General features: G+C 64.3%; 48 protein-coding genes (1 of these 48 cut by a window edge). 14 read left to right on the top strand and 34 right to left on the bottom strand.

Features of this window, described 5'->3' with window-relative positions:
* Window positions 1-161: 161 nt before the first annotated feature.
* The 3 genes from gdhA to ACW4TB_RS23235 all read right to left on the bottom strand — a co-directional run bounded on the left by gdhA (window position 162) and on the right by ACW4TB_RS23235 (window position 4,014).
* Window positions 162-1,502: an NADP-specific glutamate dehydrogenase gene (gene gdhA / locus ACW4TB_RS23245; protein WP_012316310.1), complete on the bottom strand. Its 1,341-nt coding sequence runs from the start codon at window positions 1,500-1,502 to the stop codon at window positions 162-164.
* Between the two features lie 244 nt (window positions 1,503-1,746).
* Window positions 1,747-3,414 (bottom strand): energy-dependent translational throttle protein EttA, encoded by a 1,668-nt coding sequence (gene ettA, locus ACW4TB_RS23240; protein WP_012316311.1) that lies wholly within the window; start codon window positions 3,412-3,414, stop codon window positions 1,747-1,749.
* A gap of 207 nt (window positions 3,415-3,621) precedes the next feature.
* Window positions 3,622-4,014 carry a hypothetical protein gene (locus ACW4TB_RS23235; RefSeq protein WP_254466556.1) on the bottom strand — a complete coding sequence of 131 codons (393 nt, stop codon included), beginning with the start codon at window positions 4,012-4,014 and terminating at the stop codon, window positions 3,622-3,624.
* 257 nt (window positions 4,015-4,271) lie between these two features.
* Here ACW4TB_RS23235 and ACW4TB_RS23230 point away from each other — a divergent pair, with 257 nt between their 5' ends.
* The 3 genes from ACW4TB_RS23230 (at window position 4,272) to ACW4TB_RS23220 (ending at window position 10,668) form a co-directional block, all read left to right on the top strand.
* The gene (locus ACW4TB_RS23230) at window positions 4,272-8,102 is read left to right on the top strand and encodes a sensor domain-containing protein (RefSeq protein ID WP_012316313.1); all 3,831 of its coding nucleotides are present in this window, start codon (window positions 4,272-4,274) and stop codon (window positions 8,100-8,102) included.
* Window positions 8,103-8,297: 195 nt separating this feature from the next.
* Window positions 8,298-9,551, top strand: coding sequence for a serine hydroxymethyltransferase (gene glyA / locus ACW4TB_RS23225; protein WP_012316314.1), 1,254 nt, complete (start codon window positions 8,298-8,300; stop codon window positions 9,549-9,551).
* A gap of 163 nt (window positions 9,552-9,714) precedes the next feature.
* Window positions 9,715-10,668, top strand: a complete 954-nt coding sequence (locus ACW4TB_RS23220; protein ID WP_279933666.1) for an arsenic resistance protein — start codon at window positions 9,715-9,717, stop codon at window positions 10,666-10,668.
* Between the two features lie 59 nt (window positions 10,669-10,727).
* On the opposite strand, the gene ACW4TB_RS23215 is transcribed toward ACW4TB_RS23220, so the two are convergent.
* The 6 genes from ACW4TB_RS23215 to ACW4TB_RS23190 all read right to left on the bottom strand — a co-directional run bounded on the left by ACW4TB_RS23215 (window position 10,728) and on the right by ACW4TB_RS23190 (window position 16,593).
* Window positions 10,728-11,918, bottom strand: coding sequence for a multidrug effflux MFS transporter (locus tag ACW4TB_RS23215; protein ID WP_012316316.1), 1,191 nt, complete (start codon window positions 11,916-11,918; stop codon window positions 10,728-10,730).
* A 49-nt stretch (window positions 11,919-11,967) separates the two neighbouring features.
* Window positions 11,968-12,567, bottom strand: coding sequence for a thermostable hemolysin (locus ACW4TB_RS23210; protein ID WP_279933665.1), 600 nt, complete (start codon window positions 12,565-12,567; stop codon window positions 11,968-11,970).
* Window positions 12,568-12,583: 16 nt separating this feature from the next.
* Window positions 12,584-14,065, bottom strand: a complete 1,482-nt coding sequence (locus tag ACW4TB_RS23205) for an AMP-binding protein (RefSeq protein WP_012316318.1) — start codon at window positions 14,063-14,065, stop codon at window positions 12,584-12,586.
* Entirely contained in the window at window positions 14,062-14,994 is a 933-nt protein-coding gene (locus tag ACW4TB_RS23200) for a TauD/TfdA family dioxygenase (protein ID WP_012316319.1), read from the bottom strand. Before ACW4TB_RS23200 ends, ACW4TB_RS23205 begins: the two co-directional genes overlap by 4 nt.
* Window positions 14,995-15,122: 128 nt before the next feature.
* Window positions 15,123-16,061, bottom strand: coding sequence for a LysR family transcriptional regulator (locus tag ACW4TB_RS23195; protein ID WP_012316320.1), 939 nt, complete (start codon window positions 16,059-16,061; stop codon window positions 15,123-15,125).
* A gap of 25 nt (window positions 16,062-16,086) precedes the next feature.
* The gene (locus tag ACW4TB_RS23190) at window positions 16,087-16,593 is read right to left on the bottom strand and encodes a MarR family winged helix-turn-helix transcriptional regulator (RefSeq protein ID WP_012316321.1); all 507 of its coding nucleotides are present in this window, start codon (window positions 16,591-16,593) and stop codon (window positions 16,087-16,089) included.
* Between the two features lie 125 nt (window positions 16,594-16,718).
* On the opposite strand from ACW4TB_RS23190, the gene ACW4TB_RS23185 reads away from it, so the two are divergent.
* The gene (locus ACW4TB_RS23185; RefSeq protein ID WP_279933664.1) at window positions 16,719-17,531 is read left to right on the top strand and encodes an alpha/beta fold hydrolase; all 813 of its coding nucleotides are present in this window, start codon (window positions 16,719-16,721) and stop codon (window positions 17,529-17,531) included.
* Window positions 17,524-18,696 (top strand): MFS transporter, encoded by a 1,173-nt coding sequence (locus ACW4TB_RS23180; protein ID WP_279933663.1) that lies wholly within the window; start codon window positions 17,524-17,526, stop codon window positions 18,694-18,696. Before ACW4TB_RS23185 ends, ACW4TB_RS23180 begins: the two co-directional genes overlap by 8 nt.
* A gap of 154 nt (window positions 18,697-18,850) precedes the next feature.
* Here ACW4TB_RS23180 and ACW4TB_RS23175 read toward each other — a convergent pair whose 3' ends face one another.
* From ACW4TB_RS23175 to ACW4TB_RS23100, 16 genes are all read right to left on the bottom strand, one after another.
* Window positions 18,851-19,072: a hypothetical protein gene (locus tag ACW4TB_RS23175; protein ID WP_012316324.1), complete on the bottom strand. Its 222-nt coding sequence runs from the start codon at window positions 19,070-19,072 to the stop codon at window positions 18,851-18,853.
* A 1,168-nt stretch (window positions 19,073-20,240) separates the two neighbouring features.
* Window positions 20,241-20,819 carry a plasmid pRiA4b ORF-3 family protein gene (locus tag ACW4TB_RS23170; protein WP_279933662.1) on the bottom strand — a complete coding sequence of 193 codons (579 nt, stop codon included), beginning with the start codon at window positions 20,817-20,819 and terminating at the stop codon, window positions 20,241-20,243.
* 263 nt (window positions 20,820-21,082) lie between these two features.
* Window positions 21,083-22,237, bottom strand: coding sequence for a Fic family protein (locus tag ACW4TB_RS23165; RefSeq protein ID WP_125923372.1), 1,155 nt, complete (start codon window positions 22,235-22,237; stop codon window positions 21,083-21,085).
* A 478-nt stretch (window positions 22,238-22,715) separates the two neighbouring features.
* On the bottom strand, window positions 22,716-22,958 hold the full coding sequence (locus ACW4TB_RS23160) for a DUF2274 domain-containing protein (RefSeq protein WP_008786880.1): 243 nt from the start codon (window positions 22,956-22,958) through the stop codon (window positions 22,716-22,718).
* On the bottom strand, window positions 22,955-24,229 hold the full coding sequence (locus ACW4TB_RS23155; protein WP_008786881.1) for a TrbI/VirB10 family protein: 1,275 nt from the start codon (window positions 24,227-24,229) through the stop codon (window positions 22,955-22,957). The genes ACW4TB_RS23160 and ACW4TB_RS23155 overlap by 4 nt, the downstream gene beginning before the upstream one ends.
* Before the next feature lie 2 nt (window positions 24,230-24,231).
* Window positions 24,232-25,230 carry a P-type conjugative transfer protein TrbG gene (gene trbG / locus ACW4TB_RS23150; RefSeq protein WP_008786882.1) on the bottom strand — a complete coding sequence of 333 codons (999 nt, stop codon included), beginning with the start codon at window positions 25,228-25,230 and terminating at the stop codon, window positions 24,232-24,234.
* Window positions 25,227-25,931, bottom strand: coding sequence for a conjugal transfer protein TrbF (gene trbF, locus ACW4TB_RS23145; RefSeq protein WP_008786883.1), 705 nt, complete (start codon window positions 25,929-25,931; stop codon window positions 25,227-25,229). The genes trbG and trbF overlap by 4 nt, the downstream gene beginning before the upstream one ends.
* 24 nt (window positions 25,932-25,955) lie before the next feature.
* The gene (gene trbL / locus ACW4TB_RS23140) at window positions 25,956-27,326 is read right to left on the bottom strand and encodes a P-type conjugative transfer protein TrbL (protein WP_021221531.1); all 1,371 of its coding nucleotides are present in this window, start codon (window positions 27,324-27,326) and stop codon (window positions 25,956-25,958) included.
* The gene (locus ACW4TB_RS23135; protein ID WP_008786757.1) at window positions 27,323-27,607 is read right to left on the bottom strand and encodes a hypothetical protein; all 285 of its coding nucleotides are present in this window, start codon (window positions 27,605-27,607) and stop codon (window positions 27,323-27,325) included. Before ACW4TB_RS23135 ends, trbL begins: the two co-directional genes overlap by 4 nt.
* Window positions 27,608-27,619: 12 nt before the next feature.
* The gene (trbJ, locus tag ACW4TB_RS23130) at window positions 27,620-28,345 is read right to left on the bottom strand and encodes a P-type conjugative transfer protein TrbJ (protein WP_008786756.1); all 726 of its coding nucleotides are present in this window, start codon (window positions 28,343-28,345) and stop codon (window positions 27,620-27,622) included.
* Window positions 28,342-30,795 carry a conjugal transfer protein TrbE gene (gene trbE / locus ACW4TB_RS23125; RefSeq protein WP_008786755.1) on the bottom strand — a complete coding sequence of 818 codons (2,454 nt, stop codon included), beginning with the start codon at window positions 30,793-30,795 and terminating at the stop codon, window positions 28,342-28,344. Before trbE ends, trbJ begins: the two co-directional genes overlap by 4 nt.
* Before the next feature lie 12 nt (window positions 30,796-30,807).
* Window positions 30,808-31,080 (bottom strand): VirB3 family type IV secretion system protein, encoded by a 273-nt coding sequence (locus ACW4TB_RS23120; protein WP_008786754.1) that lies wholly within the window; start codon window positions 31,078-31,080, stop codon window positions 30,808-30,810.
* Window positions 31,077-31,451: a TrbC/VirB2 family protein gene (locus ACW4TB_RS23115; protein ID WP_430726851.1), complete on the bottom strand. Its 375-nt coding sequence runs from the start codon at window positions 31,449-31,451 to the stop codon at window positions 31,077-31,079. The genes ACW4TB_RS23120 and ACW4TB_RS23115 overlap by 4 nt, the downstream gene beginning before the upstream one ends.
* Window positions 31,452-31,456: 5 nt before the next feature.
* Window positions 31,457-32,509, bottom strand: coding sequence for a P-type conjugative transfer ATPase TrbB (gene trbB / locus ACW4TB_RS23110; protein ID WP_019396556.1), 1,053 nt, complete (start codon window positions 32,507-32,509; stop codon window positions 31,457-31,459).
* Entirely contained in the window at window positions 32,506-32,970 is a 465-nt protein-coding gene (locus ACW4TB_RS23105; protein ID WP_008786751.1) for a CopG family transcriptional regulator, read from the bottom strand. Before ACW4TB_RS23105 ends, trbB begins: the two co-directional genes overlap by 4 nt.
* The gene (locus ACW4TB_RS23100; protein ID WP_019396555.1) at window positions 32,967-34,970 is read right to left on the bottom strand and encodes a conjugal transfer protein TraG; all 2,004 of its coding nucleotides are present in this window, start codon (window positions 34,968-34,970) and stop codon (window positions 32,967-32,969) included. Before ACW4TB_RS23100 ends, ACW4TB_RS23105 begins: the two co-directional genes overlap by 4 nt.
* Here ACW4TB_RS23100 and ACW4TB_RS23095 point away from each other — a divergent pair.
* Complete coding sequence (locus tag ACW4TB_RS23095; RefSeq protein ID WP_124014400.1) at window positions 34,965-35,216, top strand: hypothetical protein; 252 nt, start codon at window positions 34,965-34,967, stop codon at window positions 35,214-35,216. The genes ACW4TB_RS23100 and ACW4TB_RS23095 overlap by 6 nt on opposite strands.
* On the opposite strand, the gene ACW4TB_RS23090 is transcribed toward ACW4TB_RS23095, so the two are convergent.
* The 3 genes from ACW4TB_RS23090 to ACW4TB_RS23080 form a co-directional block, all read right to left on the bottom strand.
* Window positions 35,206-35,484: an EexN family lipoprotein gene (locus ACW4TB_RS23090; protein WP_008786748.1), complete on the bottom strand. Its 279-nt coding sequence runs from the start codon at window positions 35,482-35,484 to the stop codon at window positions 35,206-35,208. The genes ACW4TB_RS23095 and ACW4TB_RS23090 overlap by 11 nt on opposite strands.
* A complete protein-coding gene (locus tag ACW4TB_RS23085; protein WP_008786747.1) occupies window positions 35,481-36,425 on the bottom strand; it encodes a LysR family transcriptional regulator in 945 nt (314 codons plus the stop codon). The genes ACW4TB_RS23090 and ACW4TB_RS23085 overlap by 4 nt, the downstream gene beginning before the upstream one ends.
* Before the next feature lie 286 nt (window positions 36,426-36,711).
* Window positions 36,712-36,885 carry a hypothetical protein gene (locus ACW4TB_RS23080; RefSeq protein WP_019396554.1) on the bottom strand — a complete coding sequence of 58 codons (174 nt, stop codon included), beginning with the start codon at window positions 36,883-36,885 and terminating at the stop codon, window positions 36,712-36,714.
* Here ACW4TB_RS23080 and ACW4TB_RS23075 point away from each other — a divergent pair.
* On the top strand, window positions 36,827-37,201 hold the full coding sequence (locus ACW4TB_RS23075) for an Lrp/AsnC family transcriptional regulator (protein WP_008786746.1): 375 nt from the start codon (window positions 36,827-36,829) through the stop codon (window positions 37,199-37,201). The two genes, ACW4TB_RS23080 and ACW4TB_RS23075, sit on opposite strands and share 59 nt — an antisense overlap.
* A 57-nt stretch (window positions 37,202-37,258) precedes the next feature.
* The gene (locus ACW4TB_RS23070) at window positions 37,259-37,453 is read left to right on the top strand and encodes a heavy-metal-associated domain-containing protein (protein ID WP_003821167.1); all 195 of its coding nucleotides are present in this window, start codon (window positions 37,259-37,261) and stop codon (window positions 37,451-37,453) included.
* Between the two features lie 74 nt (window positions 37,454-37,527).
* Here the strand turns inward: ACW4TB_RS23070 and ACW4TB_RS23065 are convergent, their stop codons facing one another.
* The 4 genes from ACW4TB_RS23065 to ACW4TB_RS23050 all read right to left on the bottom strand — a co-directional run bounded on the left by ACW4TB_RS23065 (window position 37,528) and on the right by ACW4TB_RS23050 (window position 41,849).
* Window positions 37,528-38,286, bottom strand: a complete 759-nt coding sequence (locus tag ACW4TB_RS23065) for a MauE/DoxX family redox-associated membrane protein (RefSeq protein WP_008786745.1) — start codon at window positions 38,284-38,286, stop codon at window positions 37,528-37,530.
* Between the two features lie 217 nt (window positions 38,287-38,503).
* Complete coding sequence (fdx, locus tag ACW4TB_RS23060; protein ID WP_008786744.1) at window positions 38,504-38,842, bottom strand: ISC system 2Fe-2S type ferredoxin; 339 nt, start codon at window positions 38,840-38,842, stop codon at window positions 38,504-38,506.
* 16 nt (window positions 38,843-38,858) lie between these two features.
* Window positions 38,859-39,338, bottom strand: a complete 480-nt coding sequence (gene cueR / locus ACW4TB_RS23055) for a Cu(I)-responsive transcriptional regulator (protein WP_008786743.1) — start codon at window positions 39,336-39,338, stop codon at window positions 38,859-38,861.
* A 15-nt stretch (window positions 39,339-39,353) separates the two neighbouring features.
* On the bottom strand, window positions 39,354-41,849 hold the full coding sequence (locus ACW4TB_RS23050; RefSeq protein WP_008786742.1) for a heavy metal translocating P-type ATPase: 2,496 nt from the start codon (window positions 41,847-41,849) through the stop codon (window positions 39,354-39,356).
* 238 nt (window positions 41,850-42,087) lie between these two features.
* Here ACW4TB_RS23050 and ACW4TB_RS23045 point away from each other — a divergent pair, with 238 nt between their 5' ends.
* Window positions 42,088-42,444: an ArsR/SmtB family transcription factor gene (locus ACW4TB_RS23045; RefSeq protein WP_008786741.1), complete on the top strand. Its 357-nt coding sequence runs from the start codon at window positions 42,088-42,090 to the stop codon at window positions 42,442-42,444.
* A gap of 38 nt (window positions 42,445-42,482) precedes the next feature.
* Here the strand turns inward: ACW4TB_RS23045 and ACW4TB_RS23040 are convergent, their stop codons facing one another.
* The gene (locus tag ACW4TB_RS23040; RefSeq protein WP_008786740.1) at window positions 42,483-43,793 is read right to left on the bottom strand and encodes an MFS transporter; all 1,311 of its coding nucleotides are present in this window, start codon (window positions 43,791-43,793) and stop codon (window positions 42,483-42,485) included.
* Between the two features lie 9 nt (window positions 43,794-43,802).
* A complete protein-coding gene (locus ACW4TB_RS23035; RefSeq protein ID WP_169708473.1) occupies window positions 43,803-44,051 on the bottom strand; it encodes a metal-sensing transcriptional repressor in 249 nt (82 codons plus the stop codon).
* Window positions 44,052-44,284: 233 nt separating this feature from the next.
* On the opposite strand from ACW4TB_RS23035, the gene ACW4TB_RS23030 reads away from it, so the two are divergent.
* The 5 genes from ACW4TB_RS23030 to ACW4TB_RS23010 form a co-directional block, all read left to right on the top strand.
* Window positions 44,285-45,382, top strand: coding sequence for a cation diffusion facilitator family transporter (locus ACW4TB_RS23030; RefSeq protein WP_008786738.1), 1,098 nt, complete (start codon window positions 44,285-44,287; stop codon window positions 45,380-45,382).
* Between the two features lie 43 nt (window positions 45,383-45,425).
* Window positions 45,426-45,803, top strand: coding sequence for an ArsR/SmtB family transcription factor (locus ACW4TB_RS23025; RefSeq protein ID WP_008786737.1), 378 nt, complete (start codon window positions 45,426-45,428; stop codon window positions 45,801-45,803).
* Window positions 45,804-46,227: 424 nt separating this feature from the next.
* Window positions 46,228-47,466 carry an efflux RND transporter periplasmic adaptor subunit gene (locus ACW4TB_RS23020; protein ID WP_021162752.1) on the top strand — a complete coding sequence of 413 codons (1,239 nt, stop codon included), beginning with the start codon at window positions 46,228-46,230 and terminating at the stop codon, window positions 47,464-47,466.
* A complete protein-coding gene (locus ACW4TB_RS23015; RefSeq protein ID WP_031631131.1) occupies window positions 47,463-50,639 on the top strand; it encodes an efflux RND transporter permease subunit in 3,177 nt (1,058 codons plus the stop codon). The genes ACW4TB_RS23020 and ACW4TB_RS23015 overlap by 4 nt, the downstream gene beginning before the upstream one ends.
* A 20-nt stretch (window positions 50,640-50,659) precedes the next feature.
* Window positions 50,660-50,663, top strand: the start of a protein-coding gene (locus ACW4TB_RS23010; RefSeq protein WP_008786734.1) for an efflux transporter outer membrane subunit. The gene runs 1,502 nt beyond the window's last position; 4 of the gene's 1,506 nt are visible here — the first part of the coding sequence; it begins with the start codon at window positions 50,660-50,662; the stop codon falls past the right edge of the window.

Genomic DNA, 50,663 nt, shown 5'->3' with positions numbered 1-50,663 from the left:
GATGAAGAAGAAGGAGGAATACGTAAGCAGAACGGCCTAAAGACCGTTGTTTTCAACCATAGAATCTCCCACAGGTACCGCGTTGTTCTCAAGAACAATGCATTAGGTGTGGGAGTCGGCTTGCCGGCGAATGGGCTGCAATGCAGCCCCAATCTTTCGAATCAGACCACGCCCTGGGCCAGCATCGCGTCCGCGACTTTGACGAAGCCGGCGATGTTGGCGCCTTTTACGTAGTTGATCTTGCCATCGGCCTCTTCACCGTAGTGCACGCAAGCATGGTGGATCGACTGCATGATGTGGTGCAGCTTGCTGTCCACTTCACCGGCGGTCCACAGCAGGCGCATGGCGTTCTGTGACATCTCCAGGCCCGAAACGGCCACGCCGCCGGCGTTGGATGCCTTGCCCGGTGCGTACAGGATGCCAGCCTCCAGGAAGATATCCACAGCCTCCAGCGTGGTCGGCATGTTGGCGCCTTCCGCTACGCAGATGCAGCCGTTACGCAGCAGCGTGCGGGCGTCTTCGCTGCCCAGTTCGTTCTGCGTGGCACACGGCAGGGCGATGTCGCACGGCAGGCTCCATGGCGTCTGGCCCTTGCGGAACTCCAGCCCGAACTGATCGGCCAGTTCGCTGATGCGGCCACGCTTGACGTTCTTCAGCGCCATCACGGCGTCCCACTGGGCGTCGGTCAGGCCGGCTTCGGCGTACAGAGTGCCTTCGGAGTCGGACAGCGAGATCACCTTACCGCCCAGGTCCATGACCTTGCGCGCAGCGTACTGGGCAACGTTGCCGGAACCGGAAATTGCTACGCGACGACCGTCGATGCGCAGGTCCTGACGCTTGAGCATTTCTTCGGCGAAGTACACACAGCCGTAGCCGGTGGCTTCAGGGCGGATCAGGCTGCCGCCGTAGGTCATGCCCTTGCCGGTCAGCACCGAAGTGAACTGGTTGGCCAGGCGCTTGTATTGGCCGAACATGAAGCCGATCTCGCGGGCGCCCACTCCGATATCACCGGCAGGCACGTCCAGGTCGGCGCCGATGTGGCGGTACAGCTCGCTCATGAAGGCCTGGCAGAAGCGCATCACTTCGGCGTCGCTCTTGCCCTTGGGGTCGAAGTCCGAGCCGCCCTTGCCGCCGCCCATGGGCAACGAGGTGAGGGAGTTCTTGAACACCTGCTCGAAGGCCAGGAACTTGAGCACACCCAGGTTTACCGAGGGGTGGAAACGCAGGCCGCCCTTGTAGGGGCCGATGGCGCTGCTCATCTGGATGCGGTAGCCGCGGTTGACCTGAACCTTGCCCTGGTCATCGACCCACGACACGCGGAACAGCACCGCGCGCTCGGGTTCGACCATGCGCTCGAGAATGCCGGCCTGCAGGTAGTGTGGGTTGGCTTCAAGGAACGGCCAGAGGCTGCGCAGCACTTCTTCCACCGCCTGGTGGAATTCGGGCTGGGCCGGGTCGCGCTGCTTCAGGCGCTCGAGGAAATGGTCGACAGATTCGATCATGGGTAGACATCTCACCAAGAGGGATTGGACTTATTGGTTTTTTCTGGAATGTACCAAGAAGCAATCGCACTGGAATAGGGCGAAATGTCGTTTTTATGAAATTATTTGGTGCTTTTTATGTAAGTGTATACAAAACAAGGTGCCTTCCGATGGCAGATCAGCCCTATTGTCGGGCCAGGTCACTTCATGCCAGGCACAAAAATGGGGCCCCTGAGGGCCCCATTCTTGTGCATCAGAAACCGGCTTACTGCGCCAGCTTCTTGTGCCGTACCCGGTGCGGCTGGGCAGCGGCGTCACCCAGGCGCTTCTTGCGGTCGGCTTCGTACTCGGTGTAGTTACCTTCGAAGAACACCACGTTCGAGTCGTCTTCGTACGCCAGGATGTGGGTAGCCACACGGTCCAGGAACCAACGGTCGTGGGAAATCACGATCGCAGCGCCCGGGAAGTCCAGCAGAGCTTCCTCCAGCGAACGCAGGGTTTCGACGTCCAGGTCGTTGGACGGTTCGTCGAGCAGCAGCACGTTGCCGCCCTCTTTCAGGGTCAGGGCCAGGTGCAGGCGGCCACGTTCACCACCGGAAAGGTCCTTGACGAACTTCTGCTGGTCGCCGCCCTTGAAGTTGAACCGGCCAACGTAGGTGCGCGACGGGATCTCGTAGTTGCCGATGCGGATCATGTCGGAACCATCGGAGATCTGCTGGAAGACGGTCTTGGCACCATCCAGGTCTTCGCGGCTCTGGTCCACACAGGCCAGTTGCACGGTCTCGCCGATCTCGATGCTGCCCGAGTCCGGCTGTTCCTTGCCCATCAGCATGCGGAACAGGGTCGACTTACCGGCACCGTTACCACCGATCACGCCGACGATGGCGCCTTTAGGCATGGCGAACGACAGGTTGTCGATCAGCACGCGGTCGCCATAGCCTTTGGAGACGTTCTTGAACTCGATGACCTTGTCGCCCAGGCGCGGGCCAGCCGGGATGTAGATCTCGTTGGTTTCGCTGCGCTTCTGGAATTCCTGCGACTGCATCTCTTCAAAGCGTTGCAGACGGGCCTTGGATTTGGACTGGCGGGCCTTGGCGCCTTTGCGCACCCACTCCAGTTCCTCTTTCATGGCCTTCTCGTGGGCGCTCTGCTGCTTGGATTCCTGCGCCAGACGGTCCGACTTGGCCTCCAGCCAGCCCGAGTAGTTGCCTTCGTACGGGATGCCGGCGCCGCGGTCCAGTTCGAGGATCCAGCCTGCGACGTTATCGAGGAAGTAACGGTCGTGGGTAATCGCTACCACGGTACCCGGGAAGTCGTGCAGGAAGCGCTCCAGCCAGGCCACCGAGTCGGCGTCCAGGTGGTTGGTGGGTTCGTCGAGCAGCAGCATGTCGGGTGCCGACAGCAGCAGACGGCACAGGGCCACACGGCGCTTCTCACCACCGGACAGGTGTTCGATGCGGGCATCCCAGGCCGGCAGGCGCAGGGCGTCAGCGGCGACGTCGAGCTGGCGCTCGAGGTTGTGGCCGTCGGCAGCCTGCAGGATGGATTCGAGCTTGGCCTGCTCGGCGGCCAGCTTGTCGAAGTCGGCGTCGGGTTCGGCGTAGGCAGCGTAGACCTCGTCCAGGCGGGCCTGGGCGTCCTTGATCACGCTGACCGCTTCTTCGACCACTTCGCGTACGGTCTTGCTCGGGTCCAGCTGCGGCTCCTGGGGCAGGTAGCCGACGTTGATGTCGGGCATCGGACGGGCTTCGCCGTCGAATTCCTTGTCGACGCCCGCCATGATCCGCAGCAGGGTCGATTTACCCGCGCCGTTCAGGCCGAGTACGCCGATCTTGGCGCCCGGGAAGAACGACAGGGAAATGTTCTTGAGAATTTCCCGCTTCGGCGGCACGACCTTGCTCAGCCGATGCATGGTGTAGACGTATTGAGCCAAAACCAAGCCCTCTAATCAGATAGGTAAAGACATCGACGATCGCCCCGGCCAGGTGGCCAGGCGGATGTGTTTACGGGGTGTCATTGAACAAAGTCGACCATTCTACGCCAACGCGCCGCGTTGCACAGGGTGGTCGGATGGTGGGGTCAACAGGGGCCGCTGTGCGGCCCATTGGCGGCGATGAGGCCGGTGCTGGCCCCACACCAATCAGACGTGACGCTGTTTGGCCTTGCCCCGCGGCAACCGGCAACGGTCGCCCTGCCCGGCCAGGCGCGCGGCCCAGGCGGATTTCACGCTGAAACCACCCTGGCGGGCAGGCTGCTCGGCAGCCTTGGCCGGCTTGGCGGCAGGCTTGTTCACGGCCTTGCTGGCCGGTTTCACTGCAGCCTGAGCCTCAACCGGAGCTACTGCCGCCTTGGCGGTCTTGCGCAGCTCGGCCAGCGACGGCGCCTTGGTTTTCGAAGCCGAAGCTTCAGGTTTGACCAGCGAACGCTGGCACGACTTGCAGGATACATCCTCGGTCACGGCAGTGCTGACAAGGGTCTGACTGCTGCGCCCACAGGCGGAATCGAGGCCATTGGTGGAAAAGTGAGTAACCAAAACCGAACATCTCCGATGCGTTGTCATTGAAGCGGGCGGCATTCTCGCACAGCAAGCAAGGCATTGCCGAACAGGCAGCCTTCACCGCGACCGTCGGCACCGACAGCGGGACTGGCACTTTGCCATAATGACAGGCATGCTAGCCCGTTTCGGGTATACGGCCTTATAGTGCGCCACCACGGTACGGCCGCCCAGGCACCGGTATACACCGTGCATATCAATCCCTGCCGTCGCCAGCCCAATAGCAGGACCAACGCTTGACCAATCTCAATCATCCGTCCTCGCCGCGCACCGTCACGCCGGCCCCAGCCGCTTCGGTGCGCGGCTCGGTCAAAGGTGCATTGGCCCTGCTGGCCTTGCTGCTGCTAGGTTTGCTGCTTTGGCAACTGTTCTCGCAGTTCCGCCACACCCAGGCCGAGCAGCGCCAGCAGCACCTGGACGCAAGCGTCGAACTGGCAGACCATCTGGCCCTGAACATGGCGCTCAAGGCCCAGCAGGCGCTGAATGTAGTGCAGCCGTATGTCAAAGCGCCGACGCCTGCCGCCCTGCCCAGCCTGCTCGACACGCTGCGCGAGCGCCTGCCAAACCTGCGCGACCTGGCCTGGCTGGATCACAGCGGGCGGCTACAGAGCGACAGCCTGGCCGGCAGCCCCGACCGTGCGCTGATTGACGAGCTGTTCAGGCTGAACCAGGGCCGGCCTTATTTCTTCGCCAACGCGGCGGACAACCGCACCGTCTACCTGCTGTTGCGCCAGGCCACCGAGCAGGGTCGCGGCTACTGGCTGCTGCGCCTGTCCAACGATTTTTACCGCACCCTGACCCAGCACCTGGATGGCCCCGGGCACCCCCTGTGGCTGCTGGAGAACAGCCGCAGCGGCGAGGTGCTGGAACGCCACGCTCCAGCGCAGACCAGCGACCAGCCGTTGCAAAGCGTGATGCTGGTCTTCATCGACAACAGTGTCTGGCAGCTGCGTGGTCTGTTCGATGCGGGCCTTGCCCAGCAGAAACTGTTGCCGGCACTGCTGGGCAAGTGCCTGCTGGCGCTGTTCTGTGCCCTGCTGCCGGTGCTGGCGCTGATCAACATGCGCCGCCGCCAGCGCGCCCTGCAGGAGGACCGTCGGCGCTACCAGGAAATCTTCGAGGGCACCGGCGTAGCACTGTGCGTGCTCGACCTCTCCAGCCTGCCCGGCCAGCTTGACCGATACCACCTGCGCAACCTCGCCGCGCTCAAGCAGAGCCTGGCGCTCGACTCCAGCCTGCGCCGCTCGCTGCTGCTGGAGCTGAAGATCACCGAAATCAACCAAGTGGCGCGCCAGCTGCTCAACGTCGACTGCCACGCAGGCGCCTGGCAACGGTTGATCGACGGCAGCGGCGACGGCCGTGACAGCGTCGGCATGCAACTGATCGATGCGCTGATCGAGCAGCGCCCGCTGCTGGAACTGGAAGTGCGCCTGCCCGCCCCCCTGGGCGGTGAGCTGCACCTATGGCTGATGGCGCGGCTGCCGGAACAACGCCGTGACTACCAGGCGGTGATCCTGAGCATCAGCGACATCACCAGCCGCAAGCAGGTGGAGCTGTCGCTGCTGGAGCGCGAAAGCTTCTGGTCGGACGTGGTGCGTACCGTGCCCGACCAGTTGTACGTGCAGGACGTGCTCAGCCAGCGGATGATCTTCAGCAACCGCCACCTCGGCGAGACCTTGGGCTACGACCGCACCGAGCTTGCGCAGATGGGCGAGCGCTTCTGGGAGCTGCTGCTGCACCCCGAGGATGCGGCGCACTACCAGGCCCTGCGCCAGCAGCAACGCGCCAACGGCCACGGCCAGTCACTGCATTGCCAGCTGCGCTTCCGCCACCGCGACGGCGGCTGGCGCTGCTACGACATCCGTGAACAAGTGCTGACCCGCGACAGCGATGGCCAGGTTACCCGCATCATCGGTGTGGGCAAGGACGTCACTGTGCAGATCGAGGCCAGCCAGTCGCTACGCGACAGCGAGCAGCGCTACCGCATGCTCGCCGAAAGCATCAGCGATGTGATCTTCTCCACCGACAGCAAGCTGCAGCTCAACTACGTCAGCCCCTCGGTGCAGGCAGTGCTGGGCTACAACACCGACTGGATCTTTGAAAACGGCTGGCAGTCGATCGTCGCCAACCCGTCCCAGCTCACCGGCATTTACAGCCTGATGGAACGGGTCAGCAAGGCCATGGGCGACCGGGAACAGCTGGCACAACTGCGCCAGCACCTGCCCAACCAGCTGTTTTTGTTCGACTGCCTGCGCGCCGATGGCCGCAAGATCCCTATCGAGCTGCGCCTGGTGCTGGTGTGGGACGACCGCGAGCGCTTCGAGGGTGTGCTGGGCGTGGGCCGCGACATCAGCCAGCAACGCCGTGCGGAAAAAGACCTGCGCATGGCCGCCACGGTCTTCGAACACTCAACCTCGGCCATCCTCATCACCGACCCGGCCGGCTATATCGTGCAGGCCAACGAAGCGTTCAGCCGGGTCAGCGGGTATTCGGTCAGCGATGTGCTCGACCAGCTGCCAAGCATGCTGACTGTAGACGACCAGCAGGAGGGCCACCTGCGCTACGTACTCAAACAGCTGCACCTGCGCGGCAGCTGGGAAGGCGAAGTGTGGCTCAAGCGCCGCAGTGGCGAGCACTACCCGGCCTGGGTCGGTATCACCGCGGTGCTCGATGACGAGGGCGACCTGGCCAGCTACGTGTGTTTCTTCACGGACATCAGCGAACGCAAGGCCAGCGAACAGCGCATTCATCGCCTGGCCTATTACGATGCCCTGACCCACCTGCCCAACCGCACGCTGTTCCAGGACCGCCTGCACACCGCCCTGCAACAAGCTGAGCGGCAGAAGTCGTGGGTGGTGCTGATGTTCCTCGACCTGGACCGTTTCAAGCCGATCAACGACTCCCTGGGCCACGCTGCGGGCGATCGCATGCTCAAGGACATGGCACTGCGCCTGCTGGCCTGTGTCGACGATGACGACACCGTGGCGCGCATGGGCGGTGACGAGTTCACCCTGCTGCTGCAGTCGCGCGCTACCCGCGAAATGGCGCTCAACCGCGCCATCCATGTGGCCGAGAACATCCTCGCCAGCCTGGTGCGGCCATTCGTGCTCGAAGGCCGCGAGTTCTTCGTCACCGCCAGTATCGGCATCGCCCTCAGCCCGCAGGACGGCGGCGAACTGAGCCAACTGATGAAGAACGCCGACACCGCCATGTACCACGCCAAGGAGCGCGGCAAGAACAACTTCCAGTTCTACCAGGCCGAGATGAACGCCAGCGCCCTGGAGCGCCTGGAGCTGGAAAGCGACCTGCGCCATGCCCTGGAGCAGAACGAATTCATCCTCTACTACCAGCCGCAGTTCAGCGGCGACGGCAAGCGCCTGACCGGTGCCGAGGCGCTGCTGCGCTGGCGCCACCCCACGCGCGGCCTGGTGCCGCCGGGCGACTTCATCCCGGTGATCGAGGAGCTGGGGCTGGTGGTGGATGTCGGCGACTGGGTGCTGCGCGAGGCCAGCCGCCAGCTCAAGGCCTGGCACAAGGCCAAGGTGCGTGTGCCGAAGGTGTCAGTGAACATCTCGGCCCGGCAGTTCTCCGACGGCCAGCTGGGCAAGCGCATCGCCACCGTCCTCGAAGAAACCGGCCTGCCGCCTGCGTGCCTGGAGCTGGAGCTGACCGAAAGCATCCTGATGCGCGATGTGAACGAAGCGATGCAGATACTCGACAGCCTGAAGGTGCTGGGCCTGAGCATTGCGGTGGACGACTTCGGCACCGGCTACTCGTCGCTCAACTACCTCAAGCAGTTCCCCATCGACGTGCTGAAGATCGACCGCACCTTCGTCGACGGGCTGCCCGAGGGCGAGCAGGACGCGCAGATCGCCCGGGCGATCATCGCCATGGCGCACAGCCTGAACCTGGCGGTGATCGCCGAGGGCGTCGAAACCCACGAGCAGCTGGAGTTCCTGCGTGAGCATGGCTGTGACGAGGTGCAAGGCTACCTGTTCGGGCGGCCGATGCCGGCCAGCCAGTTCGAGGCGCAGTTCAGCAACGAGACGCTGTTCATGTTCCAGTGATCCGGTGCCCGCCGGCGCGGCCCTGACCTGTTCAAACCGGACTTCAAAGTCAACTCCCGCCCCCATCCAGCCCAGGCAGGGCGCGGGATGCAACATGAAAGCCATTGGTCCGCGACTTGATGCCACTTCATATGCCAGGCGCGAATCAATCGGTTAGAATGCCCCCCCAATTCAGCCCGATCCTTGAGGACCGTTATGTTCAGCCGTGATTTGACCATTGCCAAGTACGACGCCGAGCTCTTCGAAGCCATGCAGCAAGAAGCTCTGCGCCAGGAAGAGCATATCGAGCTGATCGCTTCGGAAAACTACACCAGCCCAGCCGTAATGGAAGCCCAGGGTTCGGTCCTGACCAACAAGTACGCCGAAGGCTACCCGGGCAAGCGTTACTACGGTGGTTGCGAGTACGTCGACGTGGTCGAGCAACTGGCCATCGACCGCGCCAAGGAGCTGTTCGGCGCCGACTACGCCAACGTTCAGCCGCACGCCGGCTCCCAGGCCAACGCCGCTGTCTACCTGGCCCTGCTGTCGGCCGGTGACACCATCCTGGGCATGAGCCTGGCCCACGGTGGCCACCTGACCCACGGTGCTTCGGTCAGCTCCTCGGGCAAGCTGTACAACGCCATCCAGTACGGCATCGATGCCAACGGCCTGATCGACTACGACGAAGTCGAGCGCCTGGCCGTCGAGCACAAGCCGAAAATGATCGTTGCCGGCTTCTCGGCCTACTCGCAGGTCCTGGACTTCCCGCGCTTCCGCGCCATCGCCGACAAAGTAGGTGCCTACCTGTTCGTCGACATGGCCCACGTTGCCGGCCTGGTTGCCGCTGGCGTGTACCCGAACCCGGTGCCGTTCGCCGACGTGGTCACCACCACCACCCACAAGACCCTGCGCGGCCCGCGTGGCGGCCTGATCCTGGCCCGTGCCAACGCCGACATCGAGAAGAAGCTGAACTCCGCCGTCTTCCCGGGCGCCCAGGGCGGCCCGCTGGAGCACGTCATCGCGGCCAAGGCCATCTGCTTCAAGGAAGCCCTGCAGCCTGAGTTCAAGGCTTACCAGCAGCAAGTGGTGAAGAACGCCCAGGCCATGGCCAGCGTGTTCATCGAGCGTGGTTTCGACGTCGTATCCGGCGGCACCCAGAACCACCTGTTCCTGCTGTCGCTGATCAAGCAGGAAATTTCCGGTAAGGACGCTGACGCGGCCCTGGGCAAAGCCTTCATCACCGTCAACAAGAACTCGGTACCTAACGACCCACGTTCCCCGTTCGTGACCTCGGGCCTGCGTTTCGGCACCCCGGCCGTCACCACCCGCGGCTTCAAAGAAGCCGAGTGTAAAGAACTGGCCGGCTGGATCTGCGACATCCTCGCCGACCTGAACAACGACGCCGTCATCGACGCCGTTCGTGAAAAGGTCAAGGCCATCTGCAAGAAGCTGCCGGTGTACGGCAACTGATTGGCGATAGCCTGATGTGAAAAGCCCGGCCCTTGTGCCGGGCTTTTTCATGCCTGCGGGCAAGCCTTGCCATTGCAAGCCACAACAAGCGGGCGACCACAATTGCGGCGCATCGTATTACCCTGTGCACCCTCACGCCCACCGCGAACGCCAGGACGCCGCCTTGACCAGAGAGCAACTCGAAACCCATCAGATTGCGTTGTATTTCGCCGCCGTGCTCGCCGCCGCTGCCTTCGGCCTGCTGGCCACCGACGCCGCGCGCCACCTGGAAGCACTGGTCACCCCCGCCATCGCCGTGCTGATGTACGCGATGTTCCTGCAAATCCCCTTCCTCGACCTGCGCCAAGGCCTGGGCAACCGCCGCTTCATGGCCGCGCTGCTGCTGGCCAACTTCATCTTCGTCCCGCTACTGGTGTGGGCCGCCACCCGAGGCTTGGTCGAGCATCCGGCCATCCTCATAGGCGCCCTGCTGGTGCTGCTGACGCCCTGCATCGACTACGTGGTGGTGTTCACCCACATCGGCAAAGGCGACTCGCGCCTCACCCTCGCCGCCACCCCCGTGCTGTTGCTGGTGCAACTGGTGCTGTTGCCGGTGTACCTGGCGGTGATGCTGGGTGACAGCAGCGAAGTGGCGATTTCCATCACGCCATTCGTGGAGGCGTTCGTGCTGCTGATTGTGCTGCCGCTGATCCTGGCGGTGCTCACCTCGGCCGGAGCACGCCGGTCACGTAGCGTTTCTGTGTGGAATCAGGCCTGGGCGTGGATGCCGGTGCCGGCGATGGCACTGGTGTTGGTGGCAGTGATCGGCTCGCAGATTGCCGTGGTAGTGCGCGATTTCGACCGCCTGCTGCCGGTGATCCCGGTGTACATCGGCTTCATGCTGCTGGCGCCGGTGCTCGGGTTTGCCTCGGCGCGGCTGCTGCGTTTGCCGGTGGCCGAGGCCCGCTCGGTGACATTCAGCAGCGCGACGCGCAATTCGCTGGTGGTGTTGCCGCTGGCGCTCGCATTGCCCGAAGACATGCGTGCGCTGGCGGCAGCGGCGGTGATCACGCAGACGCTGATAGAGCTCATCAGTGAGTTGGTTTACGTACGAGCGCTCCCCGCGCTGATCCGCTGACAGCGCATGCCGGGGCGTTGCAGCGCCCCGCAAGCCAGCCCACCCGGCACTGCGTGGCCTCAGGCCACCGACGCCTGCCGCTGCATCCGCACGCTCAGCATGCCCGACAGGGAAACCAGCCACAGCATCAGGAACACGCCGGCGATAGCCAGGTTGGATGTCAACGGCAAGGCACTGACGATGCCTGAGGCAACGGCGCCGAACACCAGCATCAAGCACCCCTGCAGGCTTGCCGCTACCCCTGCCCGGTCCGGGAACAGGGACATGGAACGGGCCATGGCATTGGAGAAGATGAAACCTTGGCCAAAAGCGACCAGCATGATGCCACCCAGGATCGTCACCAGGTTCAAACCGCCCGGCATCGCGGCGATCACTGCCACACCGAGCAGGAATAGCGCCATCCCGGCCCACATCAAGGCATGCGCATTGACGTAACGGATCAGCACGCGGTTTACCAAGGTCCCCACCAGGTAGCAACTGCCTACCGCAAGCGCCGTGGTACCAAAGTACTGAGCGCTGTGCCCGAGGCGTTCCTGAACGATGTGCGGCCCGAACACGTTCCACAGCAAGAAGGCAGAGAAACTGGAACCGAGCACTACGACCGAGGAACGAAAGCGACTGTCGGCCAGGATGCAGCGGTAGCCTGCGATGGTCTGCAGTGCACTGCGCCTGCCCGTCACCGCCAGCGACTCCTTGAGCCCTGCCAGCACGAAGGCAAGCACGATCACCGCGTATACCGCATAGAGCACGAAGTTGTAGCGCCACCCCAGATGCACTTCGATCAGCCCACCGACGTAGGGCGCGATCACCGGGCCCAGGCCAAATGCCAGGCTCAGGTAGATGATCGCCACATAGAAGCGAGGCCCCTTGACGACGTCCACCAGCAAAGCCCGCGCGACCACCTGGCAAGCGCCAATAGCGAACCCTTGCAGCGCTCGGGCCAGCAGCAGCATTTCTATCGAGGTGGCAACCGTTGCCAGCAGGCTGCCGCCGAGGAACACCGCAAGGCCCAGCTGAACCGCCGGCTTGCGCCCGCGGGCATCGGCCATGACCCCGAAGAACAGCTGGCCGATCGCGTAGAACAGCAGGGTGATGGTGATGGTGTTCTGCATCAATACAGGGCTGGCCGACAGTTCCCGGCCGATGGAAGGAATGCTGGGCGCATACAGGTCGATGGCGATGCCGCCAACGCTGTTGATCAGCGGCGCCAGGAACACAATGAAATTCTCGTAACGCTTGGTCGCGTTCATGCTTACCTCCAGCACACCGGGCACAGTGGTGCCCGGCATGGTGATCAGGTCAGGCAGATGCCTGATTGGCGAAATGGGGCTGGGCGAGGCCTGGCGCAGGTGCACTCATCCAGATGCTGGGCGATGACAAACGCGACACCACCACCCGCGGCCTGTGGTCGTAATAGGAACCCCAGTTGACGGCTGGGTCCCGGACCCGCCCTCTGTCCGCGCCGCCCAGGTCTTCGAGGTTGTCGACGATCGGCGCCAGCAACTGGCGCACCTGTTCGGTAGCGGTCAGCACCACCAGGCCGAAGTTGCGCAGCGCCAGGGTCTTGATGACATTGTTGAGCAGGTACTTGCCTGCACCGCTGCCGCTGCGAAATGAAGCGAAGGCGCCCACTTCGGCGATACGGGCGCGGTCCAGCCCATAGCGCTCATCCAAGCCCTGATCCAGGTAATACTCACTGAAGAGCTTGCCGGAATCGCCGTAACTGATGCCGGCACAGGCATAGCCCGGGGCGCCACCGTTAGGGTCGGTCAGGCATACGAACAGATCGGGCTCAGGTTCTGGCGTTGCCTGGTAGTGCTTGAGGTAGTGCGCCCGCACCGCCTCTTGCAGGCATCGGTAGCCGGGCCGGCCTTTATAGAAATTACGCACGATGTACATGCTGGCTCCCTCGTACTCAGGCGTACATCTGATCGATGAAGCGGGCCTCGATTTCCGCGCGCCGCGGCCGCCCGGTGACGGTGTAGAACTGCTCGCGGAACAAAGCGATATCCTCGATGACGCGCACCTGGCGAACCCGGGCGAAATCGGCAAGGCGATGTTCCAGGCGCGCCATTTCGCTGCGTACGCGCTCCGCGCCCGCAGCACTGAGCACGATGGCGCACGGCTCGTCCCTGCCTTCCCCCATGACGATCATGTCGTCCACCAGCGGGCTCTCCTTGTAGACGTTCTCCACCCACTCCGGCGAGATGTTGCGCGCCGTGGAGAGGATGATCACGTGTTTCTTGCGCCCGGTGATGTAGAGGTAGCCGTCGCGAAATTCGGCGATATCACCGGTATGCAAGTAGCCGTCGGACAGGTCGCAGGCGGTATCGTCAGCGTTGTAGTACCCCGCGCACAGGGTCGGCGTGCGCACCAGCAGTTCGCCATCGACCAGCTTGGGTTCGATACCGTCGAGCAGCTTGCCCGCAGAGCCAATGCGCCGCTCGGCGGGCGAATTCAGCGAGATGATCGATGAGTTCTCGCTCAGGCCATACGCCTCGAACACCTGCACGCCGCGCGCTTCCAGCGCCTCCAGCACTGTGGCCGGAATCTTCGCGCCACCGGTGATGATGTGCGGCCGTTGCGGGCCGAACAGCTGCTCGACCGTGCAATGCTCAAGCAGCCCATTGGCCTCCTCAAGCAACTTGGGCGGCAGGTACAGGAAATTGGGCTGGTTGGGTGCAATCAGCTCCAGGTACTGCCGGGCATTGCCGCTCGCCGCGCCATATTCGGTCACGCCCTCGGGCATCAACGTCAGCGTACCGCCCGACAGGATCGGGATGAAAACGCCGAGCACCTGCTCGATCAACAAGCTCATCGGCACGATCGAGAAGTAGTGCAGCGGTTGTTGTGGCAGACGCTTCATGACGTTGTCCACCAACAGCCCCACCGCCTCGTCGCGAATCATCACCCCCTTGGGTTTGGAGGTGGTGCCTGAGGTATGGATGATCGAAACGATGCCCTCCGGGATCAACTCATCCTCGTTGCGCCACTCCTCGCCGATGGCCTGGTTCATCAGCTGGCCCGGAATGAAGCAGGCCTTGTCCGGCAGGATGCCGTGCAGGCGGTTGGCGGTTTTTTCATCGCTGACGAACACCGCTGCGGCCTTGCCCAGCAGGCTGCCGATCTGGTCGTCGGAAAACTCGATGGGCACCGGCAACAGCACCGCACCGACTTTCTGAATGGCCAGTAGCGTGTAGACCCACTCGTAGCATGAGCGCATGGCGATACCGAATACCTTGCGTTCACAGCGCCCCACACGCCCTTCAAGGGCACTGGCCAAGCGCATCACATCGCGACGCAGTTCGTGCAGCGTATGGGTGCGGCCATCCATCTCACGGATGACGATGCGGTCGGGCGTTGCCGCCAGGTAGTCCTGCATTTTCTTGCTGATCATTGGCCGTTACCTCCGATGCGGTAGCTCTGGGCGCCGAAAATGCGCCGCGAAGTGTCATCCAGCCGGCGGCGGCCGTGCATGACGCGGGTGTTGTCGATCACGACGATGTCGCCTTTCTGCCAGAAGTGGCTGTAGGTATTGCGCTCGGTCACTTCCTTGATTTCATCCCAGACTTCAAGGGCAATATCTTCGCCATCGGCCCAGGTAATACGCGGCGGCTCGTAATTGACGCTGGGGCCCAGCATCGAATTGCAGAAGGCCTTGCGACCACTGAAACAACTGGTTTCCACAGCGGAAATAATCAACTCCGAAGCAATCAGGTTTTGATCGATGCGCCGGTAAGTTTGCCCCGCTACTTGATCATTGACCTGCTGCAGGTGGTCATCCGTAATGGCGTCCAGCGGTAGCTGAAGTTCAATACTGAGGAAGCGTTTTACGTTCTGCCATGGAATACGCCGGGCATAACGTATATCGCGCTGCTCAAATAACTTTCGGGTTTTAGCCGACAAGTCGAACAACACCCGTTGGCCATCGCACAGGGTAGTTTGCGAACCGACCGAAGCCGCTTCCAGGCAATAGAACCACTGCAGGTCAGGGTTGAACGGCAGGTTGCCATTCTCGCGGTGCAGCCCCATCTCGTGCACCCCCGCCTCGATTTCCGCGGTGTTGGTGGTGGCCGCCTTGCGCGCCGGGTCAAAGGTGACGCGCGACGAGTGTGCGCTGACGAACTCATTGAAGTCTGCAAGGGTATCTGCGAAATCGCGGTAGATCACCGCACCGCTATGGGCCAGGTCTTCGTAAAGTGTTGCACCGCTGATAACCTCGCTGACGCGCATGTCACGGTCAACAGCAACTACACATTCAAAACCGTAGCAGGGTGTCGGTTGCCGATAATAAGGGAACACCCAGGGTTGAACTTGCGCCAACATGACTCATTCCTCCGTGAACTGTGGGTTCAGGTAGGCATCCGCTACCCGATGACCACACAGTAAGAGAAATGAGCACGCTGTTGGTTTTAAGAAATCTAAAGGCGTTGCGAAAATTTAAATATGCCGTGTCATCGTTCCGTCAACAGGGCTTCGGCCACTTGTTCGATCAACGAGCGCAAACTGGAAATATCCTTGCTGTCGCTGCGATCGCGTGCCCAGATCATGTCTAGAGTAAAACTGGGGAAGCCAAGCGGCGGTTGGCAGACTTTGACTTGCGGGGCGATGCGCAGGTGCGGCAACAAGCGCGCCGGCAATGCCAAGGTGGAAGGCACAGCGGCAACGATGTTCACGCAGGCCTGATAGCCGTTGGCGCGCACCAGCACATTGCGTGAACGGCCGACCTTGTCCAACCAGCTGTCGACCATGTTCTTTTCCGAGACCCATGGCGTAGGGAAGACATGGGGCGATGCACAGAATTCATCGAGGTTCATGGCACCTTCGTTGGCCAGCGTTTTCTGGCTGGTCAGGCACACGAAGTCGTCATTGAGCACAGGCTGCCACTGCAATTCGGGATGCATCTGGTGATAGCCCGGGCCAAAACCGATGGCGATGTCGATTTCGCCGGATATCAGCCGGTCCACTGGCAAGTCACGGCTCAGGCGGTCCAGGTGCAGCGAGGTATTGCCGTGGGTGCGGGACAACACCGCCAGGGCCTGGGGCAGGAATGACAACTCAAAATATTCCGGGGCGCAGAGCCTCCAGATTTTGCGCACGGCCTGCGGCGAAACCGTGCTGTCGTCTTCCGCGCAGCGGTTGACCGATTCAACCACCACGCGCAGGTAGGGCGCGATTTTCTCGGCCTTGGTGGTGGGCAGCAGCACGCCCTGGGAAGAAGCGAACAACGTGTCATCGAAGCAGCCACGCAGGCGCTTGAGGCAATAACTGACGGTAGGCTGGCTGACGCTCATCAACTCGGCGGTGCGCTTGGCGCTGCGCAACTCGAGCAGGTTGAGAAACACCACGATGTCCTGCAGATCCAACTGCTTGAGGTAGTTGCTGTGCAGCATGAAAATTCCTCCTGAATTTTCCAGTTCATTGGCTGGGCGCCCCTTCGCCAGGCAGACACGCGAGCATCTGCTTCAACAGCTGCGCAAACCCTGCGCGCTGCTTCGCACTCAAAGGGGCCAGTACCAGCTCCTGAATCTCAGTATGTGTAAGCAGAGCCTTCTCAATCAACACCTTACCTGCCGCGGTCAGTGCAACCTGGTAGCTGCGCTTGTCGTGGTCGTCGGCAATACGTTCGACCATGCCGGCGCTTTCCAGCCGGGCCAGCCGGTTGGTCATCGCCCCGGATGTGATCAGCAGCGAGCGGTAAAGCTCGGTTGGCGTCAGGCGGTACGGCGCCCCTGCCCTTCGCAGCGTCGCCAGCACATCGAACTCGCCTTCCTTGAAGCCGTACTGTGCCAGCGCTTCGGCACGCATGCGCTCCAGATGCTTCTGGATGCGCGCCATGCGCCCGAAAATCTCCATGGATGTGACGTCCACCGAGGGCATCGCCTGCGCCCACTGCGCGACGACGAAATCCACATGATCGTTCATAGCTCCCCTTCACCGGGCAATTGATCAATTGTTAACCCGCGCAAACTCCTGAACTCCGACGCCTTTAAACTATCTTAACGTTAAGTTATCTTGCTGACGATACGACTGAAGGATCAGGAGAACACATGGCATTTTTCATACACGGACCGCATCGGCACTACTACTACGACTCAGGTGCTGGCAGCCCAGTGCTGCTGCTGCACGGCCTGGGCAACAGCGGGCGCGCCTGGGCGCCCCAGGCCAGTGCGCTGCTCAGCCTGGGCCACCGCGTTATCGTATCCGACCTGCTGGGCCACGGCGCGTCCAGCGAAGCGCCCGAAGGTATCACGGCCCATGCCCAGGCACTGGAAATGCTGGCACTGCTCGACCACCTGGGGCTGGAAAGCACCCACCTGATCGGCCTCTCCCTGGGCGGCATGGTGGCGCTCGAAATGGCCTGCCATGCACCTGAGGCCGTACAGCAACTGGTGGTCGCCGGCACATTCGCCAGCATGAACAGCACGTACCGCCAGGGGTTGCTGAACGACTGGGCCGCAAACCTTGCGCAAGCGGACGGCTGCCTGAAGCGGTTCAAGGCCACCTGGCCGGCGTTGGTTGGCGCTGATTATGCCGCCTCGGCCGAAGGCCAATGCCTTTACCAGGCCTGGCACGCCCAGGCTGCTCAGCTGTCAGCGCAAAGCCAGATCCGCTGGTGCAATGGCATGAAGCGCTACGACCTGAGCGATCAATTGCCAGCAATCCAAGCGGCAACCCTGGTGCTCGCCGCCGAAGGCGATCTCATCAGCCCACGCTCGGAAGCCGAAGACATCACCCAACGTATCGACCATGCCCGCCAGATCACCCTGCCGGGTGACGGCCACGTATTCAACATTCCGTACGCCCAGGCCTTCAACCAGGCGATATGCACCTTCCTGCAGGAGCCACTCCAACATGCGTGATCTGCCAAGCAAAGCGTGCATCGGCCTACTGGCCATGCTGATCGGCTTGAACCTACGCCCCATCATGGCGGCCATCGGCCCCTTGCTCGGCACCCTGCAACAAGACCTGGGCCTGAGCAACGCCCAAGGCGGCCTGCTGACCACCCTGCCAGTGATGATGATGGGGTTGTTCGCGCTGTCCGGCCCCTGGCTGCTGCGCCTGGTAGGTGAAGTGCGAGGTGTGGCGATGGGTATCACGCTGATCGTCATCAGCTGCGCCGCACGGGCCTATATCACGTCCGGCACGGCGCTGATCGCAACAGCCGCGTTGGGCGGGGTCGGCATTGCGGTCATCCAGGCTTTGATGCCCGCGTTCATCAAGCGCAGCCACCCGCAAAGCGCCGGCATGCTGATGGGGCTGTTCACCACCGGCATCATGGGCGGCGCCGCGCTGGCCGCTGCCTTTGCGGCGCCGGGTGCCAGCACCTTCGGCTGGCAACTGACGTTGGGGGTTGCAGCCTTGCCGGCGCTGGTCGGCTTGATCGCCTGGTTGCTTGCCGCCGGCAGCGACCCCGGTAGCCACAGCGATGCCACCTTGCCGTACCGCAGCGGGCGGGCCTGGTTGCTGTTGTTGTTCTTCGGCATTGGCACGGGTGCCTACACCCTGGTGCTGGCCTGGTTGCCGCCGTTTTATGTTGAATTGGGCTGGACGGCCACCCAGGCGGGTTACCTGCTTGGCGCCCTCACCGTCACCGAGGTCGTCGCCGGCCTACTGGTTTCAGCCCTCATTCAGCGCTACCCAGACCGCAGACAGCCGCTGACCGTGGTGATACTGCTGTTGCTTGCCGGCCTGGCCTGCCTGATGCTCGCCCCCGTGCAGCTCGCGGTGGTGGCCACCCTGTGCCTGGGGCTTGGCATCGGCGCATTGTTCCCGCTGTCGCTCATCGTCACCCTCGACCACACCCACTCGCCAACCGAAGCCGGCGCCTTGCTGGCGTTCGTACAGGGCGGTGGCTACCTGATCGCAGCGAGCATGCCACTGATCGCCGGCATCGTCCGTGACCAGCTCAGTTCGTTGCACTGGGCCTGGGGGATAATGGCCATCGGTGCGGTGTTGTTGCTGGGGTTGAGCACGCTGTTGCGACCGAAGGCCGTGCAGTTGCCAGGTGCGGCGCACGAAGCGTGAGCGGGTGAGGTTTTAATCGAAGGGCACGCTGTGTGGGCGGGCCTCCGGTACGAACCGGAGGCCGCGTTCGCGGTTCAAGGCAGGGACGGTTTACAGGCTAAAACGCATGATCAGGAGGTACCTGAACGTGCCCTGTAACCGGATGAGCCCCTCCTTAGCAGGCTTCGCCCTTCAACAGGCTCACTTTCGCGCACTGCTCACTGGCCAGCTGGCTGATGATCCGTATGGCTTGGTGGATACCTGCGGTGTTCCGGAAGCTCAAGTGAGGGTTGTGTTCACACTCGAGCATCTCGTCATGCTGCACCAAGGCTTCGCCGAGCAGTTCGAGAGTCCAGGCGTAGCTCTGGATTGTGGACAAGCGTTCCTGGTCAGTCATGGGGCACCTGCTTGGGTGCGCTGTGCGGACGGGATGGGTCGTAGATGGGGTAGAAACGGTGGGGTTCAGGAGCCGGCGAAGGGCGACGGCGGCGGAGAACGGATGCGAGGATCCTGGATAGACTTACGGTAAGCATGCATGAGGTCCTTTTCGGTTGGAGCACCACGCTGACCGTCGCCAAACGATTAGGGTGGCAGCTGTACGCAGGTTGGCGAACCGAGGAAAAGGAACCCGGCAGACCCGAGGGTCTCCCACGCACAGCCGCCATTACACGAGACAGCGGACGCAAAAAAAGCGCCTGCAATCGTGATCGGGGCGCCGTTGCGCCTTTTCATACGGGTCGCCAAACCCGGTCGCACAATTGGTTGCGACCCGATGAATTTATCCCTCCAGGCCAGCTTCCGCAAGGTTCAGTGTGGTCCGAAAGTGCATCATGAGCCGTAGGAGTTGTCACGACAGCACGCCATAGCGCGCTAGGGCGCGACAATCATGCTGAACTGTCACGGCGCCCGCAAGGATCAGGCTTGGGATGTTACTCAGCACCCTAATCGCTACTTCCGGCAGGATTGGGGGGTGGCAGCTTTGTATGGGGTAGGAATACCGGGGAACTTGGAAACCCGGCCAGGCCGAAGCCTGCCCACACACAGCCGCCATGACATGAAACGGCGCCTCCCCCAAAAAGCAAATGCAGTGGGTGAGTTCGGGTGGCGGCGGTACGCGGGTTGGCCGACTGGAGCGAAAGGAATCCAGCACACCATCAGGTGTCCCGCGCAGCACCGCCATAGACGAAAAGCAAGCCTGGCAAAATGCCGCCTGGATGCCGATGAGCTTTTCGGCTTCTACGAATCAGGATCGCGTCGCCAATGATTCGGCGACTGGAACAATCTATCCCCTTAGTGATCGCTTTCGCAAGGGTGCTAGCACGAGGACAAGTGCCACTTGTTCAGTAGGAATTAACTAACCCGAATTGGCAATCGCGTTCATGCTGTAGCTAGTTCGGAACGAGCTCCTCAAGTACTTTAAAAAGGTTCTTCACGGATTGCCGTGGAAGTGGCGAATTTGGGAGTGCGTGCCGAGGCCTTTTGCGGCGCCCCGTAGATCATGCGCCGTGCCGGGGATCGTGTCCCGGTAAGTCGCAAAGCGCGAGAATCCGCACCGCACGGTACTGTCAGACCCGGATTTCCTTCAGCCAACCATTTGTAAGCTCACAGTCAAAAGCCGCCGGGTCGAAGATATCCCCATGCCATTCCATCATGGCCTCATGCTCTGGGTGATTGGGGTCTGCCATGGCTTGAAGAAACTCGGCATAACCCGGCTCACCGCCCACATCTTCCGGCGGGCAGGCATTGGCACCATCGACGCAGTACGGCACCTGCGGACAGGCGATGGCGGGCAGCACTTTCACGACTTTGATCCGGTGATCCCAGCCGTCACCAAAGTCATACACATAGCGGAAACTCTTCTTCCCGCACAAAGCTTTGACCAAGGTCTTGCGCGCTTCCGGCTTTACCGGCGGCCCCCAGCCATCGGGGTCGGGTATGCCGTAATTCTCACCGGCAATTTCAAATTCATGCAGGTGCCCACCCTCCCATCCCATCACGACCTGGATCACTGAATGCAATCTGCCCAGGGTGATGTTTTCCGGTACCGCCACGCGGCGCCAGATGGCCGGCTCGATGCATTTCAATTCAATGTGCAGCAACAACAGGTCGGCCGCGGGTTTGGGCAAGCGAACAGTTTTGGCCATGGGTAAGGCCACCTCGCAGAGTTCAGTAGGGCGAAAAAACCGTACCACGGGAGGCAGTTTATCGACCCAATTGATCGGGTGTTCGGCGATGCGCTCCAAGATGACGGCCGCAGCGAGATTGGATGGGTAGCAGGGCTGCAAGATTACGGTGGTTCAAGAAATGCAGCGGCCGCCTTGCGGCCCTTTCCGACCGGCCCGGCGCCCCGGCAAGGCCGCGCCAGGGTGGCAAGATCAAGCTGGATTCGGCACGAACCTGCGATTTCTCAAGGCCTATCGAGAGGTTCAGGAATGAACCCCTGCTCTCTCAGCGCCTTGATTACCCCACGCACCAGATAGTTGCTGGAGAAGCCAATGGTGTATTGCCTCGCCCCCGGATTGACCGGCAAAAGCATGCCTTGCTCTACCAGATTTTTAATCTGATACGTTCGTTGGTTAGGGGTGAGCGTTGGAAGCGCCTGAGCAATATCACTTGATTTCACTACCTTCATCTTTATCACGCCGACAAGGATCCGTTCCTCGGTCTCGGTAATCCATTCCCGACTGCGTGCAAAGCTCACCGCTGGGTGCAGAATGCATTTAGTGAGATAGCCATAATCGGTGAGCTTGTCCACCTTCTCCAGCTCATCCCGAATGCCTTGCAGCACATAGGTACACCATGCTTCCAAGCCCGCGATGGTACCGGTATCAGCCACCCCCAGCATGGTGTAGTACTTGTCTCGGTCATTGCAGAACACTGCCGTGGGATTGAGCACTCGGCCACCCGAGTTCACGTTAAAGCCGTACTTCATCAACAATGCATAGGTCAGCAGCCTTACCACCCGCCCATTGCCATTGCCGAATGGGTGAATCCAGCCGAAACGGTGGTGCGCCAGGGCGACCTTCATCAGGGCGTACTTAGGCGAGTCGTCACGATTGATGAAGCTGACCAACTCTTGCATGTACTGGGGCACCAGCACACCTTCCGGAGGTAGATGCTCCGCCTGCGCGATCCTGACCGCGCCTTCCCGGTAGGCGCCAGGCGTTTTATCGCCTTCGCGCCGCAACCCGTGCACGGTCATGGCGTGCAGCTCTCGAATCGTATGCTCTGTCAGGTCTTCACCGGGCTTAACCACCTCTTCGATGTAGTCCATTGCCTTCTCGATGTTGGCAATTTCCAGCAACTGGTCGGTGCTCTCGGCTTTGCCTTCGACCTTGCTGTCAATGTAGTCGGCCAGCGTGGTGTGGTTGCCCTCGATTCGAGCAGACCCCAAGCTCTCCAAGGTATGGAACAGCGCCTTGAGCTGAAAGAACACCTGGGGTGGGGTGTCTCCCTCCAACCTCAGTCTGCGCAGAAACTCGAGTTCGGCCAGAACGTCAACCAATGGCGAGTCGAAGGAGGGGTTCAGCAGCTGCAGGTCGTAGTGGGAAAACTGGGGCATCTCAAAATTATCTCTAAACAGAAAAACCATTATCTAGAAAAAATTCGGCATTTGCCCAGTAAACGTTGGCTAAAACCGAATCAACAGATAACCACTATCTAGAAAACCGTGCAACCCTAAGTGGAAAACCGCACCCCATTAAGTCAAAGCACGCAGATTCACAGCGTAAAAGACAGCCACAAAAAAGTTCTGGTGTCAAGTCCTTTGTGCAAATCACGCAGGACTTGAAACCGTATATGGGACAGTAGGTTAGCTCTTTTCTCGGCCACTTTGGCGCGGTGTGGCTTCGTGGGCTAGGAGCCACATAGGAGCGTTGGGAGAGAAAGCCACATCGCACTGTGTCGTGCTGGATTGCCGAGGGACGGCGGGCTTGTCTTGTCATCATAGCCCAGGCGGCTCTTGGCGGCATCCAGAATGAAGAACGCGCAGCCTTGGGCTGCGCGTTCGATGGATGTTGCTGGGCAGGCTTCGAGGGCCATCACGTCGGCTTGGACGGCACGCTCCGCGTCGTGGTGCCCTTCCTGAATCCCCGATCCCCCGCCATGAACGCCTCCAGCATGTGCGGGATCAACTTCTCGGCATCGACGGCCTCGCCATACGCCTGCGCGTGCAGCGCGGCGTAGCGGTCGAGGTCGGCTTTCAAGCTGGCCGGGCAGGCAAAGGTCAGCTTGACGCTCTCGGTCTTGGGCAGCGGCCCTAGCCGCAGTTTCTTCGTGTTCATTGGGAAGCTCCCCGGTTGAAGAACAGCGGCTGGCACGGCCGCAGCACCAGATCCCGGTTCACGATGACGCGAACCGGCAGGCCCGGCCTAATGGTCAGCGTCGGCTGGATGTCCATGTTGCGCCGGGTGATCTCCTGACCCACCTGATTGATGCTGTCCTGGGCGCTGTCGCGCCCCGCGATGACGATGCGGTTGCCGTCCTGGCGGTTCTCTGGCGCGGCCAACTCGGCGCCTACGCCCAGCAGCGTCGTCAGCACGGCGCCCGCGACGATGCGATTCCAATGCCAGTCCACGTCGTCTTCCAGGCCGGCGTAGCCGGCTGGATCGGTGCCGACAAGGTTGTCGAGCGTCAGCGAGGACGTATCGGGCAGGATGACCCGGTTCCACACCACCTGCACGCGGCTCTGCCCGTAGCTGACCTGGCTGTTGTATTTACCCAGGATGCGCGACCCCTGCGGGATCAACAGGAACTTGCCCGTGGCCGAGTCATAGACCGGCTCCGTCACCGTGGCGATCACGTCGCCTGGCAAGTCCGACTTGATGCCCGTCACCAGCGCGCCCGCAATCACCGTTCCGGCCATGACCTGATACGGCGAGGCCGGCATTTTCAGGTTTCCGGAATTGCGGGTTTCCATAGAGCCGCCTTTCAGGAACGCCTCTTTCTGGTCTTGCCGGTTTTGCACAGCTGTCGGATCGGCAGGCTGGGGCGCCGCCGAGGCCGGCCCAGCCGCGAGCGGGTCGAAGGCCGCGAGCGTGTTGGCAGCACCAGGCACACCCGGCGGCGCCACCGTGGCCGTGGCGGCGGCCTGGCCCTGGCCGCCCGAGCGGAAAAACACCGACGAAGCCGCTGCGGCTTCCGCCTCCTTGCGCAAGGCGTCGTTGGGATCGTGGCCGGGGGCCGCGTAAGCGGCCACGGCGGACTGCTGCGAGTTCACGATGGCCGGGCCAAGATCGCCCGGCAGTGGCGGCCCCAGCTCGGGCACCTTCGGCGGCAGCTTCGAGTAGTCGGACGGCAGGCCGTCCAGCCCTTCGGACTTCGAGACGCGATCGACGTTGTAAAGCTCGGTCTGCTCGCCCGCGCCGCGCCGGTGCGGTTGCAATGACCAGATCGTGGCCCCGAGCACGGCGACCGACAGGCCGCCGACGAGGACGGCCAGCGTGCGCCGGTTCAACCGGGTCACGGCACGCGGCTGGGCGCGAAGCGCCACCGCCTCGGGCGCGACCTTGCCTGCCTGCCGCGTGGCGAGGTCGGGGGTATCGTCCTGGCTCATGGTCAGTTCCTCCGTGCCACGCCATCCGTGCGCTCGATCCGCACCACGTCGCCCTTGTCACCGCCCAGGCGCAACTCTGCCGCGCCAAACAGGCGATCCACGATGTAGTACGGCGAACGGAAGCGGTAGTTCACCAGTTGCCCGTCGCCTTCCGGCCCGATCACGAACAGCGGCGGCAGTTCGCCTTGCGCGATGCCGGCGGGGAACTGGATATAGACCTTCTGCCCGTCGTCGAAAGCGCGCAGCGGCTTCCACGACGGATTGCTGCCGCCGATCGCGTAGCGAAAGCGCAGGTTCTCCAGCGACAGGCCGCTATCCACCGGCGCGGCGGCGCTGGCCGCTTGCGCCTGGCGCTGCAAGGCCAGCATCCGGTCGCGCGGGTACTCCCAGGACACCGACGCCATCCACGTCTTTTCCGTGGAAGTCAGTTCCAGCAGGTACGTCCTCCGGCTGGTGATGATGACCAGATTGGTCTTGAGGCCCGAGCGGATCGGCTTGACCAGCACGTTGACGCGCAAGTCGGCACCGCTGCCGCTGGACGTGTCGCCCACGATCCAGCGCACGGTATCGCCGGCGGCCACCGTCACCAGCTCCTCGCCCGGCTGCAAGGCAACCATCGTCACCCGGCCCACGGCCGCATAGACCTGATACAGCGCGCCATCGGTGAAGGGCCACACCTGAATCGCGTTGACGTAGCCCTCGCGCGTGGGCGCGACACGCGCCTCGGCATTGGCGCGTGAAACGCGCACCTTCTCGTCGGCCGGCTCGGGCGTGGGCTTGGCGTCCTCGGCCTCGGGTGCCGGCATCAACTGCGCCGGCATCGGCAGCACCTCGGGCACGGCCACAACCTCCACGGGCGCGGGCGGCTCCGGCATCGGCTGGGCCTGCACCGGCACCGGCTCATCGAGCGAGATGGTCGGCGGCGGCTTGCCTTGCGTGGCGCAGCCCGCCAGGGCAACAAGCATCAACGGCAAAGCGTAAAAGCGGAAAGACAGGTTCATGGTTTTGCTCCTTCGGAAGAATCCAGCTCGCGGCTCCAGGAAAGGCCGTTGACGTAGATGCCCAGCGGGTTCTTGCGCAGGCGTTCTTCGGTGCGCGGCGGCTGGAGCACGATGGACACCACGGCCGTCCACCGTTCCAGGCCCGCCGCAGCGCCGTTGACGTAGCGGCGTTCCGTCCAGCGCACGTTGAAAGACGTGTCGCTGGCACGCACGACGCTGGTGATCTGCACCGTCACCGACTCCTTTCCGATGCGCGCGAACGGGTCGTTGACCCGCGCGTAGTCGTTGAGCACGGCCGCGCCTTTGTCGGTCGTGTAGTCGTAGGCGTCCAGCCAGTTCTGGCGGACGACGATGGGGTCGATGGACAGCGAGCGCACCAGCGTCACGAAGCGCGCGATGTGGTGCGCCGTCTGCGCATCGTTGGGCCGGTACGGCGTGGCGGCTTCGCCCACGGCGCGCACCTGGCCCGCGTTGTCCACCTCCACGACGTAGGGCGTGACGATGGATTGCGCCGAGCGCCACACCAGTCCGCCGGCCATCAGCAGCGCGAGCGTGAGGCAGCCGAAGGCCATGAATCGCCAGTTCTTGGCCTGGACGCGGGCCGAGCCGATACGGTCGTCCCACACCTGGCCGGCGGTTTGGTACGGCGTGGCAGGCTGCGGCGTGTCGGCGTAGCGCACCTGCGGTTTCTTGAATCGCATGGTCAGTTCTCCTTGTGAATCGCGTCAGTCGTCGGAGCCGCGCAGGCTCGGGCCTTGCCCGGAGCCGCCGCCGTCGCCACCGCGCAGCGCGTGGGCAGCGGTGGTCGCGGCGTGGGTGAGCTGCTGGCGGCGATGCAGCCGCTTGGCCCAAGCGGGCTGCTCGGGCGCCTGTGCAGCGGCAGCGCCTGCCGGCGCTTCGCTGGTGGCGGCCTGGCCGGCTGACGCGCCAGCGTCGCCGTTCCAGCCCGCGCGGAACGGTGCGGCCATGCGCTGCCCGGCAGCGGAAGCGCGGGATGCGGCAGCGCGTCCGGCAGACTGCGCGCCGGTCTTGGCGACGTTGCCCAAGCCCGCCATCGCGCCTTTGGCACCGCCGCCGGCGGCAGCGGAACCCGCCTGGAACGCCGACTTCGCGCTGCCAGCCGCCGACGTGGCGGCACGCGCGCCGCTGCCGGCCAGCTTGGCGGCAGCCGGGGCCATGCGCGCGCCAGCGGCCACCGCGCCGCCCACGCCCGTCGCGGCAGCACCGACAGCCACTGCCGTTCCGGCCGCGCCGACGGCGGCACCGGCCATCGCGCCCGCGCCGAGCTGGGGCGCGCCGGACACAAGGCCCGTGGCGATGCCGGGGCCGAAGATCCCGAGCGCGAGCAAGGTGAGCGAGGCCAGCATGATGACCAGCGCGTGGTCGATGTTCGGCTCGGCGGGGTGGACTTGGAACTGCGCGAACAGGCCCGAGCCGATGCCGACGATCACAGCCAGCACCAGCACTTTGATGCCAGCGGCCACGACGTTGCCCAGCACCTTCTCGGCGAGAAAGCTGGTCTTGTTCCACAGCGCGAACGGCACCAGCACGAACCCGGCGAGCGTGGTCAGCTTGAACTCGATCAGCGTGATGAAAAGCTGGATCGCCAGCACGAAGAAGCACAGCACCACGACCAGCCACGCGAGGAACATCACCACGATGGGATCGAGATTGGCGAACACCTCGGGGAAGCCCGCCATCTCGCCGATCTGCTCCAGAATCGGCGCCCCGGCGTCGATGCCGGTCTTGGCGAGCCGGCCCGGCTGCAAGAAGTTCTCCATCGTGATGGCCGAGCCGGTGGCGGTGATGCCCAGCCCCGCGAACGAGCGGAACACGATGCTGGCCAGCCAGTTGAAGTTGTTGAGGATGTAGGCGAAGGCACCGACGTAGAGCACCTTGCGCAGCAGCTTGGCGATCACGTCATCGCCTTGGCCGGTGGCGTGGCTCATGGCCCAATACAGCCCGGCGATCGTCATGTCGATGACGATCAGCGTGGCCGTGAGGAACGCCACTTCGCCGCGCAGCAGCCCGAAACCCGAGTCGATGTAGGTGGCGAAGGTGTTGAGGAACTGGTCGATGATGGTCACGTCATTCATGGCGTGCCCTCCGGTTCCTCGAAGCTGGGCGGGATCGGCGGCAGGTCGGCCAGCGTCTGGTATTCATCCGGCCCGGCCTCGCCGGAAAAGAAGCGCCGCCGGAAGGCTTCGGCGGCGGCGCGGCAAGCGTCCTCGCCCGTGGCCTGCCGGTCGGCCGCGCATTGCGCGCGCAATGCCTTGAGCCGCACGCGATCGGCGGCCAGGGCATCGGCGAGGTTGTCGGCCGGCTGCTCGCCGCAAGCGGCCAGCAGCACGGCACCAAGGACGAGGACGCATCGCATGGCGGCCTCCTGTCAGTCGCGGTAGAAGTTGACGGACTGCGGCGTGTACGGCGTGCCTTCCCCGAGGAAGCGCCGCCGCACTTCGCGGGCGCGCTCGGTGGCCGCCGCCTGCCGCGCCAGTTCCAGCGAGGCGGCCCGGTCTTGCGTGATCTGGAGCCGCTGCGACTGGATCGACTGCTTGGCCTGCAAGGCGAGCAACTGGTTCATGGCCTGCATCGCCTGCAACGCGCCTTGCGCCGACTGGCTCTTGCCGACCAGATCGGCCAGCACGCTTTCGTCTTCGCCCAGGTTCTGCGACACCTGCGCCTGCATCTGCATGGTGGTCTGCAAGCCGCCCAGCGTGTTCTTCCACCGCTCCTGGGCGTCGCGGTACATCTGGTCGCCGCTGACGGTGGCGGCGTACTGCTCCGGGTACAGGCGGGCAAACTCCCGATCCAGATTCGTCACGTCGTAGGCCAAGCCTCGGGCCTGGGCGATCAGCCGCTCGGTCGTCGCCAGGTTGGCGCGCAACTGGCCGACCACGCTGGATGGAAGGCTGGCGAGGTTGCGCGCCTGGTTCATCAGCATTTGCGCTTCGTTCTGGAGCTGGCGAATCTGGTTGTTGATCTGCTCCAGCGTGCGGATCGCGGTCATCGTGTTCTGCACGAGGTTGGTGGGGTCGATCACGACCCATTGCGCATGGGCAGTGGCGGTGCAAAGCATGGCCGCGATGGCAGCGGCGACAAGGCGCTTCTTCATGGCAGGATCTCCTGTGGTTGGTCAGCGAGGGAATCCGGCGCGAGGCCGGGGAACGAGGGCAGCAGGTCAGCCGCCCAATCGAGGCCGCGATGGCGCAGCCAGGCACCCGCGAAGCCGGGCGTGCCGGCGTCCAGCAGCACGCGGTCTATGTCGCGCTGGTCTTGCGGCGTGGAAGCGCCCGCGAAGGCCAGCGTCGCCGCCCCCAGGTCGAGGTCGAACAGGCGGTTGCCGAGGCGGGATTGGTAGTAGTAGTCGCGCTTGGGTTGCGCGGTGGCGACGATCTCGATCTGGCGCGAGTTCAACCCGAAGCCCTCGTAGATCGTGCGAATCTGCGGCTCGGTCGCCTGCGGGTTCGGCAGGAAGATGCGGCTTGCGCAGCTCTCGATGATTGCGGGCGCGATGCTCGAATCCTTAATGTCCGCGAGCGACTGCGTGGCGAAGATCACCGACACGTTTTTCTTGCGCAGCGTCTTGAGCCACTGGCGGATGCGCGCGGCAAACACCGGGTCATCCAGGAACAGCCACGCTTCATCGAGGATCAGCATCGTGGGCGCACCGTCAAAGCGTTCGTCAAAGCGCGCAAAGAGGTAATGCAGCACGGCCATGACGGCGGCCTTGCTGTGCATCAGCTCCTCCATCTCGAAACCCTGCACGTCCGCCATGCCCAGCCGGTCGTGGTCGGCATCCAGCAGCTTGCCGTGCGCGCCGCCCAGCACATAGGGCGCGAGCGCCTGGCGCAGCGCGTTCGATTGCAGCAGCACCGACAGGCCGGTCATCGTGCGCTGCTCGACGGGCGCACCGGCCAAGCTGCCCAGCGCCGACCAGATGGCGGCTTTCTCGTCCGGGCCGACTGCTACGCCTTCATGCAGCAAACGGCCTTCGATCCATTCGGCGGCCCAGGTGCGGTAGCCTTCGCGGTCAATGCGGGCGAGCGGCTGGAAGGCGATTTCGCCGTCCGTGCCCAAGTCGTAGTGCTCGCCGCCAAGCCCGAGGATCGTGGCGCGCATCGAACGCCCCATATCGAACGCGAAGATGCGCGAGCCGAGGTAGCGGCGGAACTGCATCGCCAGCGTGGCGAGCAGCACTGACTTGCCCATGCCCGTCGGGCCGGCCACCAGCATGTGGCCCACGTCGCCATCGTGCGTGACCAAGCGAAACGGTGTGGCGCCATCGGTGCGCGTCACGATGAGAGGCGGGCCGTCCAGATGCGCGTTGCGCTCGGGGCCGGCCCACACGGCCGACACCGGCATCATGTGCGCCAGGTTCAGCGTCGAGACGATCGGCTGGCGCACGTTGGCATAGGCGTTGCCGGGGAGCGAGGACAGCCACGCATCCACGGCATTGAGCGTTTCGGAGATGGTCACGAAGCCCCGGCCCTGGATGACGCGCTCCACCATGCGCAGCTTCTCGTCGGCTGCGGCCGGGTCGGCATCGAGCACCGTCACCGTGGCGGTGAGGTAGCCGAAGGCGACTTGATCACTGCCCAGCTCCTGCAACGCGGCATCGGCATCGGTCGCCTTGTTCGAGGCATCCGTGTCCACCAGCGGCGACTCCTGTTGGAAGATCGTTTCGCGCAGCAGCGCGATGACGTTCTTGCGCTTGGCGAACCACTGGCGGCGCAGGCGGGCGAGGTCTTTTTCCGCCTCGGATTTGTCCATGCAGAGGAAGCGCGTACTCCAGCGATACGCAAATCCGAGGCGGTTGAGGTCGTCCAGAATCCCCGGCCAGGTCGAGGTCGGAAAGCCCCGCACCGACACCACGCGCAGGTGCCGGTCGCCCAGCATGGGGGCCAGGCCGCCAACCAGCGGCGAGTCGGCCAGCAGCGCGTCGATGTGGAAAGGCACCTCGGGCACACCGACGCGATAGCGTCGCGTCGAGATGGTCGCGTGCAGGTAGGTCAGGGTCTGCGCGTCATCGAGCCAGGCAATTTCCGGCATGACGCCATCGAGCTGGTCAAAGACCCGATCCGTTTCCGCGACGAAGGCTTGCAGCCGCTCGCGCCAGTCCACGCCATTCGTCGGCGTGTTCTCGTAGAGCATCTTGGCGGCACGAGCGCGCGATTCTTCAGGCGGCAGGTACACCAGCGTCAAGTGATAGCCGCTCTCGAAGTGATGGCCGGTGTCCTCGAAGGCCGAGCGGCGTTCTTCGTCCACCAGCCACGACAGCGCCTCCGGAAACTCTGAGTGCGGGTAGTCCGCGGCGGCGCTGCGTTCGGCCTCGATGAACAGCGCCCAGCCCGATCCCAGCCGGCGCAGCGCATTGTTCAAGCGGGCCGACGTGGCGATCAGCTCGCCTTGCGTGGCACTGTCGAGGTCAGGCCCGCGAAACCGGGCCGTGCGCTGGAAACTGCCGTCCTTGTTCAAGACGACACCCGGCGCGACGAGCCCGGCCCACGGCAGCCAATCGGCGAGCAAGGCCGGGCGCTGGCGGTATTCGGCGAGGTTCAGCATGGCGGCGTCCCCTCACACGTCCAGCAGCGGGCGGTGCTTGATGTGCCGGGCGAACACGGCCATGAACTGCGGATCGACGCGCGCACCCCATACCGCCAGCGAATGGCCGACGATCCAGAGCACCACGCCAGGAATCCACAGTTGCAGGCCCAGCCCGACGGCGGCGGCCAGCGTGCCGTTGGCAATCGCCACGGTGCGCGGTGCGCCGCCCAGCAAGATCGGCTCGGTGAGCGAGCGATGCAAAGGCACCTCGAACCCGGCCGCGAAGCTATCCGGGCCGCTCATACGACAGCCCCGCCCGAGAACGAAAAGAACGACAGGAAGAAGCTCGAAGCCGCGAACGCGATGGACAGGCCGAACACGATCTGGATCAGCTTGCGAAAGCCGCCCGACGTGTCGCCGAAGGCGAGCGCGAGGCCCGTGGCAATGATGATGATGACCGCGACGATGCGCGCCACCGGCCCCTGAATCGACTCCAAGATCGACTGCAACGGGCCTTCCCAGGGCATCGAGGAACCAGCGGCCTGCGCGGTGCCGGCCAGGAACAGCAACAGCGCGGCCAGCAGCAGCCCTCGCCCCGCAGGGCGGGCCAGGCAGCGCAGCCGTGCAAGGCGCAAAGCCGGATTTACGGAAACACGGAAAGCAGGAATGGTCATCTGCGTCATAGCAGTTCTCCAGGTTGGTCAGGGGACGAGGAAGTCGCCGCAGCGGGTGCGGCATCAGGGATCGGCGGCAGCTCGGGAAACGGCGTTTCCAGCGCGTCCACCAGTTGGTAGCCCACGCCGTCGAAGCCGACGATGCGGGCGATGTTCTCGATGCGGCGCTTGCGTCCGCGCCCGGCGATCTGGATCACCACGTTGACCGCCTCGGCGATCAGCGCACGCGGCGGATTCACCGCCACTTCGAGAATCAGTTGCTCCAGGCGCAGCAACGCGCCCAGCGCGGAGCCGGCGTGGATCGTGGCGACGCCGCCGGGGTGGCCGGTGCCCCACACCTTGATGAGATCCAGCGCCTCGGCACCGCGTACCTCGCCGACGACGACGCGATCAGGTCGCAGGCGCATGGACGAGCGCACCAGCTCGGTCATGGACACCACGCCGGAGCGCGTGCGCAGCGGAACGTGGTCGCGGGCCGCGCATTGCAGCTCCACCGTGTCTTCGAGCACCAGCACGCGGTCGCCCGTGGCAGCTATCTCGGCCAGCAGCGCGTTCGCCAAGGTCGTCTTGCCGCTGCTGGTGGCCCCCGCGATCAGGACGTTCTGGCGCTCGCGCACGGCGCGCACCAAAAAGCCCGCCTGGGCGGCGGTCATCATTCCGTCCACGACGTACCGCTCCAGCGGGATCACGCCGATGGCGCGCTTGCGCAGCGCGAAGGCCGGCCCCGGCGCGGCTGGCGGCAGGATGCCCTCGAAGCGTTCACCGGTTTCGGGCAGTTCGGCGGACAGCAGCGGCTGGCCGCGATGCACCTCCGCGCCGACGTGGGCCGCGACCAGGCGGATGATTCGCTCGCCATCGGCTTCGGGCAGCTCCACGCCCATAGGCGCGCGGCCCGACGACAGGCGATCCACCCAAAGGGTGCGGTCAGGGTTGAGCATGATTTCCACCACGTCGGGGTCTTCGAGCGCGGTGGCGATCAGCGGCCCCATTGCCGTGCGCAGCATCTGGATGCGCCGGTCGAGCGACGTGGCACTCATGGATTGGGAAACGGCGCTCATGACGCACGCTCCTGCGCATCGGCGGCTGCCGCCGCGTCCTCCATCCGCACCGAATCGGGATGCAATTCCTCCACCACGTCGCGCACCAGGCTGCGCCCACGCATCAGGTGGCGGCCAAGCTGCTCGGTGAACTGCTCGAAACGCGCCTTGCCCAAGGCGCGGGCCGCCTCTTGGTGCGCCTCGGGAACCGGCGTGCTGACGGTCAGGTAGTAGCGGATGAACAGCGCCAGCGTCTCGATGGCGATGCTCTGGTCGCGCTCCATTCGCTCGGCCTGGCGCGAGAGGCGATCAAGGCGCTTGGCGATGGCCGCCTCGCGCTGGTCGGCCGCGTCCGGCGACAGCCAGGACGCCAAGGCAGCGGCGACGATGCTGGACTTGGACACGCCTTTCTTGGCGGCCAGTTCATCGAGCCGCTGGGCGTGCTCGGGCTGGATAAAGAGGTTCAGGCGATAGTGGCTCATAGCTCGATTCCGTCGTTGGGGTCGAGGGACGCCAGCCGGGCCGTGCGCTGCATGGCCGGATCAAGCTGGCGAGGAAGGGGAAGCGGCAGGTCGTCGTCGTCATCGAGCAGGCCGAGGTCGGCCGCGGGCGCGGCCAGCTCGGGGTCGTAGGCGACGGCCTCAGTTAGCTCGGGCTGACGGCGCGGGCCGCCGTCGTCGGCCGACGCCCGGAAGCCTTCGGCGGCATCGGCCGCAGGCGCGGCAGGCACGGCAGGAATCGCCAGGCCACTCCAGTCGTCGGGGCGCAGTGGCGGCGCGTCGGCGTACCGGCCGTCCGCCAGCTCGGGCGGCGGCAGCACGCGCTGCTTGAAATTGGCGTCGGCGTAGTAGCGCAGCTTCCGGGCCTTGATCGGCGCCATGCTGGACACCATCACTACGGCATCGTCCGGCGGAAGCTGCATCACCTCGCCCGGCGTCAGCAGCGGGCGGGCCGTCTCCTGGCGCGACACCATGAGGTGGCCCAGCCACGGCGCGAGCCGGTGGCCCGCGTAGTTGCGTTGCGCGCGCAGCTCGGTCGCAGTGCCCAGCGTCTCGGAAATGCGCTTGGCGGTGCGTTCGTCGTTGGTGGCGAACGTCACCCTGACGTGGCAGTTGTCGAGAATGGAATGGTTCTGTCCATACGCCTTGTCGATCTGGTTGAGTGACTGCGCGATGAGGAAGCTGCGGATGCCGTAGCCCGCCATGAAGGCCAAGGCTGTCTCGAAGAAGTCGAGCCGCCCCAGGGCCGGGAACTCGTCGAGCATCAGCAGCAGCTTGTGGCGGCGTTCGATGCCGTCGCTGCCGTCCAGCGATTCGGTGAGGCGTCGCCCGATCTGGTTGAGGATCAGGCGGATGAGCGGTTTGGTGCGCGATATGTCCGAAGGCGGCACCACCAGGTACAGCGACACCGGATGCTCGGCCGCGATCAGGTCGGCGATGCGCCAGTCACAGCGCGAGGTGACTTCGGCCACCGTGGGATCGCGGTACAGGCCGAGGAACGACATGGCGGTGCTTAACACGCCGGAACGCTCGTTGTCCGACTTGTTGAGCACTTCACGCGCCGCCGACGCGACTACCGGATGCGGCCCCTCGCCCAAGTGGGGCGTGGTCATCATTCGATGCAAGGTCAGCTCGAACGGGCTGGCCGGGTCGCTGAGGAAGTTGGCGACGCCGCGCAGCGTCTTGTCTTCGCCCGCGTAGAGCACATGCAGGATCGCGCCGACCAGCAGCGCGTGGCTGGTCTTTTCCCAATGGTTGCGCTTCTCCAGCGCGCCTTCGGGATCGACCAGAATGTCCGCGATGTTCTGCACGTCGCGCACTTCATGCGCGCCGCGCCGCACCTCCAGCAGCGGGTTGTAGGCCGCCGACTTCGCATCCGTGGGGTTGAACAGCAGGCAATGCGAGAAGCGCGAGCGCCAGCCTGCGGTGATCTGCCAGTTCTCGCCCTTGATGTCGTGGATGACGGCGGACGCGGGCCAAGAAAGCAGCGTCGGCACCACCAGGCCGACGCCCTTGCCCGAGCGCGTGGGTGCGAACGTCAGGACATGCTCTGGCCCCTCATGGCGCAGGTACTGGCGGTCGTGCTGGCCGAGGAACACGCCCTCTGGCTGCGTGAGGCCCGCCTTGCGAATGTCATGCGCGTTCGCCCAGCGGGCCGATCCGTAGGTCGTGACAAGGCGTGCCTGCCGCGAGCGCCAGACCGACATGGCAATGGCGACGGCCACGGCGACCATGCCACTGCTGCCAGCGATGGCTCCGCCGGTGTCGAAGATTTCCGGGGTATAGGCGCCGTAAGAAAACCACCACTCAAACAGCTTCCACGGGTGATAGATCGGCGTGCCAAGAAGATCGAACCAGGGCGAGCCAAGGCGTACTTGATAGCCAAGGGCTGCTGCTGTCCATTGTGTGGCACCCCACACTCCGGCGATCACGATGCCGAATACCACGGCGATCTGACCGAACAGCACGTTCGTCCCTTGCATGACCTGGCCTCCGATTTCTCCTGCGCCGATTCCTCATGGAAAAAGCGGCACAAGGACGTGCCGGAGGCGTCAGGATCGGTGCCGCGTCAGTGCCGGTCAAAGACCGTTTTAAGCAGAAAGATCGAGCAAAAAGAAAGAATTAGCGCGGTGGCGAGCCAACGAAAAACGTCGCAAGCGCAGGCGCGTTGCGGCGTGTCGGTCAGGAAATCCAATATTCGTGGCGAAGCGGCCACGATCAAAACTTAGGCGGCTCCTTCGGCGGTGTGTAGGGCGTTTCCCCGTCGCCATAGAACCGCTTGCGCGTGGCCTCGGCCACCCGGTTGCACAACACGTCGCCCAGCTTGGGGCGGTCGGTCTTGCACTGCTGGCGCAGTTCCTTGAGCCGTTCGGGGTTGGCCGCCAGCTCTTCCACTGTCGGGATGTTGGCTGCGGAACCGGCGGACTTCTGTGGCCCATCGGACTGGCCGCAGGCAGTCAACACGGCAACCAGCAAGAATGGGATGATCTTCTTCATGGCGTCAGTTCCTCCGGGTGATCGGGATTACGGCCTCGTATGGGCCTGGGGGTTTCCGGCTGTTCGATGGCCTGTGCGCGCTCAATAAACCGCGCCAACTCGTCGGACGGATCTCCGTCCAGCCGCAACAGATAGGTCGTGAGGGGCGACACGCGCGAAGCTAGCGGCCGGGCCACTACACCCGGCTCACGGCTGGCGGCAATGTGTGCACTGCCTGCTAGGCCGAGCGCAAAACCGGCCGAGACTAGGGCCATCATCAGGTCGGTGGACGAAACCCTCTCTGCAATCAGTGGCTCCACATCCGCACGGCGCAACACCCGTTCAACTTGCTTGGCATGGCCCTCACATGCCTGTGGATCGCACAGAACCAGTGGATAGCGAAGCAACTCATCCAAGGGGATGCGCTTGTGGGCCAGAAGCGGATGCCGAGCTGGCACGGCCACCATCAGCGCATCGCTCCATGCGGGCGTGGCGACGATACCGTCGCCCACTTCGTCGGATTGAGCAAACCCTACGTCATACAGATCGCTATGCAGCCCCTTGATCTGTTGCGATAGGGGCACCTCGAAGAACCGGATTTCGACCTCGGGTTCTTCCTGGCGGCAAAGTACGAGCAACGCAGAAAGGCGCGACGGCGTGATGCCGTCGGACAATGCCACGCGCAACTGGCCATGAAAACCGTTTGCTGCCGCTTTCACGCTATCGCGTGCCTGCTCCAAGGCGGAGAGCACGCGGCGCACGTGCTCCAGAAACAGCTCGCCCGCACGGGTCAGCCGAGTGCTGCGCGTGGTGCGGGCAAACAGCATCACGCCCAGTTCTTCTTCCAGTTCCTTGATGGCCCGTGACAGTGGAGACTGCTCGATGTGCAGCCGCTCGGCAGCGCGGGCGAAATGGAGTTCCTCAGCAACCGCAATGAAGCAGCGCAAGTGACGAAGTTCCATAGTCTTGTCCTTCCATGATCCATGTTGATTCGGGGGACGAGATGCACGCCTGCTGTAGCACCAGTCGAGCTGAGGCCAAATATTGAATAAACAATTATACATGTGTTCATATATTAGTCAAAGAAGCCTGCACCGTGCCGTGGTGATGTTCGATTGTGAGGAGATGAATGGTGCAAGCTGCACGAGGGCCAATGGGCATCGTGGAGGCCGCTTGCCAAAATAGTGCGAGCCCCACCGGGGCTCGCGAGATGCGGAAGGTGCTATGCCTTCAGGGGGAAAGCCCGAATCAGGCTGGGTTGATTTCCAGCGCGCCGCGGTTGATCTGGTCGCGCTCCATCGACTCGAACAAGGCACCGAAGTTACCTTCGCCGAAGCCCTCGCGGTAGTTGCCCTTGCGCTCGATGAACTCGAAGAACACCGGGCCGAGCAGCGGCTCGGAGAAGATCGGCCTCACGCTCACGGCCTACCTGAACGTGCGTCTCGAAAAGCACTCCGACTCGCACAAGCGCAATCCCATGGACGTGTTCCGCGCGTCGGTCCAGAAATGGCCGGAGGTCGTGGAATGCCATGCGCTGACCGGCGACATGGACTATCTGCTGCGGGTGGTCGTCAGGAACATGGCTCACTACTCTCGCTTCGTGCTCGACACGCTGCTCAAGCACCCCAGCGTGCAGGACTGCAAGACAAGCTTCGTGCTGGATCGGGTAAAGAGCACCACGGCCTTGCCCTATGAGCATTCGGCCGATTGGTGTAGCGGGGATGCAAATAGCGCTTGACCTTCCAACCGTGGCAAGGACCAGACTTCAAACACCCCAACCCGAAAGGAGTTTTCCATGCAATTCCATCTCGAAGACATGACCTGCGGCGGCTGCGCCCGCACCGTTACGAAAACGATCCAAACGATCGACCCCAACGCCAAGATCGTCACGGACCCGCCGACCCGCCGTGTCGAGGTCCAGACCTCGGCCTCGCAAGAGCAGATCGCCGCGGCCCTGAGCGAAGCTGGCTTCCCGCCGCGCGCGCAGTAACACCGCGTCGTGGCCGGCCTGCACACAGGACGGCCGATGCGAGCACGTGCGCTGCGCCGTACCTGGCGCGGCGCTCAGTGCATCCCAAGGTAGGCGACCTTGGCCCACATCCACAGGGCCATCGCCACCATCATCAGGTTCTCGGTCAGGGACACGAAACCCAGCGGCACGTTGCTGTCCCCGCCCACACAGGCGCACTTGAGTTCCCGGCGATCGACATAGACCGCCTTGAAAACCGACACGGCCCCGACGGTCCCGATGAACAGCGCCAACGGAATCGACACCCACATCCCCACGCCCGCGACCATCAGGACGCCTGCGATGGCCTCCGCGAACGGGTAGAAATAGGCATACCGAACCCAGCGCTTGGCCAGCAGGTCGTAGTTGAGGAACATCGTCGCGAAGCCGTCCACGTCCTTGAGCTTCTGCAGCGCCAGGAGACACATGGCAAAGGCCACGAACCACTCTGCCGCCTGAATGCTCCAGAGCTGGCCGAAGGCCGCCCAGCTCGCCGCCAGCGCCATCGCGGCCGCCATGGCGAACAGCGCGATCACAGGGGTGTAGGTCACGGCGTTCTTGTCCTTCACGGACATGCCGAAGAATTTGCGCAGGTCGTCGTAGCCGCCCACGCGCCGCCCGTTTATGAAGACCTGGGGCGTGGTCTCGACGCCATGCTCCTTCTTGAACGCATCCGTCTGCTCGCGGCTCGCCAAGTGTTTGTCCTCGACCTCGTAGCCCTTGCGGTTGAGCAGATCGAGCGACTTCAGCCCGTAGGGGCAGGTATGGCCGGGCATGACCATCCGGTAGAGCGTGGCTTGTTTGGGCGCAGACATGCTGGACTTCTCCTGTGGGACTTTTCATGGGCCGGCCGCAGCGCCGACTATCACGGATTGAAGGACTTTGACGACATTTCCAGCCTAACCGGCGGTGGTGCAAGGGGGTGTAGGCATCTGGCTCCCGGGGCGGTCGTCAGGCTGCAACGCCGTCAGTCCTCCGTCTGCCAGAGCAACCCCGCCGCAGGCCGGCGCGCCCGCGGCGGCACGCTGGGTCCTAGTGGTTCTCCTTGGCATGGTTGATCGTGTACTTCGGGATCTCGACGGTCAGGTCCTCGTTCGCCACGATGGCCTGGCAGCTCAGGCGCGATTGCGCCTCTAGCCCCCAGGCCCGGTCAAGCAGGTCGTCCTCGCACTCCTCGACCTCGTTGAGGGAATCGAATCCCTTGCGCACGATGCAGTGGCAGGTCGTGCAGGCACAGCTCATGTCGCAGGCATGTTCGATCTCGATGCCGTTGTCTAGCAGCGCCTCGCAGATCGAGGTGCCGACCGGCACGTTCAGCTCGGCGCCCTCGGGCGCCAGTTCAGGATGGGGCAAGACGGTGATCTTGGGCATGGTCTCTCCCGGCTGCTCAGTGCGCACGCGGCTTCTTTGCCGCTGCGTTGCCACTTGCACGCCGTGGCACGGCGCCGGTGCGCGCTTCGGGCTCGTCGTCGCTGGTATCGAGTTGCTCCAGCGTGTGCAGGATCGGGCAGTCGGGCCGTTCGTCGCCGGCGCAGCACCGGATCAGCGCCTTGAGCGTCTCGGCCATCTCCAACATGCTCGCGATGCGCCGGTCCAGCTCGGAGATGTGCTGCTGCGCCAGGCGCTTGACGTCGGCACTCCGGCGCGACTTGTCGTTCCACAGTCCCAGCAGGTCCGTGATCTCGGCCACCGAGAAGCCGAGGTCGCGCGCACGCCGGATGAAGTGCAGCCGGTGTACGTCGTCCTGGCTATAGGCGCGGTAGCCCGAATCGTTCCGGTCGGCCGGGGGAATCAAGCCGATCTGCTCGTAGTAGCGGATCATCTTGGCCGAGACCTTCGAGGCCTTGGATGCTTCACCGATGTTCATGGTGTTCCTCCTTTCTCAATGAGCGGTATCCGCCGCCAGCGGCGGCTGGAAGCGGCGCAGGCGCAGCGCGTTGCCGAGCACGAACACGCTGGACAGCGCCATCGCTCCGGCCGCGAAGATCGGCGACAGCAGCACACCGTATGCGGGGTATAGGACGCCAGCGGCCACCGGGATCAGGGCCGTGTTGTAGCCAAACGCCCAGAACAGGTTCTGGCGGATGTTGCCGATGGTGGCCTTGGACAGCGCGATGGCGTTGGGCACACCCTGCAGGTTGCCGGACATCAGCACCACGTCGGCCGACTCCACCGCCACGTCGGTGCCGGTGCCGATCGCCAGGCCCACGTCGGCCTCGGCCAGCGCCGGCGCATCGTTGATGCCGTCACCCACGTAGGCGATCTGGCCGTGGGTGGCCTTTAAGCGGCGCACGGCTTCGACCTTGCCCTCGGGCAGCACTTCGGCCACCACCTCGTCGATGCCCAGTTGCTTGGCGATGGCCTGCGCGGTACGCGCGTTGTCGCCAGTGATCATCGCCACCTTCAGGCCGAGCTGGTGCAGCGCGGCAATGGCCGCGGGCGTGCTGGACTTGATCGGATCGGCCACCGCGATGATGGCGGCCAGTCGGCCGTCGATCGCGGCGTACAGCGGCGACTTGCCCTCATTGCCCAGGCGCTCGGCCGTGCGAGCGAAGCCGCTCACGTCCAACCCCAGCTCACGCATGAAGCGATCGGCACCGACCTCGACACGCGCGCCGTCCACGGTGGCGCGCACGCCCATGCCCGTGACCGAATCGAAGTCTGTCATCGTCGGCAGCGCGATGCCACCTTCCACGGCCGACTCGACGATGGCGCGTGCGATCGGATGCTCCGAGCGCGATTCGACAGAGGCGACCTTCGCCAGCACCTGGTTGCGGTCAAAGCCGTCGGCAATCTCCAGGTCGGTCAGGACCGGGCGGCCCTCGGTCAGCGTGCCGGTCTTGTCCACGGCCACCACCTTGGCGTCCTTGAGCAGTTGCAGGGCTTCACCCTTGCGGAACAGTACGCCCATCTCGGCGCCCCGGCCCGTGCCGACCATGATGGAGGTCGGCGTCGCCAGACCCATGGCGCACGGGCAGGCAATGATCAGCACCGCCACGGCATTGACCAGCGCGAAGGACAGCGCGGGCGACGGGCCGAACACCAGCCAGACCAGGAAGGTCAGCACGGCGGCCAGCATGACGGCGGGCACGAACCACAGTGTCACCTTGTCCACCACGGCCTGGATCGGCAGCTTGGAACCTTGCGCCTGCTCGACCATGCGGATGATCTGCGCCAGCATGGTCTGACCGCCCACGGCGGTGGCACGCAGCGTCAGCGCACCCTTCTGGTTGACGGTGCCGCCGACCACGGTGCTGCCTTCCGCCTTTTCGACGGGAATCGGCTCGCCGGTGATCATCGACTCGTCCACGAAGCTGCGGCCCTCGGTCACTTCACCATCGACCGGCACGCGCTCGCCGGGGCGCACTTCCACGATGTCGCCCTGCGCCACGTCGTTGATCGGGATGTCCACGATGCGGCCGTCGCGCAGCACGTGCGCCTCCTTGGCCTGCAGGCCGACCAGGCGCTTGATGGCCTCGGAGGTGCGGCCCTTGGCCCGTGCCTCAAGAAAGCGGCCCAGCAGGATCAGCGCCACGATGACGGCGGCCGCCTCGTAGTACACGTTCACCGTGCCGGCCGGCAGCAGACTGGGCGCGAATGTGGCGACCATCGAATAGCCGAAGGCTGCGGCCGTGCCGACCGCGACCAGCGAGTTCATGTCGGGACCCAGGCGGAACAGCGCCGGGAAGCCCTTCTCGTAGAAGCGCCAGCCCGGAATGGCGAGCACCAGCAGGGTCAGCACGAACTGCAGATACCAACTCTGCTGGATGCCGATGGTGGAAGCCACCCACTCATGCATGCCGGGAATCATGTGCGAGCCCATTTCGAGCACGAACACAGGCAGCGCCAGCACGGCGGCCAGGGTCAGGTCGCGCTTGAGTTCGGCGCGCTCGGCGTCCTTCTTCTCGGCGGCTTCCTCGTCGGCCTGCGCGCCGGTATCCACCGGGTTGGCCTCGTAGCCGACCTTCTCGATGGCCGCGATCAGGTCCGCCACGGCGGCCACGCCGCGCACGGTGGCACGCTCGGTCGCGAGGTTGACCGTGGCCTCGGTGACGCCGGGCACGGCCTTGAGTGCCTTCTCGACGCGGCCCACGCAGGAGGCGCAGGTCATGCCCTCGACCGCCAGTTCGACGGTGCCAGCCGGCACGTCGTAGCCGACCTTCTCGACCGCCTGGATCAACGCGATGCGATCGACAGGACTGGCCAGGCGGATGTCCGCCCGCTCGGTGGCGAGATTGACGGACACGCTGTCCACGCCCGGCACCTTGGCCAGGGCGGCCTCGACTCGGCCGACGCAGCTCGCGCAGGTCATGCCCTCGATGGGTAGGCTGATCGCTGCTGCGGTGGCACGAGCATCACTCGTTATTGGCATGCTCATGGTTGTTTCCCATAGTTGATATTCGACATGGGGGAGCTTAGGGTTTACCATCGTGGGAAGGTCAAGCGCTTTTTTCGGGTACTGTCAGGTTTCAGAAATGGCCCGGCGCACGGGGGAAACGAGGGGCCTTGGTCGCCAGGCTCGCCCTGGTCCCGGGCTGTGCGCGCGCTCAAGCGGTCGCAGCCTCGTTGATCCTGAAGGGCACGAACAGCCGTTCGAGGGTAGGAATTTTTGAGAGATGACTCCACGCAAACCAGCCAGTGCCCCACCGAAGGGCCCAAGCACCGATCTGGCCTCCCTGTCACAGAATGACGTGACCATCCTGGCCGAGACTTTCCGGCTCCTGGGCGATCCGTCGCGGCTCAAGGTCATGCTGTGCTGCATGAAGGGGTCCACGTCGGTAAGCGACATCGCGGAAGCCGTCGAACTCTCGCAGTCGTTGGTCAGCCATCACCTTCGACTGTTGCGTGGAGCCCGTCTGGTCAAGGGCGCGCGCCAGTCCAAGCAGATCTTCTATGAGGTAGCGGACAAGCACGTGAGCCAGGTGCTGCTGGACATGGCCATCCACATCGTTGAGGACAACAGCGACGACTAGCCTTGGTGCGAAACAGCCCTTACCGCGTCCCGTGAGGCCTATCCTTTCGGCCAGATCCGGTGCAAGTCATCCACGACCAGCACGTGATGGTGCCCGCCTTGGTTCGCGTGCTGACGCAAGTGGGGGTGATCCGCCGACAGGTTCGGATGGTCATGGGCCAAGTCCGACGGGTCGCTGGCCGGCCACAGCCGAAGCGCCAGCGCCACGCCAGCTAGGCCGATCAAGGACATGACGACGAACGTCGATTGCAGCCCCATGGCCGCGCCGAAGCGTCCGGCCAGCGGGTAGCAGATGAGCCAGCAGGCGTGCGACAGCGCGAAGTGGGCCGCGAAGATCGCTGGACGGTCCTCGGCGTGGGCCGAGCGGCGCAGAAGACGGCCGGATGGCGTCTGCGCCACGCTGTAGCCAAAGCCGATCACCAGCCACAGCGGCAGCAACAGCGCATAGCTCGGCAGCAGTGCGCCGATCGCCGTGCCCACGACGAGGACAGCGGCGCCGGTGAGCATCGCGGGTCGGTCGGCTACTTTCTCCAGTAGGGACGGCAAGACGAAGGCGGCCACCATCGAGCCGCCTCCGAACGCCGCCAGTGCCCACGCCACCTCGACTTCGCCCAGGCCGAAACGCGCCTTCACGAGCACCACCGTGTTCACGATCACCATCGCGCCGGCCGCCGAGACGGCCAGGCTGATCGCCAGCAGGCCCCGCAGGCGAGGCGTGGCGAGGTAGATGCGCGTGCCGCGCGTCGTTCGCTCCCAGATGCCGCGGCGCGGGCCGGGGACGGACGTGGGCAACCGCACGCTGACCACGAGAGCGGCTGAAACGAGGAAACCGAGCACCGTTCCCGCGAACAGGTTGTGAAAGCTGATGACGGTCAGCAGCGCGGCGGCCAGCATCGGGGAAATCAGGCTTTCCAGGTCGTAGGCCAGCCGGGACAGCGACAGCGCCTTCGTGTAGTCCTCTTCGTCGGGAAGGATGTCCGGGATGGTGGCCTGGAAGGTCGGCGTGAAGCCGGCGGATGCCGCCTGCAGAACGAAGATCAGCAGGTAGATCTGCCAGACCTCGGTGACGAAGGGCAGGCACAGCGCGACGGCCGCTCGCACGAGGTCCAGCGCCACGAGCAGCGAGCGCCGCGGGAGCCGGTCGGCGAAGGCCTGCGCGACCGGCGCGACCCCCGCGTAGGCCAGCATCTTGATGGCCAGCGCCGTCCCGAGCACCGCGCCTGCATCCGCGCCGGCCAGCTCGTAGGCCAGCAGGCCGAGCGCCACCGTCATCAGGCCGGTGCCGACGAGCGCGATCACCTGGGCGGTGAACAGGTGGCGGTAGGTGCGGTTATTCAGGACGGAGAGCATCGGACGGCCTCAGAGCAGTTTGGTCAGCGCCTTCATTTCGGTCAGAACGGAGTCCTCGTCATGGGACAGGCAGTGGTCGATGTGGTCGTGGATCAGGACGCGCTTGGCCGCCGTCACCGCGCTTTCCACCGCCGCGAGCTGGCGGGCGATGTCGAGGCAGGTTTCTCCCCCTTCGATCATCCCGATGACGTGCCGCAGATGCCCCTCGGCGCGCTTGAGCCGCTTCACCAGGTCGGGATGGGTGGTGTGCTTATGCATGTCTTCCATGCTGAAATCATATCCCCCCAGGGGGGATACTGCCACTGGATGTTAGATCAACGGCTGCTTGCCAGGCGGGGGGAATGGTCGCCGAGCCAGGCTAAGGCAATTGCCCGGAGCGGCATCCCGGCCGTGGTGAGACGCGAACACAAATGTGTACAACAATTCACATGAAAACATGTTCATGTGTTATATTTTGAGCCACAGTCAAAGACCCAGTTTCCCGAGGCCCCATGTCCCAATCCCACGCACATGACCATGGTCACGATCACGACCATGATCATGACCACACCCCGACCGTGACCAGCGCCAACGAGCGCAAGGTCCTGCTGTCCTTTTTCCTGATCTTCGGCTTCATGGTCGTGGAGGCCGTCGGAGGCGTGCTGTCGGGCTCGCTGGCCTTGCTGGCCGACGCGGGCCACATGCTGACCGACGCCGCGGCGCTCGCACTGGCCTACGCAGCATTCCGGTTCGGCCGCCGCGCGGCCGACAGCAAGCGCACCTTCGGCTACCTGCGCTTCGAGGTCATCGCCGGTTTCCTGAACGCCGTGACCCTGTTCGCGATCGTCGCTTGGATCGCCTACGAGGCGTGGGAGCGGCTGCAGGCGCCGCCCGTGATCCTGGCCGGCCCGATGATGATCGTCGCCGTGCTCGGCCTGCTGGTGAACGTGCTCGTGCTGTGGATCATGACCCGCGGAGAGACCGATCACGTCAACGTGAAGGGGGCCATCCTGCACGTGATGGGCGACCTGCTCGGCTCGGTCGGCGCCATCGTCGCTGCGATCGTCATCTACCTCACGGGCTGGACGCCGATCGATCCCATCCTGTCGGTCCTGGTCGCGGCGCTGATCCTGCGCAGCGCATGGAAGCTGCTCGCCAAGTCGATCCACATCCTGCTGGAAGGCGCGCCGGAGGATGCTTCGCCGGAGAAGGTGGAGCAAGGCCTGATGGGCGCCGTGCCGGGCCTGGCGGCCGTCAGCCACGTTCACGTGTGGCAGCTCACCTCCGGGCGCACGATGGCCACGCTGCACGTTCGCCCCAACGTGGACGAGGAAGCACGCGCCGTGGTCAAGCGCGTCGAAGCGGTGCTTCGAGAGCAATTCAGCATCGAACACGCCACGGTCGGGATCGACTGGAACTCGGGCACCGACGAGAACGTCTGCAGCTTGCAGCCCACGTCGGAGCGTCAGGACCACAGCGGCCACGATCACAGCGGTCATGACCACAGCGGGCACGACCACAGCGGCCATGATCATGGCAATCACAAGCATGGCGGCGGGCACAGCCACGGCCATGACCACGACCATTCCGCTCCTGGTCACAGGCATTGAGGCCGCGCGAGCCGGCTCGCACTCCACTTGAGGATTTGCATCCATGACGTCCCGCAAAACCACCAGCGCCGACACCGCGCAATGCTCGACCACCAGCCACGACGCGGCGACCGATGCCCTCGCAATGTCGCAAAGTGACGTCGCTGTTCTGGCCGAGACCTTCCGCCTGCTGGGCGACCAATCGCGATTGAAGATCCTGCTGCAGTGCATGCATGGCTCGGTCGCCGTGGGGGACATCGCCGAAGCGCTCGACCTGTCGCAGTCTCTGGTCAGCCATCACCTGCGGCTGCTGCGCGGTGCGCGCCTCGTGCGCGGCGAACGCCAAGCCAAGCACATCTTCTACAGCATCGCGGACCAGCACGTCAGCCAGGTGCTGCAGGACATGGCGGTCCACATTTCCGAGGACAAAGCCGACGACTGACCAGGCCCAAGCACCCAGGCGAATGGCAGGTTGCGAGGCGCCGGTACCCACGCCGCCGGTTAGCCTCAAGGACGTCCTCGATGCGGCCTGGGCGCAACACCCTGAATCGCGGGCCCTGCCTGGGCGCCGGGATGCCGCGCAGGCACAGCAATGGGCGGCGGCAGCTTGGACGCCTGAGCCTCCCGCGCTCGCAATCACCCACAAGACCGACCGGTTCAACCGCACAACGGCACTCGTGAGCTGGATGTCGGAGTGGCCACAGCGACGACGCGGGGTTTTCCCACCACCTTGTCCATGCAGCCTGCCCGCTAGGGCAACCCAAAGGGCTTGACCTTGCCTTCGTTGTAACGCCTAGCCTCCACACAAATTTCTGCAGAGCGCTTCGGAAGGGCCGGAGTCCTGCATCCAAGAAAGGGGCACTTCCATGCGTAAAAAAATCAGAATCGTTGTGGTGGCAGGCGTCATCGCAGCCGTCGGGGGCATAGCGATTGCCGCCCGCGACGCCAAGGACGAGGGCAAGGCCGCGGCGCCCCCGGCGGGCGCGCCGATGGCGCCGCAGGTGCCCGTGGCCGAGGTCATCACCCGCACGGTCGCGCCATCGGCCGAGTACACCGGCTTCCTGGCCGCGCCCAAGACCGTCGAGCTGCGCTCGCGGGTCGGCGGCGCCGTCGATGCTGTGAGCGTCCCCGAGGGCAGCCTGGTGCGCAAGGGACAACTGCTGTTCCAGATCGACCCCCGACCGTTCCAGGTCACGCTCGACACGGCTGCGGCGCAACTGCAACAGGCCGAGGTGCTGGCCAGTCAGGCCCAGGCCGACTTCGACCGCGCCGAGCGCCTGGTGGCGACCGGCGCTGTCGCGCGCAAGACCTACGACGATGCCGTCTCCGCGCGCAGTGCGCGCCAGGCCCAGGTGCAAGCGGCCAAGGCCGCCGTCGCTGCGGCGCGGCTGGATCTGTCCTACGCCCGCGTCACGGCGCCCATCGCCGGGCGCGTTGACCGCGTGCTCGTGACCGAGGGCAACCTGGTCAGCGGCGGTGTCGCCGGCGCGGCCACGCTGCTGACCACGATCGTGTCCATCGACCCGCTGCACGTGTACTTCGACATCGACGAAGCCACGTACCTCAACGTCGTGAGCCGCTCGCGGCCCGCTGCGGGCGCCGGCGGCAAGGCCTCGCTGCCCGTGCAGGTCGGGCTGACCACGGACAAGGGTTTCCCGCACAGGGGCGCGCTCGACTTCGTGGGCAACACCATTGACCGAAGCACCGGCACGATCCGCGCGCGCGCCGTTGTGCCCAACCCGGATGGGCGCATGGCACCCGGCATGTTCGCCCGGGTCAAGCTGTCCACCGGCGCGGCGCGCGAGGCCGTCCTGATCGACGATCAGGCCGTGGGCACCGACCAAGGGCGCAACTACGTGCTGGTCGTGGGCGAGAACAACCAGGCCCAGTACCGGCCCATCGAACTGGGGCCGGTGGTGGACGGGCTGCGCGTCATCAACGGCAGCCTGCAGGCCGGTGAGAAGATCATCATCAAGGGCCTCGTGCGCCCCGGCATGGCGGTCACGCCGCGCATGGTGCCCATGCAGCCGCCCGCGGCACCGGCCGCCGGCGCGGACCCCGCCAAGGCTGACGGCGCGGCCGGCTCGGCGGAGGCCCGCAAATGAATTTCCCCCGCTTCTTCATCAACCGGCCCATCTTCGCCATCGTCCTGTCGGTGCTGATGCTGATCGCGGGCGCGATCAGCTACTTCCAGCTGCCGCTGAGCGAATACCCGCAGGTCACGCCTCCCACGGTGCAGGTCACCGCTAGCTATCCCGGTGCCAACCCGCAAGTGATCGCCGATACCGTGGCATCACCGCTGGAGCAGGCGATCAACGGCGTAGAAGGCATGATGTACATGCAGTCTCAGATGTCCACCGACGGGAAAATGGTGCTCACCGTCTCCTTCGAGCAGCATATCAACGCCGACATTGCGCAGATCCAGGTGCAAAACCGGGTCTCGCGGGCGTTGCCGCGCCTACCGCCTGAAGTTCAGCGCATCGGTGTTGTCACCGAGAAAACGTCGCCGGACGTTCTCATGGTGGTGCATTTGCTTTCGCCTGGAGGTCGATATGATCCGCTGTACGTCTCCAACTACGCCACACTTCATGTGAAGGATGAGCTGGCTCGTACGCCAGGCGTCGGCGATGTCCTAGTCTGGGGCGCCGGGGAGTATTCGATGCGGGTCTGGCTCGAACCCGCCAAGGTCGCTGCTCGTGGGCTGATCGCGAGCGACGTGGTTGCCGCCATCCGCGAGCAGAACATACAGGTTGCCGCTGGTTCGGTTGGTCAGCAGCCGGATGCCTCGGCGGCGTTCCAGGTCACGGTCAACACTCTGGGCCGACTGTCGAGCGAGGAGCAATTCGGCGAGATCGTCGTGAAGACGGGCGCCGACGGCCAGGTAACTCGCCTGCGGGATGTCGCCCGCATCTCGATGGGGGCCGATTCCTACTCTTTGCGCAGCCTGCTCAATGGCGAGCCGGCGGTGGGGATACAGATCATCCAGAGCCCGGGCGCGAACGCGCTGGATGTGTCTAGCGCGGTGCGCGCGGCAATGGACCGACTTCAAGCTAAGTTCCCCGACGGCATTGAGTATAGGATCGCCTACGACCCCACGGTCTTCGTGCGCGCCTCGCTCCAGTCCGTCGCCGTCACGCTGCTGGAGGCCATCTTCCTGGTGGTGATCGTGGTGGTGCTGTTCCTGCAATCCTGGCGCGCGTCGATCATCCCGCTGATCGCCGTGCCGGTCTCGCTGGTCGGCACGTTCGCGGTGATGCACATGTTCGGTTTCTCGCTGAACACACTGTCGCTGTTCGGACTGGTGCTGTCCATCGGCATCGTGGTGGATGACGCCATCGTGGTGGTGGAGAACGTGGAGCGCCACATAGCGCTGGGCGAATCACCCAAGGACGCGGCGCGCAAGGCGATGGATGAAGTGACTGGCCCGATCCTGGCCATCACCTCGGTGCTGGCAGCGGTCTTCATCCCCTCGGCGTTCCTGTCGGGGCTGCAGGGCGAGTTCTATCGCCAGTTCGCGCTAACCATCGCGTTCTCGACCATCCTGTCGGCGATCAACTCGCTTACGCTGTCGCCAGCGCTGGCCGCCATCCTGCTCAAGCCGCACCACGGCGCGGCCAAGCCCGATCGCGTCACGCGCATCATCGACGGCGTGTTCGGCGGCTTCTTCCGCCGCTTCAACCGCTTCTTCGACCGCGCCTCGAATTCCTACGTCGGGGGCGTGCGCCGCGCGGTGCGCGGCAGCGCCATCGTGCTGCTGCTCTACGTCGGCTTCCTGGGCCTGACCTGGCTGGGCTTCCACAAGGTGCCTGCGGGCTTCGTGCCCGCCCAGGACAAGTACTACCTCGTGGGCATCGCCCAGCTTCCGACCGGCGCCTCGCTGGATCGCACCGAGGCGGTCGTCAAGGAGATGACCAAGATCGCACTGGCTGAGCCGGGCGTCGAGAGCGTGGTGGCCTTCCCGGGCCTGTCGGTCAATGGACCGGTGAACCAGCCGAACACCGCGCTGATGTTCGCCATGCTCAAGCCCTTCGATGAGCGCAAGGACCCGTCGCTGTCGGCCTTCGCCATCCAGGGCAAGCTCATGGGCAAGTTCAGCCAGATCCCGGACGGCTTCGTCGGCATCTTCCCGCCGCCGCCGGTGCCGGGCCTGGGTTCTATGGGCGGCTTTAAGCTGCAGATCGAGGACCGGGCGGGCCTGGGTCCCGAGGCGCTTGCACAAGCACAGGGCCAGATCATGGGCAAGGCCATGCAGGCGCCCGAGCTGGCGAACATGCTCGCCAGCTTCCAGACCAATGCGCCGCAGTTGCAGGTGGACATCGACCGGGTGAAGGCCAAGTCGCAGGGCGTGTCGCTGACCGAGGTGTTCGACACCCTGCAGGTCAACCTTGGCTCGCTCTACGTCAACGACTTCAACCGCTTCGGTCGCACCTACCGGGTAATGGCCCAAGCCGATGCGCAGTTCCGCATGCAGGCTGAGGACATAGGCATGCTCAAGGTGCGCAATGCAGCGGGCGACATGATCCCGCTGAGCGCGTTCGCGACCATCGAGCGCAGTTCCGGCCCCGACCGGGTGATGCATTACAACGGCTTCCCCTCGGCGGACATCAGCGGCGGGCCAGCGCCGGGCTACTCATCCGGCCAGGCCACCGCCGCGATTGAGAAGATCGTGAGCGAATCGCTGCCTGACGGTATGACCTACGAATGGACGGACCTGACTTTCCAGGAAAACCGAGTTGGCAATACTGCTATCTATATCTTCGCGCTGGCGGTGCTGCTCGCCTTCCTGTTCCTGGCGGCCCAGTACAACAGTTGGTCGCTGCCGTTCGCTGTGCTGCTGATTGCACCCATGGCGCTGCTCTCGGCGATCGCCGGCGTCTGGCTCTCTGGGGGGGACAACAACATCTTCACGCAGATCGGTTTCGTGGTGCTGATCGGCCTGGCCGCCAAGAACGCGATCCTGATCGTGGAGTTCGCCCGCGCGAAGGAAAGCGAAGGGGCCGATCCGCTGGCAGCCGTGCTCGAAGCCGCGCGCTTGCGGCTGCGCCCGATCCTGATGACGTCGTTCGCCTTCATCGCTGGCGTGGTGCCGCTGGTGCTGGCCAGCGGTGCGGGCGCCGAGATGCGCCACGCCATGGGCATCGCGGTGTTCGCCGGCATGCTGGGCGTGACGGTATTCGGCCTGGTGCTGACGCCGGTGTTCTACGTCGTGGTGCGCAAGCTGGCGCTGCGCCGCGAAGCGCGCCATGCCCGTGTCGGCATGACCGACCAGCACGCATGACGGCCAGGAGGACATACGACATGA

The organism is Lelliottia jeotgali, from assembly GCF_977070485.1.
Note: the sequence above shows the minus strand (reverse complement) of the source record. Positions and strands in the feature narration are given on the sequence as shown.

Bases quoted from the DNA above. Each gene is read 5' to 3' on its own strand.
- ACW4TB_RS23215 (WP_012316316.1), bottom strand. From the start codon at position 11,918: ATGAACGCGACCAAGCGTTACGAGAATTTCATTGTGTTCCTGGCGCCG.
- ACW4TB_RS23020 (WP_021162752.1), top strand. From the start codon at position 46,228: ATGCGTAAAAAAATCAGAATCGTTGTGGTGGCAGGCGTCATCGCAGCC.
- ACW4TB_RS23065 (WP_008786745.1), bottom strand. From the start codon at position 38,286: ATGTCTGCGCCCAAACAAGCCACGCTCTACCGGATGGTCATGCCCGGC.
- trbB (WP_019396556.1), bottom strand. From the start codon at position 32,509: ATGAGCGCCGTTTCCCAATCCATGAGTGCCACGTCGCTCGACCGGCGC.
- fdx (WP_008786744.1), bottom strand. From the start codon at position 38,842: ATGCCCAAGATCACCGTCTTGCCCCATCCTGAACTGGCGCCCGAGGGC.
- ACW4TB_RS23180 (WP_279933663.1), top strand. From the start codon at position 17,524: ATGCGTGATCTGCCAAGCAAAGCGTGCATCGGCCTACTGGCCATGCTG.
- ACW4TB_RS23115 (WP_430726851.1), bottom strand. From the start codon at position 31,451: ATGACCATTCCTGCTTTCCGTGTTTCCGTAAATCCGGCTTTGCGCCTT.
- ACW4TB_RS23035 (WP_169708473.1), bottom strand. From the start codon at position 44,051: ATGCATAAGCACACCACCCATCCCGACCTGGTGAAGCGGCTCAAGCGC.
- ACW4TB_RS23100 (WP_019396555.1), bottom strand. From the start codon at position 34,970: ATGCAAGGGACGAACGTGCTGTTCGGTCAGATCGCCGTGGTATTCGGC.
- cueR (WP_008786743.1), bottom strand. From the start codon at position 39,338: ATGAACATCGGTGAAGCATCCAAGGCCTCGAAGGTCTCGGCCAAGATG.
- ACW4TB_RS23175 (WP_012316324.1), bottom strand. From the start codon at position 19,072: ATGACTGACCAGGAACGCTTGTCCACAATCCAGAGCTACGCCTGGACT.
- ACW4TB_RS23155 (WP_008786881.1), bottom strand. From the start codon at position 24,229: ATGAGCCAGGACGATACCCCCGACCTCGCCACGCGGCAGGCAGGCAAG.
- trbE (WP_008786755.1), bottom strand. From the start codon at position 30,795: ATGCTGAACCTCGCCGAATACCGCCAGCGCCCGGCCTTGCTCGCCGAT.
- ACW4TB_RS23170 (WP_279933662.1), bottom strand. From the start codon at position 20,819: ATGGCCAAAACTGTTCGCTTGCCCAAACCCGCGGCCGACCTGTTGTTG.
- ACW4TB_RS23015 (WP_031631131.1), top strand. From the start codon at position 47,463: ATGAATTTCCCCCGCTTCTTCATCAACCGGCCCATCTTCGCCATCGTC.
- gdhA (WP_012316310.1), bottom strand. From the start codon at position 1,502: ATGATCGAATCTGTCGACCATTTCCTCGAGCGCCTGAAGCAGCGCGAC.
- ACW4TB_RS23105 (WP_008786751.1), bottom strand. From the start codon at position 32,970: ATGAGCCACTATCGCCTGAACCTCTTTATCCAGCCCGAGCACGCCCAG.
- trbG (WP_008786882.1), bottom strand. From the start codon at position 25,230: ATGAACCTGTCTTTCCGCTTTTACGCTTTGCCGTTGATGCTTGTTGCC.
- ACW4TB_RS23200 (WP_012316319.1), bottom strand. From the start codon at position 14,994: ATGTTGGCGCAAGTTCAACCCTGGGTGTTCCCTTATTATCGGCAACCG.
- ACW4TB_RS23120 (WP_008786754.1), bottom strand. From the start codon at position 31,080: ATGAGCGGCCCGGATAGCTTCGCGGCCGGGTTCGAGGTGCCTTTGCAT.
- ACW4TB_RS23090 (WP_008786748.1), bottom strand. From the start codon at position 35,484: ATGAAGAAGATCATCCCATTCTTGCTGGTTGCCGTGTTGACTGCCTGC.
- ACW4TB_RS23025 (WP_008786737.1), top strand. From the start codon at position 45,426: ATGACGTCCCGCAAAACCACCAGCGCCGACACCGCGCAATGCTCGACC.
- trbL (WP_021221531.1), bottom strand. From the start codon at position 27,326: ATGAATGACGTGACCATCATCGACCAGTTCCTCAACACCTTCGCCACC.
- ACW4TB_RS23205 (WP_012316318.1), bottom strand. From the start codon at position 14,065: ATGATCAGCAAGAAAATGCAGGACTACCTGGCGGCAACGCCCGACCGC.
- ACW4TB_RS23075 (WP_008786746.1), top strand. From the start codon at position 36,827: ATGAACTCGAAGAACACCGGGCCGAGCAGCGGCTCGGAGAAGATCGGC.
- glyA (WP_012316314.1), top strand. From the start codon at position 8,298: ATGTTCAGCCGTGATTTGACCATTGCCAAGTACGACGCCGAGCTCTTC.
- ACW4TB_RS23030 (WP_008786738.1), top strand. From the start codon at position 44,285: ATGTCCCAATCCCACGCACATGACCATGGTCACGATCACGACCATGAT.
- ACW4TB_RS23045 (WP_008786741.1), top strand. From the start codon at position 42,088: ATGACTCCACGCAAACCAGCCAGTGCCCCACCGAAGGGCCCAAGCACC.
- ACW4TB_RS23070 (WP_003821167.1), top strand. From the start codon at position 37,259: ATGCAATTCCATCTCGAAGACATGACCTGCGGCGGCTGCGCCCGCACC.
- trbJ (WP_008786756.1), bottom strand. From the start codon at position 28,345: ATGAAGAAGCGCCTTGTCGCCGCTGCCATCGCGGCCATGCTTTGCACC.
- ACW4TB_RS23085 (WP_008786747.1), bottom strand. From the start codon at position 36,425: ATGGAACTTCGTCACTTGCGCTGCTTCATTGCGGTTGCTGAGGAACTC.
- ACW4TB_RS23165 (WP_125923372.1), bottom strand. From the start codon at position 22,237: ATGCCCCAGTTTTCCCACTACGACCTGCAGCTGCTGAACCCCTCCTTC.
- ACW4TB_RS23185 (WP_279933664.1), top strand. From the start codon at position 16,719: ATGGCATTTTTCATACACGGACCGCATCGGCACTACTACTACGACTCA.
- ACW4TB_RS23195 (WP_012316320.1), bottom strand. From the start codon at position 16,061: ATGCTGCACAGCAACTACCTCAAGCAGTTGGATCTGCAGGACATCGTG.
- ACW4TB_RS23040 (WP_008786740.1), bottom strand. From the start codon at position 43,793: ATGCTCTCCGTCCTGAATAACCGCACCTACCGCCACCTGTTCACCGCC.
- ACW4TB_RS23190 (WP_012316321.1), bottom strand. From the start codon at position 16,593: ATGAACGATCATGTGGATTTCGTCGTCGCGCAGTGGGCGCAGGCGATG.
- trbF (WP_008786883.1), bottom strand. From the start codon at position 25,931: ATGCGATTCAAGAAACCGCAGGTGCGCTACGCCGACACGCCGCAGCCT.
- ACW4TB_RS23210 (WP_279933665.1), bottom strand. From the start codon at position 12,567: ATGTACATCGTGCGTAATTTCTATAAAGGCCGGCCCGGCTACCGATGC.
- ACW4TB_RS23160 (WP_008786880.1), bottom strand. From the start codon at position 22,958: ATGAACACGAAGAAACTGCGGCTAGGGCCGCTGCCCAAGACCGAGAGC.
- ACW4TB_RS23135 (WP_008786757.1), bottom strand. From the start codon at position 27,607: ATGCGATGCGTCCTCGTCCTTGGTGCCGTGCTGCTGGCCGCTTGCGGC.
- ACW4TB_RS23050 (WP_008786742.1), bottom strand. From the start codon at position 41,849: ATGAGCATGCCAATAACGAGTGATGCTCGTGCCACCGCAGCAGCGATC.